Annotated in this window: 60 protein-coding genes (2 of these 60 only partly in view); 57 read left to right on the forward strand and 3 right to left on the reverse strand. The window is 67.2% G+C overall.

Going from position 1 to position 56,060, the window contains the following annotated elements:
• The 7 genes from rpoB to tuf all read left to right on the forward strand — a co-directional run.
• Nucleotides 1-2,280, forward strand: partial view of a DNA-directed RNA polymerase subunit beta gene (rpoB, locus tag ACIREI_RS30085; protein ID WP_403339312.1) — the 3' portion only. 1,206 nt of this gene lie to the left of the window's left edge; 2,280 of the gene's 3,486 nt are visible here — the last part of the coding sequence; the start codon falls outside the window, past its left edge; the stop codon is at nt 2,278-2,280.
• A 98-nt stretch (nt 2,281-2,378) separates the two neighbouring features.
• Nucleotides 2,379-6,278 (forward strand): DNA-directed RNA polymerase subunit beta', encoded by a 3,900-nt coding sequence (locus ACIREI_RS30090; RefSeq protein WP_403339315.1) that lies wholly within the window; start codon nt 2,379-2,381, stop codon nt 6,276-6,278.
• A gap of 163 nt (nt 6,279-6,441) precedes the next feature.
• Nucleotides 6,442-7,008, forward strand: a complete 567-nt coding sequence (locus ACIREI_RS30095; protein ID WP_403339318.1) for a DUF1707 and DUF4190 domain-containing protein — start codon at nt 6,442-6,444, stop codon at nt 7,006-7,008.
• Between the two features lie 329 nt (nt 7,009-7,337).
• Nucleotides 7,338-7,709 carry a 30S ribosomal protein S12 gene (gene rpsL, locus ACIREI_RS30100; RefSeq protein ID WP_003948652.1) on the forward strand — a complete coding sequence of 124 codons (372 nt, stop codon included), beginning with the start codon at nt 7,338-7,340 and terminating at the stop codon, nt 7,707-7,709.
• A 2-nt stretch (nt 7,710-7,711) separates the two neighbouring features.
• Nucleotides 7,712-8,182 (forward strand): 30S ribosomal protein S7, encoded by a 471-nt coding sequence (gene rpsG, locus ACIREI_RS30105; RefSeq protein WP_003998848.1) that lies wholly within the window; start codon nt 7,712-7,714, stop codon nt 8,180-8,182.
• Nucleotides 8,183-8,221: 39 nt separating this feature from the next.
• Complete coding sequence (fusA, locus tag ACIREI_RS30110; RefSeq protein WP_403339322.1) at nt 8,222-10,348, forward strand: elongation factor G; 2,127 nt, start codon at nt 8,222-8,224, stop codon at nt 10,346-10,348.
• A 155-nt stretch (nt 10,349-10,503) separates the two neighbouring features.
• Nucleotides 10,504-11,697, forward strand: a complete 1,194-nt coding sequence (gene tuf, locus ACIREI_RS30115; RefSeq protein ID WP_030860906.1) for an elongation factor Tu — start codon at nt 10,504-10,506, stop codon at nt 11,695-11,697.
• Nucleotides 11,698-11,796: 99 nt separating this feature from the next.
• Here the strand turns inward: tuf and ACIREI_RS30120 are convergent, their stop codons facing one another.
• A complete protein-coding gene (locus ACIREI_RS30120) occupies nt 11,797-12,342 on the reverse strand; it encodes a hypothetical protein (RefSeq protein ID WP_403339325.1) in 546 nt (181 codons plus the stop codon).
• Nucleotides 12,343-12,773: 431 nt separating this feature from the next.
• On the opposite strand from ACIREI_RS30120, the gene ACIREI_RS30125 reads away from it, so the two are divergent.
• Entirely contained in the window at nt 12,774-14,246 is a 1,473-nt protein-coding gene (locus ACIREI_RS30125; protein WP_403339328.1) for a sugar transferase, read from the forward strand.
• 40 nt (nt 14,247-14,286) lie between these two features.
• Here ACIREI_RS30125 and ACIREI_RS30130 read toward each other — a convergent pair whose 3' ends face one another.
• Nucleotides 14,287-15,702, reverse strand: a complete 1,416-nt coding sequence (locus ACIREI_RS30130) for a hypothetical protein (RefSeq protein WP_403339331.1) — start codon at nt 15,700-15,702, stop codon at nt 14,287-14,289.
• Between the two features lie 495 nt (nt 15,703-16,197).
• Here ACIREI_RS30130 and ACIREI_RS30135 point away from each other — a divergent pair, with 495 nt between their 5' ends.
• The 36 genes from ACIREI_RS30135 to ACIREI_RS30310 all read left to right on the forward strand — a co-directional run bounded on the left by ACIREI_RS30135 (nt 16,198) and on the right by ACIREI_RS30310 (nt 43,195).
• Complete coding sequence (locus tag ACIREI_RS30135) at nt 16,198-16,902, forward strand: CDP-alcohol phosphatidyltransferase family protein (RefSeq protein ID WP_403339334.1); 705 nt, start codon at nt 16,198-16,200, stop codon at nt 16,900-16,902.
• A gap of 38 nt (nt 16,903-16,940) precedes the next feature.
• Nucleotides 16,941-17,462 (forward strand): putative colanic acid biosynthesis acetyltransferase, encoded by a 522-nt coding sequence (locus tag ACIREI_RS30140; RefSeq protein ID WP_403339337.1) that lies wholly within the window; start codon nt 16,941-16,943, stop codon nt 17,460-17,462.
• Nucleotides 17,459-18,571 (forward strand): glycosyltransferase, encoded by a 1,113-nt coding sequence (locus ACIREI_RS30145; RefSeq protein WP_403339340.1) that lies wholly within the window; start codon nt 17,459-17,461, stop codon nt 18,569-18,571. Before ACIREI_RS30140 ends, ACIREI_RS30145 begins: the two co-directional genes overlap by 4 nt.
• A gap of 170 nt (nt 18,572-18,741) precedes the next feature.
• Nucleotides 18,742-19,722, forward strand: coding sequence for an NAD-dependent epimerase/dehydratase family protein (locus ACIREI_RS30150; RefSeq protein WP_403339343.1), 981 nt, complete (start codon nt 18,742-18,744; stop codon nt 19,720-19,722).
• Between the two features lie 28 nt (nt 19,723-19,750).
• On the forward strand, nt 19,751-21,013 hold the full coding sequence (locus tag ACIREI_RS30155; protein ID WP_403339346.1) for a glycosyltransferase family 4 protein: 1,263 nt from the start codon (nt 19,751-19,753) through the stop codon (nt 21,011-21,013).
• A complete protein-coding gene (locus ACIREI_RS30160; protein WP_403339349.1) occupies nt 20,980-21,666 on the forward strand; it encodes a class I SAM-dependent methyltransferase in 687 nt (228 codons plus the stop codon). Before ACIREI_RS30155 ends, ACIREI_RS30160 begins: the two co-directional genes overlap by 34 nt.
• Nucleotides 21,667-21,753: 87 nt before the next feature.
• The gene (locus tag ACIREI_RS30165; RefSeq protein ID WP_403339352.1) at nt 21,754-23,229 is read left to right on the forward strand and encodes a hypothetical protein; all 1,476 of its coding nucleotides are present in this window, start codon (nt 21,754-21,756) and stop codon (nt 23,227-23,229) included.
• A complete protein-coding gene (locus ACIREI_RS30170) occupies nt 23,204-24,871 on the forward strand; it encodes a hypothetical protein (protein WP_403339354.1) in 1,668 nt (555 codons plus the stop codon). The genes ACIREI_RS30165 and ACIREI_RS30170 overlap by 26 nt, the downstream gene beginning before the upstream one ends.
• Complete coding sequence (locus tag ACIREI_RS30175) at nt 24,868-26,412, forward strand: oligosaccharide flippase family protein (RefSeq protein ID WP_403339357.1); 1,545 nt, start codon at nt 24,868-24,870, stop codon at nt 26,410-26,412. The genes ACIREI_RS30170 and ACIREI_RS30175 overlap by 4 nt, the downstream gene beginning before the upstream one ends.
• Before the next feature lie 74 nt (nt 26,413-26,486).
• Entirely contained in the window at nt 26,487-28,028 is a 1,542-nt protein-coding gene (locus ACIREI_RS30180; protein ID WP_403339359.1) for a fibronectin type III domain-containing protein, read from the forward strand.
• On the forward strand, nt 28,025-28,513 hold the full coding sequence (locus tag ACIREI_RS30185; protein WP_403339361.1) for an adenylyltransferase/cytidyltransferase family protein: 489 nt from the start codon (nt 28,025-28,027) through the stop codon (nt 28,511-28,513). Before ACIREI_RS30180 ends, ACIREI_RS30185 begins: the two co-directional genes overlap by 4 nt.
• A 561-nt stretch (nt 28,514-29,074) precedes the next feature.
• A complete protein-coding gene (locus ACIREI_RS30190; protein ID WP_403339364.1) occupies nt 29,075-29,461 on the forward strand; it encodes a hypothetical protein in 387 nt (128 codons plus the stop codon).
• Between the two features lie 405 nt (nt 29,462-29,866).
• The gene (rpsJ, locus tag ACIREI_RS30195) at nt 29,867-30,175 is read left to right on the forward strand and encodes a 30S ribosomal protein S10 (protein ID WP_003948644.1); all 309 of its coding nucleotides are present in this window, start codon (nt 29,867-29,869) and stop codon (nt 30,173-30,175) included.
• Between the two features lie 17 nt (nt 30,176-30,192).
• A complete protein-coding gene (rplC, locus tag ACIREI_RS30200; protein WP_003998832.1) occupies nt 30,193-30,837 on the forward strand; it encodes a 50S ribosomal protein L3 in 645 nt (214 codons plus the stop codon).
• 8 nt (nt 30,838-30,845) lie between these two features.
• Nucleotides 30,846-31,502, forward strand: coding sequence for a 50S ribosomal protein L4 (gene rplD / locus ACIREI_RS30205; RefSeq protein WP_403339367.1), 657 nt, complete (start codon nt 30,846-30,848; stop codon nt 31,500-31,502).
• The gene (rplW, locus tag ACIREI_RS30210) at nt 31,502-31,921 is read left to right on the forward strand and encodes a 50S ribosomal protein L23 (protein ID WP_403339369.1); all 420 of its coding nucleotides are present in this window, start codon (nt 31,502-31,504) and stop codon (nt 31,919-31,921) included. The genes rplD and rplW overlap by 1 nt, the downstream gene beginning before the upstream one ends.
• 40 nt (nt 31,922-31,961) lie before the next feature.
• Nucleotides 31,962-32,798, forward strand: a complete 837-nt coding sequence (gene rplB / locus ACIREI_RS30215; RefSeq protein ID WP_030046376.1) for a 50S ribosomal protein L2 — start codon at nt 31,962-31,964, stop codon at nt 32,796-32,798.
• Nucleotides 32,799-32,810: 12 nt separating this feature from the next.
• Entirely contained in the window at nt 32,811-33,092 is a 282-nt protein-coding gene (gene rpsS / locus ACIREI_RS30220) for a 30S ribosomal protein S19 (RefSeq protein ID WP_019753092.1), read from the forward strand.
• A 44-nt stretch (nt 33,093-33,136) separates the two neighbouring features.
• Nucleotides 33,137-33,484: a 50S ribosomal protein L22 gene (rplV, locus tag ACIREI_RS30225; protein WP_019753093.1), complete on the forward strand. Its 348-nt coding sequence runs from the start codon at nt 33,137-33,139 to the stop codon at nt 33,482-33,484.
• Entirely contained in the window at nt 33,484-34,305 is an 822-nt protein-coding gene (rpsC, locus tag ACIREI_RS30230; protein WP_014674374.1) for a 30S ribosomal protein S3, read from the forward strand. Before rplV ends, rpsC begins: the two co-directional genes overlap by 1 nt.
• A 5-nt stretch (nt 34,306-34,310) precedes the next feature.
• Nucleotides 34,311-34,730, forward strand: coding sequence for a 50S ribosomal protein L16 (gene rplP / locus ACIREI_RS30235; RefSeq protein ID WP_004927269.1), 420 nt, complete (start codon nt 34,311-34,313; stop codon nt 34,728-34,730).
• Nucleotides 34,730-34,954, forward strand: coding sequence for a 50S ribosomal protein L29 (gene rpmC / locus ACIREI_RS30240; protein WP_003974259.1), 225 nt, complete (start codon nt 34,730-34,732; stop codon nt 34,952-34,954). Before rplP ends, rpmC begins: the two co-directional genes overlap by 1 nt.
• Nucleotides 34,954-35,241, forward strand: coding sequence for a 30S ribosomal protein S17 (rpsQ, locus tag ACIREI_RS30245; protein WP_003992363.1), 288 nt, complete (start codon nt 34,954-34,956; stop codon nt 35,239-35,241). Before rpmC ends, rpsQ begins: the two co-directional genes overlap by 1 nt.
• Before the next feature lie 180 nt (nt 35,242-35,421).
• Nucleotides 35,422-35,790 carry a 50S ribosomal protein L14 gene (rplN, locus tag ACIREI_RS30250; protein ID WP_003998823.1) on the forward strand — a complete coding sequence of 123 codons (369 nt, stop codon included), beginning with the start codon at nt 35,422-35,424 and terminating at the stop codon, nt 35,788-35,790.
• Nucleotides 35,791-35,792: 2 nt separating this feature from the next.
• A complete protein-coding gene (gene rplX / locus ACIREI_RS30255; RefSeq protein ID WP_062151337.1) occupies nt 35,793-36,116 on the forward strand; it encodes a 50S ribosomal protein L24 in 324 nt (107 codons plus the stop codon).
• Nucleotides 36,116-36,673: a 50S ribosomal protein L5 gene (rplE, locus tag ACIREI_RS30260; RefSeq protein WP_019753095.1), complete on the forward strand. Its 558-nt coding sequence runs from the start codon at nt 36,116-36,118 to the stop codon at nt 36,671-36,673. The genes rplX and rplE overlap by 1 nt, the downstream gene beginning before the upstream one ends.
• A 5-nt stretch (nt 36,674-36,678) precedes the next feature.
• Nucleotides 36,679-36,864, forward strand: coding sequence for a type Z 30S ribosomal protein S14 (locus ACIREI_RS30265; protein ID WP_003948630.1), 186 nt, complete (start codon nt 36,679-36,681; stop codon nt 36,862-36,864).
• A gap of 213 nt (nt 36,865-37,077) precedes the next feature.
• Entirely contained in the window at nt 37,078-37,476 is a 399-nt protein-coding gene (gene rpsH / locus ACIREI_RS30270; protein WP_015658459.1) for a 30S ribosomal protein S8, read from the forward strand.
• Nucleotides 37,477-37,500: 24 nt separating this feature from the next.
• On the forward strand, nt 37,501-38,040 hold the full coding sequence (rplF, locus tag ACIREI_RS30275; protein ID WP_062664035.1) for a 50S ribosomal protein L6: 540 nt from the start codon (nt 37,501-37,503) through the stop codon (nt 38,038-38,040).
• Nucleotides 38,041-38,043: 3 nt separating this feature from the next.
• A complete protein-coding gene (rplR, locus tag ACIREI_RS30280) occupies nt 38,044-38,427 on the forward strand; it encodes a 50S ribosomal protein L18 (protein WP_007494754.1) in 384 nt (127 codons plus the stop codon).
• Between the two features lie 38 nt (nt 38,428-38,465).
• Nucleotides 38,466-39,071: a 30S ribosomal protein S5 gene (gene rpsE, locus ACIREI_RS30285; RefSeq protein ID WP_009190144.1), complete on the forward strand. Its 606-nt coding sequence runs from the start codon at nt 38,466-38,468 to the stop codon at nt 39,069-39,071.
• Between the two features lie 2 nt (nt 39,072-39,073).
• Nucleotides 39,074-39,256 (forward strand): 50S ribosomal protein L30, encoded by a 183-nt coding sequence (gene rpmD, locus ACIREI_RS30290; RefSeq protein WP_003974250.1) that lies wholly within the window; start codon nt 39,074-39,076, stop codon nt 39,254-39,256.
• Between the two features lie 2 nt (nt 39,257-39,258).
• Nucleotides 39,259-39,714, forward strand: a complete 456-nt coding sequence (gene rplO, locus ACIREI_RS30295; RefSeq protein ID WP_031477826.1) for a 50S ribosomal protein L15 — start codon at nt 39,259-39,261, stop codon at nt 39,712-39,714.
• 245 nt (nt 39,715-39,959) lie between these two features.
• Nucleotides 39,960-41,273, forward strand: a complete 1,314-nt coding sequence (gene secY, locus ACIREI_RS30300; protein WP_403339378.1) for a preprotein translocase subunit SecY — start codon at nt 39,960-39,962, stop codon at nt 41,271-41,273.
• Nucleotides 41,273-41,923, forward strand: a complete 651-nt coding sequence (locus tag ACIREI_RS30305) for an adenylate kinase (protein WP_403339381.1) — start codon at nt 41,273-41,275, stop codon at nt 41,921-41,923. Before secY ends, ACIREI_RS30305 begins: the two co-directional genes overlap by 1 nt.
• An 84-nt stretch (nt 41,924-42,007) precedes the next feature.
• Nucleotides 42,008-43,195, forward strand: a complete 1,188-nt coding sequence (locus ACIREI_RS30310; protein WP_403339384.1) for a hypothetical protein — start codon at nt 42,008-42,010, stop codon at nt 43,193-43,195.
• Between the two features lie 184 nt (nt 43,196-43,379).
• Here ACIREI_RS30310 and ACIREI_RS30315 read toward each other — a convergent pair whose 3' ends face one another.
• A complete protein-coding gene (locus ACIREI_RS30315; RefSeq protein WP_403339386.1) occupies nt 43,380-43,766 on the reverse strand; it encodes a hypothetical protein in 387 nt (128 codons plus the stop codon).
• Between the two features lie 293 nt (nt 43,767-44,059).
• Between ACIREI_RS30315 and map the strand changes: the two genes are divergently transcribed.
• The 13 genes from map to ACIREI_RS30380 all read left to right on the forward strand — a co-directional run.
• Nucleotides 44,060-44,896, forward strand: coding sequence for a type I methionyl aminopeptidase (gene map / locus ACIREI_RS30320; RefSeq protein WP_403339389.1), 837 nt, complete (start codon nt 44,060-44,062; stop codon nt 44,894-44,896).
• 285 nt (nt 44,897-45,181) lie between these two features.
• Nucleotides 45,182-45,403 carry a translation initiation factor IF-1 gene (infA, locus tag ACIREI_RS30325; RefSeq protein ID WP_003948620.1) on the forward strand — a complete coding sequence of 74 codons (222 nt, stop codon included), beginning with the start codon at nt 45,182-45,184 and terminating at the stop codon, nt 45,401-45,403.
• 59 nt (nt 45,404-45,462) lie between these two features.
• Nucleotides 45,463-45,576: a 50S ribosomal protein L36 gene (gene rpmJ, locus ACIREI_RS30330; protein ID WP_003998809.1), complete on the forward strand. Its 114-nt coding sequence runs from the start codon at nt 45,463-45,465 to the stop codon at nt 45,574-45,576.
• Between the two features lie 193 nt (nt 45,577-45,769).
• Nucleotides 45,770-46,150, forward strand: a complete 381-nt coding sequence (rpsM, locus tag ACIREI_RS30335; RefSeq protein WP_030788235.1) for a 30S ribosomal protein S13 — start codon at nt 45,770-45,772, stop codon at nt 46,148-46,150.
• A 70-nt stretch (nt 46,151-46,220) separates the two neighbouring features.
• A complete protein-coding gene (rpsK, locus tag ACIREI_RS30340; protein ID WP_003956432.1) occupies nt 46,221-46,625 on the forward strand; it encodes a 30S ribosomal protein S11 in 405 nt (134 codons plus the stop codon).
• A gap of 152 nt (nt 46,626-46,777) precedes the next feature.
• Nucleotides 46,778-47,800 carry a DNA-directed RNA polymerase subunit alpha gene (locus ACIREI_RS30345; protein WP_003966937.1) on the forward strand — a complete coding sequence of 341 codons (1,023 nt, stop codon included), beginning with the start codon at nt 46,778-46,780 and terminating at the stop codon, nt 47,798-47,800.
• A gap of 164 nt (nt 47,801-47,964) precedes the next feature.
• Complete coding sequence (gene rplQ, locus ACIREI_RS30350; RefSeq protein ID WP_093905257.1) at nt 47,965-48,465, forward strand: 50S ribosomal protein L17; 501 nt, start codon at nt 47,965-47,967, stop codon at nt 48,463-48,465.
• A gap of 141 nt (nt 48,466-48,606) precedes the next feature.
• On the forward strand, nt 48,607-49,473 hold the full coding sequence (gene truA, locus ACIREI_RS30355; protein ID WP_403339392.1) for a tRNA pseudouridine(38-40) synthase TruA: 867 nt from the start codon (nt 48,607-48,609) through the stop codon (nt 49,471-49,473).
• A 419-nt stretch (nt 49,474-49,892) separates the two neighbouring features.
• Nucleotides 49,893-51,308 carry a glycosyltransferase family 2 protein gene (locus ACIREI_RS30360; protein WP_403339436.1) on the forward strand — a complete coding sequence of 472 codons (1,416 nt, stop codon included), beginning with the start codon at nt 49,893-49,895 and terminating at the stop codon, nt 51,306-51,308.
• The gene (locus ACIREI_RS30365) at nt 51,308-52,330 is read left to right on the forward strand and encodes a glycoside hydrolase family 26 protein (RefSeq protein ID WP_403339395.1); all 1,023 of its coding nucleotides are present in this window, start codon (nt 51,308-51,310) and stop codon (nt 52,328-52,330) included. The genes ACIREI_RS30360 and ACIREI_RS30365 overlap by 1 nt, the downstream gene beginning before the upstream one ends.
• On the forward strand, nt 52,330-54,180 hold the full coding sequence (locus tag ACIREI_RS30370; RefSeq protein WP_403339397.1) for a glycosyltransferase family 39 protein: 1,851 nt from the start codon (nt 52,330-52,332) through the stop codon (nt 54,178-54,180). The genes ACIREI_RS30365 and ACIREI_RS30370 overlap by 1 nt, the downstream gene beginning before the upstream one ends.
• 35 nt (nt 54,181-54,215) lie before the next feature.
• Nucleotides 54,216-55,526: a UDP-glucose dehydrogenase family protein gene (locus ACIREI_RS30375; RefSeq protein ID WP_403339400.1), complete on the forward strand. Its 1,311-nt coding sequence runs from the start codon at nt 54,216-54,218 to the stop codon at nt 55,524-55,526.
• Between the two features lie 29 nt (nt 55,527-55,555).
• Nucleotides 55,556-56,060, forward strand: the 5' portion of a protein-coding gene (locus ACIREI_RS30380; RefSeq protein ID WP_403339403.1) for a polyprenol monophosphomannose synthase. The gene runs 260 nt beyond the window's last position; the window shows 505 of its 765 coding nt (coding positions 1-505); the start codon lies at nt 55,556-55,558; its stop codon lies beyond the right edge, outside the window.

Below are 56,060 nucleotides of genomic sequence, written 5' to 3' on the forward strand. Positions count from 1 at the left end.
CTGATCAACATCCGGCCGGTCGTCGCCTCCATCAAGGAGTTCTTCGGCACCAGCCAGCTGTCGCAGTTCATGGACCAGAACAACCCGCTGTCCGGGCTGACGCACAAGCGTCGTCTGTCCGCGCTCGGTCCGGGTGGTCTGTCCCGTGAGCGGGCCGGCTTCGAGGTCCGTGACGTGCACCCGTCTCACTACGGCCGTATGTGCCCGATTGAGACCCCTGAAGGCCCGAACATCGGTCTGATCGGTTCGCTCGCCTCCTACGGCCGCGTCAACGCGTTCGGTTTCGTGGAGACGCCGTACCGCAAGGTCGTCGACGGTCAGGTCACCGACGAGGTCGACTACCTGACGGCCGACGAAGAGGACCGCTTCGTCATCGCGCAGGCCAACGCCACGCTCAACGACGACATGCGCTTCGCCGAGAACCGCGTCCTGGTTCGCCGCCGTGGCGGCGAGGTCGACTACGTCGCCGGTGACGACGTGGACTACATGGACGTCTCGCCGCGCCAGATGGTGTCGGTCGCGACCGCCATGATCCCGTTCCTCGAGCACGACGACGCCAACCGTGCCCTCATGGGCGCGAACATGATGCGTCAGGCCGTGCCGCTGATTAAGTCCGAGGCCCCGCTCGTCGGCACCGGCATGGAGTACCGCTCCGCCGTCGACGCCGGTGACGTGGTCAAGGCCGAGAAGGCGGGTGTGGTCCAGGAGGTCTCCGCGGACTACATCACCACCGCCAACGACGACGGCACGTACATCACGTACCGCCTGGCCAAGTTCGCCCGTTCCAACCAGGGCACCTCGGTCAACCAGAAGGTCATCGTCCACGAGGGCGACCGGATCATCGAGGGCCAGGTCCTCGCCGACGGTCCTGCCACCCAGCAGGGCGAGATGGCGCTGGGCAAGAACCTGCTCGTGGCGTTCATGCCGTGGGAGGGTCACAACTACGAGGACGCGATCATCCTGTCGCAGCGCCTCGTGCAGGACGACGTCCTCTCCTCGATCCACATCGAGGAGCACGAGGTCGACGCCCGTGACACCAAGCTCGGCCCCGAGGAGATCACCCGGGACATCCCGAACGTCTCCGAGGAGGTCCTCGCCGACCTCGACGAGCGCGGCATCATCCGTATCGGTGCCGAGGTCATCGCCGGTGACATCCTCGTCGGCAAGGTGACCCCGAAGGGTGAGACCGAGCTGACGCCGGAGGAGCGCCTGCTGCGCGCGATCTTCGGTGAGAAGGCCCGTGAGGTCCGTGACACCTCGCTGAAGGTGCCGCACGGCGAGACCGGCAAGGTCATCGGCGTGCGCGTCTTCGACCGCGAGGAGGGCGACGAGCTTCCCCCCGGTGTCAACCAGCTGGTGCGCGTGTACGTGGCGCAGAAGCGCAAGATCACCGACGGTGACAAGCTCGCCGGCCGTCACGGCAACAAGGGTGTCATCTCGAAGATCCTTCCCATCGAGGACATGCCGTTCCTCGAGGACGGAACTCCGGTCGACATCATCCTGAACCCGCTGGGTGTGCCGTCCCGAATGAACCCGGGACAGGTCCTGGAGATCCACCTCGGCTGGCTCGCCAGCCGCGGCTGGGACGTCTCCGGCCTCGCGGACGAGTGGGCGCAGCGCCTCCAGGCGATCGGCGCCGACTCGGTCCAGCCGGGCACCAACGTCGCGACCCCGGTCTTCGACGGTGCCCGTGAGGACGAGCTCGCGGGTCTGCTGCAGCACACCATCCCGAACCGCGACGGCGAGCGCATGGTGCTCCCGACCGGTAAGGCGCGGCTGTTCGACGGCCGTAGCGGTGAGCCGTTCCCGGACCCGATCTCGGTCGGCTACATGTACATCCTGAAGCTGCACCACCTGGTCGACGACAAGCTGCACGCCCGCTCGACCGGCCCGTACAGCATGATCACCCAGCAGCCGCTGGGTGGTAAGGCCCAGTTCGGTGGCCAGCGGTTCGGTGAGATGGAGGTGTGGGCGCTGGAGGCTTACGGCGCCGCGTACGCCCTCCAGGAGCTGCTGACCATCAAGTCCGACGACGTCACCGGCCGCGTGAAGGTCTACGAGGCCATCGTCAAGGGCGAGAACATCCCCGAGCCCGGCATCCCCGAGTCCTTCAAGGTGCTCATCAAGGAGATGCAGTCGCTCTGCCTGAACGTGGAGGTGCTGTCCAGCGACGGTATGTCCATCGAGATGCGTGACACCGACGAGGACGTCTTCCGCGCTGCGGAGGAGCTCGGCATCGACCTGTCCCGGCGCGAGCCGAGCAGCGTCGAAGAGGTCTGACGGGAGTCCGGCGGGGCCCTCACCCACAGGGCCCCGCCGACCCCCAGGCCCCCGTTTCAGACCCCAAGACTTACAACCCTGAGAGGGATTGACGCATAGTGCTCGACGTCAACTTCTTCGATGAGCTCCGGATCGGTCTGGCTACCGCTGACGACATCCGTCAGTGGAGCCACGGCGAGGTCAAGAAGCCCGAGACCATCAACTACCGCACCCTCAAGCCCGAAAAGGACGGACTCTTCTGCGAGAAGATCTTCGGTCCGACCCGGGACTGGGAGTGCTACTGCGGCAAGTACAAGCGCGTCCGCTTCAAGGGCATCATCTGTGAGCGCTGCGGCGTCGAGGTGACTCGCGCCAAGGTGCGTCGTGAGCGGATGGGCCACATCGAGCTGGCCGCGCCTGTCACGCACATCTGGTACTTCAAGGGTGTCCCGAGCCGGCTGGGCTACCTGCTCGACCTGGCTCCCAAGGACCTCGAGAAGGTCATCTACTTCGCGGCGTACATGATCACGTACGTCGACGAGGAGCGCCGTACGCGTGACCTGCCCTCCCTGGAGGCGCACGTCTCCGTCGAGCGGCAGCAGATCGAGAACCGCCGGGACGCCGACCTGGAGGCCCGCGCCAAGAAGCTCGAGACCGACCTGGCCGAGCTGGAGGCCGAGGGCGCCAAGGCCGACGTGCGCCGCAAGGTGCGCGAGGGTGCCGAGCGCGAGATGAAGCAGCTGCGTGACCGTGCGCAGCGCGAGATCGACCGTCTCGACGAGGTGTGGACCCGGTTCAAGAACCTCAAGGTCCAGGACCTCGAGGGCGACGAGCTGCTCTACCGCGAGCTGCGGGACCGCTTCGGCACCTACTTCGACGGTTCGATGGGTGCCGCGGCGCTGCAGAAGCGCCTGGAGTCCTTCGACCTCGACGAAGAGGCCGAGAAGCTCCGCGAGATCATCCGTACCGGCAAGGGCCAGAAGAAGACCCGTGCGCTCAAGCGCCTGAAGGTCGTCTCCGCGTTCCTGCAGACCAGCAACAGCCCCAAGGGCATGGTGCTCGACTGCGTGCCGGTCATCCCGCCGGACCTTCGCCCGATGGTGCAGCTGGACGGTGGCCGCTTCGCGACCTCCGACCTGAACGACCTGTACCGCCGTGTGATCAACCGCAACAACCGTCTGAAGAGGCTCCTTGACCTCGGCGCGCCCGAGATCATCGTCAACAACGAGAAGCGCATGCTTCAGGAGGCTGTTGACGCCCTCTTCGACAACGGTCGTCGTGGTCGCCCGGTCACCGGTCCGGGCAACCGCCCGCTGAAGTCCCTCAGCGACATGCTGAAGGGTAAGCAGGGTCGATTCCGTCAGAACCTGCTCGGTAAGCGTGTGGACTACTCCGCGCGTTCCGTGATCGTCGTCGGTCCGCAGCTGAAGCTGCACCAGTGCGGTCTGCCGAAGGCGATGGCGCTGGAGCTCTTCAAGCCGTTCGTGATGAAGCGCCTGGTCGACCTGAACCACGCGCAGAACATCAAGAGCGCCAAGCGCATGGTGGAGCGCGGCCGCACGGTCGTGTACGACGTCCTCGAAGAGGTCATCGCCGAGCACCCGGTTCTGCTGAACCGTGCTCCCACCCTGCACCGCCTCGGCATCCAGGCCTTCGAGCCGCAGCTGGTCGAGGGCAAGGCCATCCAGATCCACCCGCTCGTCTGCACCGCGTTCAACGCGGACTTCGACGGTGACCAGATGGCCGTGCACCTGCCGCTGTCCGCGGAGGCGCAGGCCGAGGCCCGCATCCTGATGCTGTCCTCGAACAACATCCTCAAGCCCGCCGACGGCCGTCCGGTGACGATGCCGACCCAGGACATGGTCCTCGGTCTGTTCTTCCTCACCACCGACGGCGAGATGCGGGACGTCAAGGGCGAGGACCGCTCCTTCTCCTCCGTCGCCGAGGCGATCATGGCTTTCGACGCGGGCGAGCTGTCGCTCCAGTCGAGGATCGACATCCGCTTCCCGGTCGGCACCATCCCGCCGCGTGGCTGGACCCCGCCGGCGCAGGAGGAGGGTGAGCCGGAGTGGCAGCAGGGTGACTCGTTCCGGCTGCGGACGACCCTGGGCCGTGCGCTCTTCAACGAGCTGCTGCCCGAGGACTACCCGTTCGTCGACTACGAGGTCGGCAAGAAGCAGCTCTCCGAGATCGTCAACGACCTCGCCGAGCGCTACCCGAAGGTCATCGTGGCGGCGACGCTCGACAACCTGAAGGCGTCCGGCTTCTACTGGGCCACCCGTTCCGGTGTCACCGTGGCCATCTCCGACGTCGTCGTTCCCGAGGCGAAGAAGGAGATCGTCAAGGGCTACGAGGCGCAGGACGAGAAGGTCCAGAAGCAGTACGAGCGCGGTCTGATCACCAAGGACGAGCGCACGCAGGAGCTCATCGCGATCTGGACCAAGGCGACCAACGAGGTCGCCGAGGCGATGAACGACAACTTCCCGAAGACCAACCCGATCTTCATGATGGTGAACTCGGGTGCACGAGGCAACATGATGCAGATGCGTCAGATCGCCGGTATGCGTGGTCTGGTGTCGAACGCGAAGAACGAGACGATCCCGCGTCCGATCAAGGCGTCGTTCCGTGAGGGCCTGTCCGTGCTGGAGTACTTCATCTCCACGCACGGTGCCCGTAAGGGTCTGGCGGACACCGCTCTGCGTACCGCCGACTCGGGTTACCTCACCCGTCGTCTGGTCGACGTCTCCCAGGACGTCATCATTCGCGAGGAGGACTGCGGCACCGAGCGCGGCCTCAAGCTGGCCATCGCCGAGCGCGGCGCCGACGGCGTCCTGCGCAAGGCGGACAACGCCGAGACCAGCGTGTACGCGCGCTGCCTCGCCGAGGACATCGTCGTCGACGGCAAGGTGCTCGCCCCGGCGGGCGTCGACCTCGGTGACGTCCTCATCGACCAGCTGGTCAAGGCCGGCGTCGAGGAGGTCAAGACCCGCTCGGTCCTGACCTGCGAGTCCGCCGTCGGTACCTGCGCCATGTGCTACGGCCGCTCGCTGGCCACCGGCAAGCTGGTCGACATCGGTGAGGCGGTCGGCATCATCGCCGCCCAGTCCATCGGTGAGCCCGGTACCCAGCTGACGATGCGTACCTTCCACACCGGTGGTGTGGCAGGTGACGACATCACCCAGGGTCTGCCGCGTGTCGTCGAGCTCTTCGAGGCCCGTACCCCGAAGGGTGTCGCCCCGATCTCCGAGGCCTCCGGCCGCATCCGGATCGAGGAGACCGAGAAGACCAAGAAGATCGTCGTCACCCCGGACGACGGCAGCGACGAGACGGCGTACCCGATCTCGAAGCGTGCCCGACTCCTGGTCAGCGAGGGCGAGCACGTCGAGGTGGGCCAGAAGCTCACCGTGGGTGCCACCAACCCGCACGACGTGCTGCGCATCCTGGGCCAGCGTGCCGTCCAGGTCCACCTGGTCGGCGAGGTCCAGAAGGTCTACAACTCGCAGGGTGTGTCGATCCACGACAAGCACATCGAGATCATCATCCGGCAGATGCTGCGCCGTGTGACGATCATCGAGTCCGGCGACGCCGAGCTGCTGCCCGGCGAGCTGGTCGAGCGCTCGAAGTTCGAGACCGAGAACCGTCGTGTGGTCCAGGAGGGCGGTCACCCGGCCTCCGGTCGTCCGCAGCTGATGGGTATCACCAAGGCCTCGCTGGCGACGGAATCCTGGCTGTCGGCCGCCTCCTTCCAGGAGACGACCCGAGTCCTGACGGACGCGGCGATCAACGCCAAGTCCGACAGCCTCATCGGCCTCAAGGAGAACGTCATCATCGGTAAGCTCATCCCGGCCGGTACGGGTCTGTCCCGCTACCGCAACATCCGGGTCGAGCCGACCGAGGAGGCCAAGGCCGCGATGTACTCGGCCGTCGGCTACGACGACATCGACTACTCGCCGTTCGGCACCGGCTCCGGCCAGGCCGTTCCGCTGGAGGACTACGACTACGGTCCGTACAACCAGTAAGGCGTACGTCCACTGAAGGGCGGTCACCTCTCGGGGTGGCCGCCCTTCGGCGTCCCCTGGGGCCGGGGATCGTCTCCGGGTTTTCTCCGGGGGCACCCCGATGCCTGGGATGCTGGACGGGCGCATCATTGAGAGAGTCCGACCATTGCGGGGGAGGTGCTCCATGACACATCCGTCGTGGCAGCCGTGGCAGGGCAACGGTGTTCCACAGCCATGGCAGGGGAGCGGGGTCCCCCAGCCATGGGCCGGCGCCGGTGCTCCCGCGATGCTGGCCTCGCACGCCGACCGTGAGCGTGCCGTGGACGTGCTCAAGGCCGGGTACGGAGAGGGGCGGCTGGCGCACCCCGAGTTCGAGAGGCGGGTCGCGCGGGCCTACGCGGCCCGTACGGTGGGCGAGCTGGCCCTGCTGGTCGCGGACCTGCCCCAGGGCCCCATGGCGCAGCCGGCGGCCGTCATGCCCGTACCTGCGGCCTTCGTGCCGGTGCCCCGGCCGCAGGCGAACGGGAAGGCGGTCGGTTCCGCCGTGTGCGGCGTGCTGTGTCTGGCGTCCTTCGGACTCACCGGGGTCCCGGCGGTGGTCCTGGGACACGCGGCACGCGCCGAGATACGCCGCACCGGGGAGAGCGGCGACGGACTCGCCCTGACCGGGCTCGTGCTCGGCTGGCTGTCGACCGGGTGTTGGGCGGTGCTGCTGACGCTGATGGTCGTGGCCGCCGCCGTGTCGGGATGAGGTCCGGGAGAGGCGGTCTGACGTGGCCGTATCGGGGATTCGAAGATCAAACACGCCGTACGGTCTTGACATCGGCCGTATGGCGATGCGGGCGAGGCCCGTTTGTTTTGACCGCAGCGAATGAGGTAGGTACGCTCAGACCTTGTGCCTGGGGTGTGCCCTGGCTCTCGTGCGTGCCTTCAACCGCATAGCGAGCTGTGAGCGGCCACCGTAATCTGTGCTCTTTTCGCCTCGCGGCGGGAATCCGCCGGATTCGACACACCCGACCGCGTGGGTCGGCGACGTTCCAGGTTAGCTGTACCCATCGGCACACAGAAACCGGAGAAGTAGTGCCTACGATCCAGCAGCTGGTCCGTAAGGGCCGGCAGGACAAGGTCGAGAAGAACAAGACGCCCGCACTCGAGGGTTCCCCTCAGCGTCGTGGCGTCTGCACGCGTGTGTTCACGACCACCCCGAAGAAGCCGAACTCGGCCCTGCGTAAGGTCGCGCGTGTGCGTCTGACCAGCGGGATCGAGGTCACCGCTTACATTCCGGGTGAGGGACACAACCTGCAGGAGCACTCCATCGTGCTCGTGCGCGGCGGCCGTGTGAAGGACCTGCCGGGTGTTCGCTACAAGATCATCCGTGGCTCCCTCGACACCCAGGGTGTCAAGAACCGCAAGCAGGCCCGTTCCCGCTACGGCGCCAAGAAGGAGAAGTAAGAATGCCTCGTAAGGGCCCCGCCCCGAAGCGCCCGGTCATCATCGACCCGGTCTACGGTTCTCCTCTGGTCACGTCGCTCATCAACAAGGTGCTGCTGAACGGCAAGCGCTCCACCGCCGAGCGCATCGTCTACGGCGCCATGGAGGGCCTGCGCGAGAAGACCGGCAACGACCCGGTCATCACGCTGAAGCGCGCTCTCGAGAACATCAAGCCGACCCTCGAGGTCAAGTCCCGCCGTGTCGGTGGCGCGACCTACCAGGTGCCGGTCGAGGTCAAGCCCGGCCGTGCCAACACCCTGGCGCTGCGCTGGCTGGTCGGTTACTCCCGCGCCCGTCGCGAGAAGACCATGACCGAGCGTCTGCTCAACGAGCTCCTCGACGCCAGCAACGGCCTCGGTGCCGCTGTGAAGAAGCGCGAGGACACGCACAAGATGGCCGAGTCCAACAAGGCCTTCGCGCACTACCGCTGGTAGTCGCTACCCACATCGAGACCGAGAGAAGACTGAAGCCTTATGGCTACCACTTCACTTGACCTGGCCAAGGTCCGAAACATCGGGATCATGGCCCACATCGACGCGGGCAAGACGACCACCACCGAGCGGATCCTGTTCTACACCGGTGTGTCTTACAAGATCGGTGAGGTCCACGACGGCGCTGCCACGATGGACTGGATGGAGCAGGAGCAGGAGCGTGGCATCACGATCACGTCTGCTGCGACCACGTGTCACTGGCCGCTCGAGGACAACGACTACACCATCAACATCATCGACACCCCTGGGCACGTCGACTTCACCGTTGAGGTGGAGCGCTCCCTGCGTGTGCTCGACGGTGCCGTGACGGTGTTCGACGGTGTCGCCGGTGTCGAGCCCCAGTCCGAGACGGTGTGGCGTCAGGCCGACCGTTACGGCGTGCCGCGTATCTGCTTCGTCAACAAGCTCGACCGGACCGGCGCGGAGTTCCACCGCTGCGTCGACATGATCTCGGACCGCCTTGGTGCGCAGCCGCTGGTCATGCAGCTTCCGATCGGTGCCGAGGCCGACTTCAAGGGCGTCGTGGACCTGGTCCGCATGAAGGCGCTCGTGTGGTCCGCCGAGGCCGCCAAGGGCGAGATGTACGACGTCGTCGACATCCCGGCCACGCACGTCGAGGCTGCCGAGGAGTACCGCGGCAAGCTGATCGAGGGCGTCGCCGAGAACGACGAAGAGATCATGGAGCTGTACCTGGAGGGCCAGGAGCCCACCGAGGAGCAGCTGTACGCCGCGATCCGTCGCATCACCATCGCGTCCGGCAAGTCCAGCGACACCACGGTCACCCCGGTGTTCTGTGGCACCGCGTTCAAGAACAAGGGCGTTCAGCCCCTGCTCGACGCGGTCGTGCGCTACCTCCCCACCCCGCTTGACGTCGAGGCCATCGAGGGCCACGCCGTCAACGACCCGGAGGAGGTCGTCAAGCGCAAGCCGTCCGACGACGAGCCGCTGTCCGCGCTGGCGTTCAAGATCATGAGCGACCCGCACCTCGGCAAGCTCACCTTCGTCCGCGTGTACTCCGGTCGCCTGGAGTCCGGCACCCAGGTGCTGAACTCCGTCAAGGGCAAGAAGGAGCGCATCGGCAAGATCTACCGCATGCACGCGAACAAGCGTGAGGAGATCGACGCGGTGGGCGCCGGCGACATCATCGCCGTCATGGGTCTGAAGCAGACCACGACCGGTGAGACGCTGTGCGACGACAAGCAGCCGGTGATCCTGGAGTCCATGGACTTCCCGGCGCCGGTCATCCAGGTCGCCATCGAGCCCAAGTCCAAGGGTGACCAGGAGAAGCTGGGTGTCGCCATCCAGCGTCTCGCGGAGGAGGACCCCTCCTTCCAGGTCCACTCGGACGAGGAGACCGGCCAGACCATCATCGGTGGTATGGGCGAGCTGCACCTCGAGGTGCTGGTCGACCGTATGCGCCGTGAGTTCAAGGTCGAGGCCAACGTCGGCAAGCCGCAGGTCGCCTACCGCGAGACGATCCGCAAGGCCGTCGAGCGCGTCGACTACACGCACAAGAAGCAGACTGGTGGTACCGGCCAGTTCGCCAAGGTGCAGATCGCGATCGAGCCGATCGAGGGCGGCGACGCCTCGTACGAGTTCGTGAACAAGGTCACCGGTGGTCGTATCCCGAAGGAGTACATCCCTTCGGTCGACGCCGGTGCGCAGGAGGCCATGCAGTTCGGCATCCTGGCGGGCTACGAGATGACGGGCGTCCGCGTCACGCTCATCGACGGTGGCTACCACGAGGTCGACTCCTCCGAGCTCGCGTTCAAGATCGCCGGTTCGCAGGCCTTCAAGGAGGCCGCGCGCAAGGCCAGCCCCGTGCTGCTCGAGCCGATGATGGCCGTCGAGGTCACCACGCCCGAGGACTACATGGGTGAGGTCATCGGTGACATCAACTCCCGCCGTGGCCAGATCCAGGCCATGGAGGAGCGGGCGGGTGCTCGCGTCGTGAAGGGCCTCGTGCCCCTCTCGGAGATGTTCGGTTACGTCGGCGACCTGCGCAGCAAGACGTCCGGCCGTGCCAGCTACTCCATGCAGTTCGACTCCTACGCCGAGGTTCCGCGGAACGTCGCCGAGGAGATCATCGCGAAGGCCAAGGGCGAGTAACGCTCCGCGTTCACACGCTTTAGGCTTGACTCCGGAGCCTCAGAGGGCATTCCGCCGCAATAGCGGTCGGAACGCCCCGGGGCCCGGGCTTTCCAGCAAAGATCACCTGGCGCCGATGAAGCAAGGCGTTCAGAACCACTCCACAGGAGGACCCCGTGGCGAAGGCGAAGTTCGAGCGGACTAAGCCCCACGTCAACATCGGCACCATCGGTCACATCGACCACGGTAAGACGACCCTCACGGCCGCCATTACCAAGGTGCTGCACGACGCGTACCCGGACCTGAACGAGGCCTCGGCCTTCGACCAGATCGACAAGGCTCCCGAGGAGCGCCAGCGCGGTATCACCATCTCCATCGCGCACGTCGAGTACCAGACCGAGACGCGTCACTACGCCCACGTCGACTGCCCCGGTCACGCGGACTACATCAAGAACATGATCACCGGTGCCGCTCAGATGGACGGCGCCATCCTCGTGGTCGCCGCCACCGACGGCCCGATGCCGCAGACCAAGGAGCACGTGCTCCTGGCCCGCCAGGTCGGCGTTCCGTACATCGTCGTCGCCCTGAACAAGGCCGACATGGTGGACGACGAGGAGATCCTGGAGCTCGTCGAGCTCGAGGTTCGTGAGCTGCTCTCCGAGTACGAGTTCCCGGGCGACGACGTTCCGGTCGTCAAGGTCTCGGCGCTCAAGGCGCTCGAGGGTGACAAGGAATGGGGCCAGTCGGTCCTGGACCTGATGGCCGCCGTCGACGAGGCGATCCCGCAGCCCGAGCGTGACGTCGACAAGCCGTTCCTGATGCCGATCGAGGACGTCTTCACGATCACCGGTCGCGGTACGGTCGTCACCGGCCGTATCGAGCGTGGTGTCCTGAAGGTCAACGAGACCGTCGACATCATCGGCATCAAGACCGAGAAGACCACCACCACGGTCACCGGCATCGAGATGTTCCGCAAGCTGCTCGACGAGGGCCAGGCCGGTGAGAACGTCGGTCTGCTCCTCCGTGGCATCAAGCGCGAGGACGTCGAGCGCGGCCAGGTCATCATCAAGCCGGGCTCGGTCACCCCGCACACCGAGTTCGAGGCGCAGGCCTACATCCTGTCCAAGGACGAGGGTGGCCGCCACACGCCGTTCTTCAACAACTACCGTCCGCAGTTCTACTTCCGTACGACGGACGTGACCGGCGTCGTGACCCTCCCCGAGGGCACCGAGATGGTCATGCCGGGTGACAACACCGAGATGAAGGTGGAGCTCATCCAGCCCGTCGCCATGGAAGAGGGCCTGAAGTTCGCCATCCGTGAGGGTGGCCGGACCGTGGGTGCCGGCCAGGTCACCAAGATCAACAAGTGAGCTTGTTGATTTGACCTGGTAGCTCCGACGCGAGCTCCTGAAGGGGCCCGTACGACTTCGGTCGTACGGGCCCCTTTGCTTTCCGGCAGGGGGGACGCGTCAGGTGTTGGAGCCGTCCGGGACGATGCAGAACGCCACGTGGCTGATGTCGGTGAGGGCATTGCCGGTGGGGTTGAGCTGGGCGTGGAGCGTTTCATCGGCCTCGATCTGGCCGGCCGGCGTGTCCGTGTAGTCGTAGAGGTTGGCGCCGCCCTCGTTGGCCGGGCCGCCCTTGACGATGACTGCCGAAGCGGCGAAGGGGCCCTCGATGCTGAAGCTCAGCAGCTGCCCGTCAGGCTCCTCCGTCCTTTCCGTGATGCCGATGGTGATCGATCCCTGCCCATTGATGTTGATCACCTGCCCGTCCGTCGGGGCGGTGTTCGTGTCGAATTCCGTGGAGCCGCTCTGCCCCGGAATGTCGGCGCAGTCCGGGTTATCGGCGACTTCTTCGGGCGCCACCTCGGCCTGGAGCTGAGGGCCGGGGGCGGCCGCCGCGGGGCCCGCCCCGAAGGTGACCGCCAGTGCCGTGGTCAGGCCGAGGCCGACGCAGCGCGCCCCCCATCTCGCTCGTGTGGACCGGGTGGTTGCTCGAGTGGTTGCTCGCACGACGAGTGCTCCTTTGTTCTGGTGTACCGGATCCCGCCCAGGCGGACCCTCGCACCCTTTCCTTCGGCTGCCTTCGGCGGCTCGGGTGCTGATCCGCATCCGCTGCGGGGCATCTGATCATTTGCACAATCCGATGAACGCCACTCCCGGGGATTCCTCTGCCTAGGCCGTCCGGGTTGCAGAGCACCGGAAAGGCCGAGCGCCGAAGTGCCGTCGCGGGCGTTCGTCGAGGCCGTGGCGCCCCTGTGCGGGGCCGGTTTCCGCAGCTTGTGAGCCCGTTGTCCAGTGGCAAGAAACGCCCGGCACTAAGTGATGCAAGTAGGACATACATTCAAAAAATGTTGATATAACCCTCACATAGGGCGTGAGCTGCTCCTCCGACGCAGCCGCGCCCCACGTGTTCGCCGAGGGCCGGGGTCATAGGGAGAACCATGCGGCAGTCCACCAGCGCGGTGTCGGGGCAGGCGATTTCCCTCACACCGCACCGGTCCACCACGCCCAGACGCCCCGCGAACCGGTGGTACGTACCGGTCGCGGTCTGCGCCGACTCCTTGGGGATGGCGCTGCCGACAGTGGTGATCCTCTCCCTGATCGGTACGGCCCACCCCGTGCACCAGGCGGTGGCGATCACGGTCGTCTGGGTGCTCGTGGGCCTCGCCGCCAAGCGCTACGCACCCTGGACATGGGACGAAGGCGCCCCGGTCGGACCGGTGGTGCGGGACTGGCTGGTGCTGCTCGGCGCCCTGGCCGTGCTGCGGACGGTATTCGGGCTCGGCGAGCCGCCCGCAGCCGCGCTCGCCGCACTGTGCCCGTCCCTGGCGGTCACCGTGGTCTGCCGCAAGGCGATCCACCGTCACATCCTGGCCGTACGCCGACGCGCCCGAGGACTTCGACGCGTCCTCGTCGTCGGTGAGGCCGGGGCGGTGGACGCCGTGGTCGGACAGCTCGCCGAGCGCACGGACCACGGGTACGTGGTGGTCGGGGCCTGTGTGCTGGGCGAGGAAGACCTGCTCTCCGGCGTGCCCGTGTCCGCCCGGCTGCGGGTCGGCGCGCCGGCCGCTCCGGACGAGGACGCCGCGCCCGTGGCGGAAGCGGCCGAGACGCTCGGCGCCGACCTGGTCTTCGTCACCACGGGCAGGAACATGTGCGGGGACCGGCTTCGCCGGTTGTCCTGGGCCTTGCACGACCGTGGCCGCCGGCTGATGGTGCTGCCCGGCATCGTCGAAGTGGCCCGGCGCAGGGTCCGTATCGCCTCGGCGGCCGGGCTCACCCTGTTGGACGTCTCCCCACCCACGCGCCGTGGCCTGCCGACGCTGCTGAAGGCCGTCACGGACCGGGCAGGTTCGCTCGTCCTGCTCATGGTGCTGGCTCCCCTGTTCGCGCTGCTGGCGCTCGCCGTACGCATGAGTTCGCCGGGGCCGGTCATCTACCGCCAGGTCCGCGTCGGCCGGGACGGGGTCCCCTTCCCCATGTGGAAGTTCCGGACCATGGTCGTGGACGCGGACCGGATGAAGGGTGATCTGGCCGCGGCGAACGAACACGACGGCCATATGTTCAAGCTGCGCCGGGATCCCCGCGTGACGTCCGCCGGGCGCTTTCTGCGCCGCTATTCGCTGGACGAGCTGCCCCAGTTGGCCAATGTCCTGCTCGGCCACATGTCGCTGGTGGGGCCCCGCCCGCCGCTGCCCGAGGAAGTCGCCCGCTACGACGAGGTGGAGATGCGCCGGCTCAGTGTCAAACCCGGCCTCACGGGGCTGTGGCAGGTGAGCGGCAGGTCCGACCTGTCCTGGCACGAGACCGTCTCGCTCGATCTGCGGTACGTCGACAACTGGTCGTGGACCTGGGACATGACGGTCATGGCCCGCACGGTGCGTGCTGTGCTGGACGGGCGCGGAGCCTACTGAGAACGTCTGGACGTCTGGTCCGGTGTCCCGGATCCGACCGTCACGAAAGCCGGCACACCGAATCGGGATTCAGGGAGCGCACATACCGCTCGTCGACTTCTGCACCGCGGTAGCGAAGCGAGCGCGTTTCCTCAGGGGCGATCGGTGTGCACTGCGATGCGAGTTCCTGGCGGAGGTCGTTCCGCAGGTACATCCACATGTTGTGGACGACAATGGGCGTGTAGTTGTGTCGGAAATACGTGACGTCGTACAGCTTGGAGACCTCCGACCACATGCCGTGCGTCTCCACCAGGTCGGGCTTGTTGGCCTCCAGGTATGAGGGCATCGCAGCGTATCCAGTGCGAGCGAGCGCGGAGTTGGCCAGCAGGGCCAGGTCGAGGATCTTCAGGTTGGCGCAGCACAGACTCGAGCCGCCGACATCCGGGGTCAGTACGGTCAGTTCCGGCTGACCCAGCCTCACCCGCACCGCGTCCATCGCCTCGCCCGTCATCCGATATGCCGCCGGGGTGACGGCCGCCTCGCTCCCGGGGTGGAGCCGTGCGGCGATGAACTGCTTCTCGATGCCGCAGGCCGTGAGCAGAAGCAGCGCGGCGGTCACGGCGAAGAGGCGTGGCGTGGATTTCAGGAATCGCATGACACCGGGCTTGGACAACGCGAGCGCCACTACGCCCAGGGCGATCGCGGACTGCTCCATCCGTCCGATGTAGCCCCAGTTCCGGCCGATCGCCACGTTGAAGAGCGCGACAGCCCCGATGTACCCGAGGCCGAAACTCGCGACGGGGTGGACGCTCCGTGAGCGAATTCGCCTGAACGCCTCGGCGCCCACCGACCGCGACCCGCTGCGCATGCCGGCCCACGCGGTGACGGCGATGACCGCTGCCGGCAGCAGGACGTACAGAACTTCCATCGCGGCCACGCACACCTGCAGGACATGCCTGAACGTCGAGTCCGCGCTGTACGGGCTGGACTGCTTAGCGATCACCGTGTTCGGCAGCGGCGAGCCGAAAATCGCCAGGCGAAGTGCCGTGAGTACGGCGAACGAGAGGACGGCGCCCGCGACCAGGGCCCACGCCCGGCGATACTCCCTCGAACACAGCACCAGCACCGCGGCGCCGGCGATGACGTAACCGACGGCTTCCGCCCGGATCCACGGGACCGTGGCGGCCAGCAGTGTCAGCCCGATCCACGCGTATCGGTGGCCGCTCCGCAACAGCCACACGATCGCGAGTGCGGCCGTGGACAGTGACGTCATCTCCATTCCGTTGATGGTCTCGTTGAGGAACGGCCCGTACCCGAAGAGCACCAGGCCGACCAGCCAGGACTGGGCGCGGCCGTACGGGCGCAGCATGGTGTGAAGCAGTACGGCACCGATGGCCGCGAAGAGTCCTGACCACAGCTGGCTGGCCAGGATCATGCCGTCGAAGTCCAAGGGGAGCACGCGGTAGGTGCCCGCCATCAGCAAGAACCAAAAGGGACTCGAAAACCCCTCGACCTGCTCTGACGGCGGTGTCAGCGCGATCTGGCCGGAATCGACAAAGGTGCGCGCGAACGCCAGCGTGATGGATCCGTCGTCCCAGCCGTTCGTGCCGATGAACACAGCGAGGGCCGAGTGGAGGAAAAGGACCGTGCCGAACAGTCCGTAGGAAAGGGGCCGGTCTTTCTTTGAGGCTGCCCGTTGGGGTGCTGTGGGGTCGTCCGTCGTGCGGATGACGCCGAGATCGCCTGCCGTCTGCCCAACGTACATGCCGTCCGCCCTTGTGCCGGAATCCCGATCTTTTTACTACAGGAATTCATTTCGACTCGGGTGACGGCCGCGGGCACGCTCACAGCCGAGGCCAATCGGGTGGATCTCACGATAAGTCCGCTTGTCCCATCGGGTGCGGCGGGGTCGAGCACTTACGTTCGTGGCATGGCGATCATGGCGAGACAGTCATCCGCGGGCGAGTAGAGAGTGGACTTCTCCAGCACACTGAGGCAGCTGTCGAAGGCGCAGAAGCCCGCCCGCGGGGTTCCCGGTTACTCACGATTCGTCAATCGGCCGGCCGGGAGGCTGCTCGCGGCCGCGGCTCACCGCATCGGGCTCTCGCCCAACCACGTGACCGCCGCAAGCGGCCTGGTCACCTTTCCGGCCATCGCCGCGATCGCCCTTTACCCCCCTACACCCGCGCTCGGACGATGGGTCACGCTCGCCCTGCTCGTCGGCTTCGCGCTGGATTCCGCGGACGGCCAACTGGCCCGGCTGCACGGGTCGGCCGGTCCAGCCGGGGCGTTGATGGACCATGTGGTGGACTGCGCGAAACTCCTGAGCGTCCATGCGGCGGTTCTGGTTTCGTTCTACCGGTTCTTCGAACTGCCGAGTCCCATCCTGCTGCTCACCCCGATCGCCTTCCAGTTGGCCGCAGTCCTGCTGTTCTTCGGAGGGATGCTGACGGAACAGCTGAGACGGCGGGGGACCGACGGACACGTCGGCCCGACGCGACCGCACTCCGCTGTCCGTGGCATGGCGCTGCTGCCCGTCGATTACGGCCTGCTGTGCCTGATCTTCTTGTTCCTGGGAAATCAGAGGCTTTTCTTCGCGCTGTATGTCGCCCTGCTCGTGGCCCACTTGATGCTCGTGCCCGCATTCTTCGCCAAGTGGTTCCGGGAACTGTCCTGACTCGATTCATTCCCCGCACAAAAGAAGGGTCGACCGCCGTGGAACGCTCCCTGCGAGGCTTCACCGGAGCCGGTTACGACAAGGGGCGCCCCCTGCTCGTTCAGGCGGCCTGGTTCGCTGTTCTCAACCTCGTCTTCGTCAAGTGGTGGTTCCCGGCCCGTTGGCGGCCCGCCGTGCTGCGGGCCTTCGGCGCGCGTATCGGGCGGCGGGTGCTGATCCGTCAGCGGGTGCGGGTGCACTGGCCGTGGCGGCTGGACGTCGGCGACGACGTATGGATCGGCGAGGACGCCTGGTTGCTGAACCTCGAGCGGATCAGCATCGGCAGCAACGCCTGCGTCTCCCAGGGGGCGTTGCTGTGCACCGGAAGCCACCAACGCCACAGCGCCACCTTCGAGTTCGACAACGGGCCCATCCGCCTGGAGCCCGGAGCCTGGATCGCGGCGCGGGCCGTCGTGCTGCGCGGGGTCACCGTCGGCCGTAATGCCGTGGTGGGCGCCGCCGCGATCGCCCACCGCGATGTCGCCCCGGCCGAGGTCGTCATGGCGAGGGGTGTGGCATGAGGCTCGTTCATGTGGTGACGCTCGTCAGCGAGGACGGAGCGTACGGCGGTCCCACGAGCGTGGCGACGGGCCAGCTGGAGGAGTGCGCCGCGCGCGGCCACGAGGTCGCACTGCTGTCCTTGTGGCGAGGCGGGTCCCGGGCACCGGCACGCATCGGCTCGGTTCCGCTGCGCACCCGCCCCGCGCGAGCCCTTCTTCCGGGCCGCTTCACCGGGCTCATGAACCCGCTGCTCGTCCGGGACATGTGGTGTTCCATGGGCAGGGCCGATGTGGTGCACATCCACGCGGGCCGCGATCTCGTCTCGCTCACCGCGCTGGCCGTGGCGACCTTGCGGGGAAAGAGGTTCTTCACGCAGACGCACGGAATGGTGGAGCCACGCCACAGGCTGGTCGCCAGGCTCTTCGACCGTCTGTACGTGCCTCTGCTGCGCCGGGCGCGCGGCTGTCTGGTGCTCACCGAGAGGGAGCGGCGGGCCGTGTCCGAGGTCATCGGACCGGAGGGGCCGCCGCTGCTGACGTTGCCCAACGGAGTACGGCCGGAGCGCGACGCGGCGGTTGAGCCTCGTCGACACGCCCCGGAGGTGCTCTTCATGGCGAGGCTGCACCCGCGCAAGCGCCCGGAGGCGTTCGTCGAGATGGCCGCCCTGGTGCACCGGAAGCTGCCCGAGGCGCGGTTCACCCTGCACGGGGCCGACGAGGGGTTGCTGCCGACGGTACGTCAGCTCATCGCCGGCCACCGGCTCACGGACGTCGTCTCCTACGGCGGGGCGCTGTCGTACGCCCAGGCCCTGCATGCCTATGCGAAGGCGGACGTATATGTGCTGCCGAGCGTGGACGAGCCGTTCCCCATGACCGTGATCGAAGCCCTGTCCGCCGGAACGCCCGTGGTGTGCACCGACACCTGCGGCATGGCGGACGAACTCGCGCGCCGTGGAGCGGCGATCGTCACGGACGGCAGCCCGCAGGCCATGGCCGATGCGGTCTGCGAGCTGCTCACCGACGAGAACAGGCGCCGTGGGCTGGTGGAGGCGGGCAAGCGCGCAGTGGAGGAAGCCTTCTCCATCCATGCGGTGGCGGACCGGCTGGAAGAGCTCTACCGGAATCTCTGAAGGCACGTCGATCGCCTTGTGGGGCCGGGAGAAGACAGGCCCAGACGGAGGCATCGCGGGACTCGGGACCATCGAAGCGCGTGGCATATCGGTCTAATTCGGACAATTAGTGCATAACCTACCTGGCAGGTCTCAATGACCACCGATCCCGGGTTTCTGGAGGAGCTGCCATGAGCAAGCAGGTGGACGTCGTTGTTGCCGGAGGCGGGGGATTCATCGGCGGGCACCTCGCTGCCGACCTCCTGGCGCAAGGGCTTTCGGTCCGCTGTGTCGACATCAAGCCGCAGCACGACTGGCACCAGCTGCACCGCGACGCCGAGAACGTCGTCGCCGATCTGTCGCTCCTGGAGAACGCCCGCGACGCCGTCCGGGGCGCGCGTCACGTCTACATGCTGGCCGCCGACATGGGCGGCATGGGCTTCATCGAGAACCACAAGGCCGCCTGCATGATGTCGGTGCTGATCAGCACCCACATGCTCAAGGCCGCGCACGAGGCCGACGTAGAGCGCTACTTCTACTCCTCGTCGGCCTGCGTGTACGCCGCCGCCAAGCAGACCGCCTCGAACGTCACCGCGCTGAAGGAGGAGGACGCGTATCCGGCGCAGCCCGAGGACGGCTACGGCTGGGAGAAGCTCTTCTCCGAGCGCATGTGCCGTCACTTCGAGGAGGACTACGGGTTCACCTGTCGCGTCGCGCGCTATCACAACGTGTACGGCCCCGCGGGCACCTGGACCGGTGGCCGGGAGAAGGCCCCGGCGGCCGTGTGCCGCAAGATCGCCGAGGCCGTCATCTCCGGGTCGCACCGGATCGACATCTGGGGCGACGGCCGGCAGACCCGTTCCTTCATGTACATCGACGACTGCGTCCACGGCACGCAGATGCTCATGAACGGAGCCAGCAGCATCCCCGTCAATGTCGGCTCCTCCGAGCTGGTCACCATCAACCAACTGGTCGACATCGTCGAGGAGATCGCGGGCATCCGCTGTGAGCGCAAGTACCAGCTGGACGCGCCGCAGGGCGTACGCGGCCGCAATTCCGACAACACCCTGATCCGCGAACTCCACGGCTGGGAGCCCTCGATCCCCCTCGCCGAGGGCCTCGAGAAGACCTATGCCTGGGTCTACGACCAGGTCAAGCTCGCGCGGTCCTGATCGCTCGGACCGGCAGGGAGAGCAGCCGATGAGGATCCTCGTCCACGACTACAGCGGGCACCCGTTCCAGGCGCAGCTCAGCCGTGAGCTGGCGCACCGCGGCCATGACGTCGTGCACTCGACCTGCCCGGCCTACGTCTCCGGAAAGGGCAACCTCGCCGAGAACGCGGTGGCCGGCCTGCGGTTCGTCACCATCGGCGACCATGTCGTGCTGGACAAGGGCGCGTACGTCCGACGCCTCTTCCAGGAGACCCGGCTCGGCCTGGAACTGGCCCGACAGGTACGGCGCGAGAAACCGGACGTGGCGATGCTGGGGAATCTGCCGATTCCGACCCTCGTGGTGGCCGCGTCGGCGCTGAAAACGCTGGGCATCCCCTGGGTGCTGTGGCACCAGGACATCACCGCCGTCGCGCTTCGGAGCTTCGCCGCGGCCGGAGTGTCGAGGCTGATGGGCATCGCCGCCCGAGTCTTCGAGCAGGGCGAGAAGTGGTCGGCGCGACGCGCCTCGGCGATCGTGGTGATCGCCGACTCCTTCGTGCGGGTGCACCGGGAGTGGGGCACCGCCGACAAGGTCACCGTCATCCCCAACTGGGCGCCGCTGGACGAGATCCTCCCCGTTGATCGTGCCAACGCGTGGTCGCGGGAGCACGGCCTCGACGGCGTCAGGACCGTGCTGTACTCGGGCACGATCGGCCTCAAGCACAACCCCGCGCTGCTGGTGCGGCTGGTCGAGACGCTGCGCGAGCAGGGTGAGCGGGTCCGCCTCGTCGTCGTCAACGACGGCCCGGCCGTCCCGGTCATCAAGGAGGCCGCGGCCGCCCGGGGCGTCGATCTGACCCTGTTGCCCTTCCAGCCCTATGAGCGGCTGCCCGAGGTGCTGGGCACGGGCGATGTACTGGTCGTGCTGCTCGCGGCGGACGCCGGGGAGTTCTCGGTCCCCTCCAAGACGCTGTCCTATCTGTGCGCCGGACGCCCGGTGCTGGGCCTGATGCCGGCGGACAACCTGGCGGCACAGCTGCTCCGCAAGGCCGGCTCGGCGGTGTTCGCGCCGGAGGAGTCCTCGCTGGCCGGCGCGGCCGCCTGGGTCCGCGAGGTCCTGAACGACCCGGCGCGCGCGGAGGCGCTGGGCAAGGAGAGCCGGGCACTGGCCGAGCGGGAGTTCGCCCTGGAGCGCTGCGCCTCGCAATTCGAGGAAATCCTGAGGCTGGCCTCGTCGACTCGGGACCGATTGCAGAAGTTCAATGTCAGGAGCTCTCGATGCGGGAAATTTCGTACGAGGAACAAACGGTAAAATCCGGTAATCCACTGGCGCGTTTCGCGCACCGCACGCGCACGACGATGGCGGTCGATCTCGTCGCCGGGGTATGCGCGAAGCACGGTACCGTCGTCGACTTCGGCGCAGGACCGGGACTTTTTCTGCACACGCTCGGCGAGGCACGCCCCGACGTCACGCTCGTCGGATACGACCCGTACATGGAGCCGGCGTATCCCGAAGTGAAGTACGCGGAATCGATCGAAAGCATCGCGGCGCGGAGCGTGGATGTGCTGACGGCGTTCGAGGTCTGCGAGCATCTCTACGCCGACGAAGTCGATGCCCTGCTCGAAGACGCGTTGCGTCTCCTGAGGCCCGACGGTGCGCTCGTGATTTCCGTGCCCATCATGTGCGGCCTGGCCATCGTGCCGAAGGTGGCGAACTGGATGATGCGCAGCCGCTCACTCAGGTCGGAGTACACGCCCGCGGAAGTGATGAAAGCGATGGTCGGAATGCGGGTGAGCCGACCGGGGAATCCACGCACGACACACAAGGGCTTTGATTTCCGGGAACTGCGGGAGGTAGTGCGGGAGCGGTTCTCCATCGAAGCCGTACATATGAGCCCCGTACCGAACGTGCCCTGGTGGCTGAGCTCGCAGTACTTCATGGTTTGTCGGGCAAAACTCTCCTGAATTAACCAGAAATGCATCCCGTGTGAGGTACAAGTAGGTTGACGAGTATTTCGACCTATTTGGTTGCCTTATCTGAGAGGGGTGCAGGTGCAGGGCAGTCGAGAACGCTGCACGGCCGCGGTATGCGCCTGGGCCGCCGTGCTCATCGGCCTGCTGCCAGGGCTGGTCCTGCAGACCTCCGACGGGTACGTCGGGGCCGCACTCGTGGTGCAGTGCGTCGTCGTGGCGCACACCGGCGGCGCGCTCACCTGGGTGCTCACCGACACGTCGGTACGGCTCGTCGCATTCGGTTTCTGGCTCTTCGCCTACGTATGGCTCGGGTTGGCGCCGCTCGCCATGCTCACCACCGACACCTACCCCCTCGGATACCGGACCGACGCGGCCAACGCCTTCACCGTCACCGTCCTGATCGAAGTCGGACTCCTCGCCTACAGCGCCGGAACCCTCCTGGCCGCCAGGCGCGCCACGCATCGCTCGCTCGTCCTCGGACCGCTGCTCTCCCGCAGACTCGCCCCGTTGCCCGTACTCGTCCTGAGCTGCCTGTCACTCGTTCTCGCGGTCGTCCTCATCCCCCAACTGGGCGGCTGGGCCGCCTTCTTCACCAGCAGGCAGGCCCTGTGGCAGTCGCAGGCCGCGACGGACTCGGAGCGGACGCTGCGCACCTGGATCCTCTCCGTCCCCGCCTTCTGGGCCTTGGTGGGTCTGATCCACCTGCCCCGCCGCACGACGGGCGACCGGTGGCTGCGCCGCGTGCGCTGGACGCTGCTCCCGCTGCTGCTCGGACTCAACGTGGTCGTCAACAACCCGATCAGCAGGCCGCGCTTCTGGGCCGGCACCGTCCTGCTGGTCCTGCTGTTCACCTGGAGCCGGTTCAACCGCCCACGGGCCTTTCGCCTCACCGCCGCGGCGCTCACCGCGGTGGTGCTGCTCGTCTTCCCGTACAGCGACTACTTCCGTTACAGCGAACGTGAGGCCGTCCAGGTGGTGAGCCTGACGGAGCAGCTCACCTCGAACATGGACTACGACTCCTTCCAGCAGATGCAGACCGGGGTCGACCATGTGAAGGAGAACGGCTTCTCGCCGTCGGACGCGCTCGGGCCCCTCGTGTTCATGGTGCCGCGCTCCGTATGGCCGGAAAAGCCGCAGGCCGTCGGTATCACGCTCGCCCAGCACGCGGGCTACGACTTCTGGAATCTCTCGGCACCGCTGTGGATCGAGAGCTACATGTGGGCCGGCTTTCCCTCTGTGGTGGCCGTCTTCTGTCTGCTGGGCGCGGCCGGACGCCGTATGGACGACATCCGTGAACGGCTACGGGACAGGCGGGCCACGCTGGCGTTTGTGCTGGTCCCGGCCTTCGCCTTCTACCAGATGATCTTCCTGCGCGGCAGCCTCCTGGCCATCGTCGGTCCGATGCTGCTGCTTCTGACCGTCCCGCTGTTCATCACCCGCCGCGCCGCCCGGCCACTCCGGCTCCCCTCACCGGCGCTGCCGCCCGAGACCGTCAGCCACGCATCCATCCCCGGAACAGGAGGCATCCGTGACCAGCTCCGCCAGCTTCGATGACGGGTACAGCGAACCGGACCAGCTCCGCGACCAGCTGCGCCAGCTGCTGAGGTACCGCGTGACCATCGCGCTGGGCATCGTCCTCGGGCTGCTCGGGGGACTGCTGCTGGTGCTGCTGCGCGCAGGCAGCTACACCTCCACCGGTGAGATTCTCGTCCGTTCGACGGTGGACCCGTTCAGCACCTACGGCGTGGCCGTCGACAACCAGGTGAGCATGGGCACCGAGCAGCAGATCGCGCTCAGCGCCGCCGTCGCGGCCCGGGCGGCACAAGCGTTGCGCCAACCGTCCCGGGCCGACGCGCTGCTGGAGGAGCTGCGGGTCAGCAATCCGCCGCACACCCACATTCTGCGGTTCGAGTACACGGGCGGAACTCCGAAGCGGGCGGCCCGGGTCACCAACGCGTTCCTCGACGCCTATCTCGCCGACCGCCAGGAGCGGACCGACGCCACGGTGCGGCGGATGGCGAGCGCGTTGAAGCGGCAGCTCGCCCCGCTGGTCACAAAGAGCAACGCCGAAGCCGGCAAGCCCGGGAGCGCGGCTCTGCGGGACCAGATCAACGTGCTGCAGAAGCGGATCTCCGACTTCGAGTCCCGCGACACCACCGGAGGCGACGTCGTACGCAGGGCCGAGCCGCCGGAGCACCCCGCGGGGCCGGGGCCGGTGGCGCTCATCGGCCTCGGTCTGATGGGCGGACTCGTCCTGGCCATCCTGCTCGCCTGGCTGCGGTCCGCGTTCGAACCACGGGTCCGCTCGCTCGACGAGGCCCAGGGCGCGCTGGGCGCCCCGGTGCTGGCCATCCTCCCGGACACCGCGCCGGACGGCGACCTGCTGGAGGTCGGCCGGGTCGCCAGCAGTCGCGCGGAGGCGTACCGCACGCTCGCCTTCCACCTGCGGCACGGCGATGCCCGTACGGCCGGCGGGACCCTGCTGGTCGTGGCCCCGAAGCAGGACCGCGAGGCCGAGGCGGCCGCCATCAACCTCGCCGCCGTCTTCGCCGAGTCCGGTGAGGACGTCCTGCTGGTGGACGCCACCGCGAGCACACCGGGTCTCGCGGCGAGACTGCCCCTGCTGACCGAGGACGCGGAGGACGACGCCGCATCGCCGCGTCCCCTGGACGGCCGGGTCGTCGTCGACGCGGGCACGGCCGGACGCATCATGCTCTGCCCCGACAGACGGGGCGCCTCCACCGGGGACATCCCGATGTCCCCCATGGTGACGCGCGCGCTGGCGTGTGCCGCTTCCGGCCGGTCCTCGGTGGTCGTCACGCGGCCGCTGCTCGAACACGCCGACGGTCTCGCGGTCGCCCAGCGTGCGGACGGTGTCCTCATCGTGGGCGGACTGCAGCACACCACCCGCGACGACCTCCGGCAGGTTCGCGAGCTGATCAGTTGCTCGGGGGGACACATCGTGGGCGCGCTGCTCTGCCCGGGCACTCGGCGGAGCCTGCTCCGCGCAGCCCTGAGCGGCAGCCGCCGTCCGGGGGAGCCGGGCGCGGCGGCGATGCCGGCCGCCCGTGCCGAGGGGACCGAGGGCCTGTCCGCGACCGCGCACCACGTCGGCCGCACCCAGGAAGAGCTGATCTCCCAGCCGCAGCAGAGCTCGTCCGCCCAGGACGACACGCTCACCGCCTCCAAAGGATGAGCGCCTCCGGAACGGCCCTTCCCGCCGCCGGCGGGAAGGCCGCCCGGAGCGGGGTCGCCGCCACCGCGCGGGGCGGATGGTGGGGTTTCCTGGGCTCAGCGGTCAGCGCTGTCTTCGGCTACATCCTGGTCACCCTGGTCACTCGCGCCCTCGGAGCGCACGGGTCGGGAGCGGTGTTCACCGGCGTCGCCGTCTTCACCATCCTCTGCAACACCTGCAAGCTCGGCGCCGACACCGGGCTGGTGCGCTTCGTCTCCCGTGACGTGGCCACCGGCGGCGGTCGGCAGGTGGGCGCGCTTCTGCGCACCGCCGTCGTCCCGGGCGCCGCGGTGAGTACCGGGGCCGCAGCGCTGCTGTTCCTGTCTCCCTCCACGGCCACCTCACTGCTGCCGAACCTGCCTCCCCAGGACGCGGTCACGCTGGTCCGGCTCTTCGCGCTGTTCCTCCCGCTGGCCACGGTCACCCTGGTTCTGCTCGGCGCGACCCAGGGCTACGGCACCGTGATTCCGCTGGTCGGGGTCGAACAGATCGGCAAACCGGTCCTGCGCGTCCTGATCGCCGTACCGGTCGCCCTACTGGCCCCGGGCGTGCTGAGCCTGGCCGCCGCCTGGCTCGTGCCCTCCCTGGCCGGTGTCCTCGTCGCCTGGTACGCGCTGCGCCGGTGCCGCCATACCGGCCTCGGACGTCCGCCCGCGCCCGACGCGCCCGCCACCCGGCACGGGTTCTGGGCGTTCGCCGTACCTCGGGCGATCTCCTCCGTCTTCGACATCAGCGCGGTCTGGGTGGGCGTCGTGCTGCTGTCCTGCCTGGCGACGAGCGAGGAGGCGGGCATCTACACCGCCGTCGGCCGGGTCGTCATCGCGGCGACGCTGCTCCAGCTCGCCATCCGGCTGGCCGTCGCTCCGGAGATCAGCCGTCTCCTCGCCGTGGGCGACATCCCGCAGGCCCGCCATCTGTACCGGGTCTCGACGCGCTGGATCGTGCTGTTCTCCTGGCCCCTGCTCGTCCTGCTCACCAGCTTCCCGGGCACCGTCCTGTCCTTGTTCGGGCCGGAGTTCGAGCAGGGGGCCGCCGCGCTGGTGGTGCTCTGTGTCGCCTCGGCCGTCAACGTGGGGGTGGGAAACGCCCAGACGGTGCTGCTCATGGCGGGCAAGAGCTCCTGGCATCTGGCGGTCACCGGCGTCGCGTTCACCGTGCAGCTGACGGTCGGCCTGCTCGCCGTACCCCGGCTGGGCGTCCTCGGAGCCGCCCTGTCCTGGGCGGCCGCGACCATCGTGGAGAACCTGCTCTCCGCCGCGTTGGTGCGGCGGCATCCGGGCTTCACGGTCATCGACCACGGATATCTCCTGGCGACCGCCGCCGGCCTGTGTCTGACGGTGCCGCTGGTCGTTCCCACCAGGCTGCTGGCAGGTGACACGGCCATCGGACTTGCCGTCGCAATCACCATGGGATTTTTCGTATTCGGTATAAGTTTGTGGCGATTTAGCACACCCCTGGGCGTGCGTGAACTCGTCGGTGTGCTGCGCGAACGCGCCACTTGAGGCCGTCTCAGAACCGAGACCGCCACTCCTCCTTCCCTTCTCCCACCCGTACTTGCTGCAACCAGGGATGTTCCATGCGCCTGAGAAAAAGCACGAAGAGAGGGCTCACCACGGCTTCGGCCGTGGCCCTCCTCGCGGCTGCCTCGCTCATCACCGCGTCGAGCTCAGCAGCCGACGGCGACGAAAAGACCCTGACCGCCGACCGTTTGGCGACCTGGCAGACCGACGGCATCGTCTGGTCGATCGAGTACGCGGACGGTGTCGTGTACGTCGGCGGGACCTTCGACAAGGTCCGTCCTCCGGGCGCCAAGCGCGGCCAGCGGGAGGTCGCACGCAAGAACTTCGCCGCGTTCGACGCCGCCACCGGCAAGCTGCTGCCGTGCGCCCGGTCCTTCTCCGGCGCCGGTGACACCGTACGGGCGCTGAAGGCTTCCCCCGACGGCGAGGTGCTCTACGTCGGTGGCTCGTTCCGCAAGGTCGGCAAGGCCGCCGCCTCCAGCGCGGTCGCGCTCAACACGGCCGACTGCTCGCTGCGCAGGGACTTCCGTCCGCACATGTCGTCGTTCGTGCGGGCGATCGAGGTCACGGACAGCGCGGTCTACCTGGGCGGCGACTTCACGGTCGTCAACGGGCAGAAGAGGCAGCGCATCGCGGCGCTCACACCCGATGGTTCGCTGCTGCCGTTCAAGGCACAGATCGACGCTCCCGTACGGGCCATCCTCGCCGCACCCGAATTCGGCAAGCTCATCGTCGGCGGCGACTTCCTCGAGGTCAACGACGAGTTCGAGTTCAAGCTCGTCGCCCTGCGCCCCGCCACGGGCACGACGGTGACCTCGTATCCGAGCTGGCTGCCGGCGAGATCCAAGGTGAAGGCGCTGGTACGCGACGCGACCAACTTCTACGTGGCGGCCGAGGGCAAGGGAACCGGCATCTTCGACGGCCGCATCGCCGGCCGCCTGGGCAATGGCGACATGGTCTGGAAGGACACCTGCCTGGGCGCCACCCAGGCCCTCGCCGTGCACAACGGTGTTCTCTACAGCGGGTCCCACGCCCACAACTGCAGGGACACCCCTGGCGGATTCCCCGAGTACAACCAGCGCCAGCACTTCCTGGCCCAGTCGGTCCGTGACCGGCACATCCTGCACTGGTTCCCCGACACGGACGGCGGGACCGGCGAGGGCAACGGCCCCCGTGCGCTGAAGATGGCCGGTGAAGTCCTCTGGGCGGGCGGCGAGTTCACCGAGGTCAACGGCAGAGGGCAGCAGAGTCTGGTCCGCTTCTCGGCCGGCCGCGACCGCGGAGCCCCGGAGGAGCCGCCCCAGCTCGAGGCCTCGACGTCGGCCGCCGGGAAGGTCACGCTCAGGTGGCGTGCCGCATGGGACCGGGACGACGCGGAGCTGAAGTACCTGATCTACCGGGACGGCAGCCTCGTGGCCTCACCGACGCAGCGGTCCACGGAGTGGAACCGCCCGACGATGACGCACACCGACTCCGTCACCCCCGGCTCCCGCCACCGCTACCGGATCGCCGTCAGCGACGGCGACAACACCTCGCCCAGGTCGAAAGCGCTCGTAGTCACCGCGGCCGCCGACGGACCTCCGAAGGAACAGCGTTGACAGGCGGACGTCTCGGCTACGCGCCAGGGGTCTTCGACCTCTTCCATGTGGGCCATCTGAACATCCTGCGCCGGGCGCGCGGGCACTGCGACCGGCTCATCGCCGGTGTCTGCTCGGACGACCTGGTGGTGCGCCTGAAGGGCAGGCCGCCCGTCGTCCCGCTCTCCGAGCGGCTGCAGATCGTTCAGAGCGTGCGCTATGTGGACGAGACGTTCGTCGCGACCGTGGACGACAAGATCGGGATCTGGAAGGAAGTCGGATTCGACGTCATCTTCAAAGGTGACGACTGGCTGGGCACGGATGTCTGGACGGCTCTCGAATCCGAGTTCGCGAGGGTGGGGGTGAAGGTCGTCTACTTCCCCTACACCGTGCACACCTCGAGCACCCTGCTACGGGAGGCGCTCCGCCTCCTCGGTGAGCAGAACCCCACCGGGTCGGCTTCGGGACAGCTCGCGGGGCCGCGTCCGAGCGGACAAGGCAGCTGACACAGGCCCATTGCCCTGGTACTGGAGTGGCCGACGGGTCCGCTGAGGCGGATCCGTCGGCCCGGCAGACACGACCCTCCGACATCGAGGCACGACTGCGCGCAGTGGGGGAGGAGCGCCACCATTACCTCCACCTGTTCGGCGCCCGGATACACATCGGCGACCTCAGCCCCGAGGAACTGCGCCGCATACAGCACCACGACGGGTCCCAGACGGGCGAGGGCGGCATCGAGCGCCGACTGCGGCTCGGCGAGGCGGCCGACCTGCACCGCGAGACGCTGCTGCGCGCCGACTCCGTGCTGCCGGGCGTACGGCTGGCGGTCGACGGATACGTCACCTGCTGCCGGCCGCGCTCACCGCTCGACCTGGGCCCGAAGCCGGGACGAGCAGGCACGTGCCGTGGCCACGCTGCGCTTCGAGCGCGGCCCGTCCTGACTCCCGCCCTCGTGCGGCGGCACGACCCCGTACACGACGCCGACCTGCTGCTCCTCCAGGAGAGCGTCGCTGTCCTGACGGGCTCGGCCGCAGCGGTCGTCGGCCTGTGCGACGGGTACCCGCAGCGTGCGCGAGATCGTCGACGACCTGGCCGAACGTTTTCCCGGCGCGCCGGCGGCCACCGACGTCCCGCCGTTCCTGGAGCGGCTGCGCGAGGAGGGCCGGTTCCGATGGCCTCCGCCGACGCATCGCCCGCCCGCCCCCGGGCCCCTGCTGGCCGAACGCACTCACGCCTGCCCGCTCCACTGCGGCTACGGCTCCTGCCCCCTTGAACTGACGCGCCGCACTTCGGCGGCTGCACTCACCGGCGACGCCGCCCGTACGGATCCCGCATGCCGGTTCTCCCCGGACCACGCGGTCATCCGGGCGCTGGCGGACGACGGCGCGGACGCCACCGCTCCGGTCAGGCGGCGCGCACCCGGCCGATCCCGGGACACGGCCGCCCGGGTTTGACCTACGTCACCCTCGGGGTATTCTCTCCGGCTCGATTGGCCAGCCCCCTGCCCCATATGGCAGACTGTCCGAGTTGCTCGGTCGAGTGTTGATGCTGCGCGCCTCCCGCCGGGAGGACTGGAAGCGAGTCCCACAGTACTCGTCGCCCTAACTGCCGTAAGGCAGCGCTGGGGCGGACGTACGGGAATCTTTCGGGAAGTGTCAGTGCGGCACCGGCCAGGCACCCGGTGGGCCTCCTCGCCCCCGGCTTGCGGTTCCGGAAGGGCCGTGCTCCCCGGCAAGGGATGTTCGAACAAGGGACATCTGTGTCAGCGAGAGCGCGACACGCCCGACCGCGTGGGTCGGAGGAGAGGGACAGGAACACCAGGTTCCAGAGCGTTAGAGAGACAGGACTACTGAGTAGCCATGGCGGGACAGAAGATCCGCATCCGGCTCAAGGCCTACGACCACGAGGTCATCGACTCCTCGGCGAAGAAGATCGTCGAGACGGTGACCCGCACTGGTGCGTCGGTCGCGGGCCCGGTGCCGCTGCCCACTGAGAAGAACGTGTACTGCGTCATCAAGTCGCCGCACAAGTACAAGGACTCGCGCGAGCACTTCGAGATGCGCACGCACAAGCGCCTGATCGACATCCTCGACCCCACCCCCAAGACCGTTGACTCTCTGATGCGACTCGACCTTCCGGCCGGTGTCGACATCGAGATCAAGCTCTGAGGGTCGGTGATCTGAGAATGGCTAAGCAGATCAAGGGCATCCTGGGCGAGAAGCTCGGCATGACGCAGGTGTGGGACGAGAACAACCGTGTTGTTCCGGTCACCGTCGTCAAGGCCGGCCCCAACGTCGTCACCCAGGTGCGTACCAACGACGTCGACGGCTACGAGTCCGTCCAGCTCGCCTTCGGCGAGATCGACCCGCGCAAGGTGAACAAGCCCCTCAAGGGCCACTTCGCGAAGGCCGACGTCACCCCCCGTCGTCACCTCGTCGAGATCCGCACCGCGGACGCCTCCGAGTACACGCTGGGCCAGGAAGTCACCGCCGAGGTGTTCGAGGCCGGCGTGAAGGTCGACGTGACCGGCAAGAGCAAGGGCAAGGGCTTCGCCGGTGTCATGAAGCGCCACAACTTCCGTGGCCTCGGCGCCGGACACGGTACCCAGCGCAAGCACCGCTCTCCCGGTTCCATCGGTGGCTGCGCCACCCCGGGCCGCGTGTTCAAGGGCCTCCGCATGGCGGGTCGCATGGGCAACGAGCGGGTCACCACCCAGAACCTGACCGTCCACGCCGTTGACGCGGAGAAGGGTCTGCTGCTCATCAAGGGCGCGGTTCCCGGTCCGAACGGCGGCCTCGTCCTGGTCCGCACCGCGGCCAAGGGGGCCTGAGGTAACCGATGAGCACTGTTGACATCCTTTCGCCGGCGGGCGACAAGGCCGGTACCGTCGAGCTCCCCGCGGAGATCTTCGACGTAGAGAAGATCAGCGTTCCGCTGCTTCACCAGGTCGTCGTCGCGCAGCTGGCCGCTGCCCGTCAGGGCACGCACAAGACCAAGACCCGTGGCGAAGTCCGTGGTGGTGGCAAGAAGCCTTACCGCCAGAAGGGCACCGGTCGCGCCCGTCAGGGTTCGACCCGCGCGCCGCAGTTCGCCGGTGGTGGCGTCGTGCACGGTCCCGTGCCGCGTGACTACTCGCAGCGGACCCCGAAGAAGATGAAGGCCGCGGCCCTGCGCCACGCCCTCACCGACCGGGCCCGCAACAACCGCATCCACGTCGTCTCCGGCGTGATCGAGGGCGACAACCCGTCCACGAAGGCCGCGAAGAGCCTGTTCGGCAAGATCTCGGAGCGCAAGAACCTGCTCCTGGTCGTCGAGCGCGCCGACGAGGCCGCGTGGCTGTCCGCCCGCAACCTGCCCCAGGTCCACATCCTGGAGCCGGGCCAGCTGAACACGTACGACGTTCTCGTCTCGGACGACGTGGTCTTCACCCAGGCCGCGTTCGAGTCCTTCGTGTCGGGCCCGAAGGCCAATGACACCGAAGGGAGCGAGGCCTGATGGCTATCCGTCACCCCGCCATTGCCTCGAAGGCCGCGAAGAAGGCCAAGGCGGCTCGCGTCGCCAAGGCGCGTCGCCACGCCGCCGAGGGCAAGAACACCGTCGTCACCCCGGTCAGCAAGGCGTTCACGGACCCCCGTGACGTGCTGCTGAAGCCGGTCGTGTCCGAGAAGAGCTACGCGCTCCTCGACGAGAACAAGTACACGTTCATCGTCGCGCCGGGCTCCAACAAGACCCAGATCAAGCAGGCCGTCGAGACGGTCTTCGAGGTCAAGGTCACCGGGGTCAACACGATCAACCGCCAGGGCAAGCGCAAGCGGACCCGCACGGGCTTCGGCCAGCGCGCGTCCACCAAGCGCGCGATCGTGACCCTCGCTGAGGGCGACCGTATCGACATCTTCGGCGGTCCGACCGCCTAAGGGCGGTCCGGATCGTCCGATATCGGACGAGGACTGAGAAATGGGAATCCGCAAGTACAAGCCGACTACGCCGGGCCGTCGTGGCTCCAGCGTCGCCGACTTCGTCGAGGTCACGCGGTCCACGCCGGAGAAGTCGTTGGTCCGCCCCCTGCACAGCAAGGGTGGCCGTAACAACTCCGGTCGTGTGACCGTCCGCCACCAGGGCGGTGGCCACAAGCGCGCCTACCGCGTGATCGACTTCCGTCGTCACGACAAGGACGGCGTGCCGGCGAAGGTCGCGCACATCGAGTACGACCCCAACCGCACCGCGCGCATCGCGCTGCTGCACTACGCCGACGGCGAGAAGCGCTACATCCTCGCCCCGCGCAACCTGCAGCAGGGTGACCGCGTCGAGAACGGTCCCGGGGCCGACATCAAGCCGGGCAACAACCTGGCCCTGCGCAACATCCCGGTCGGTACCACGATCCACGCGATCGAGCTCCGTCCCGGTGGCGGCGCCAAGTTCGCCCGCTCCGCCGGTGCCTCCGTGCAGCTGCTCGCGAAGGAGGGCCAGATGGCCCACCTGCGCATGCCCTCCGGTGAGATCCGCCTGGTCGACGTGCGCTGCCGCGCCACCGTCGGCGAGGTCGGCAACGCCGAGCAGAGCAACATCAACTGGGGTAAGGCCGGCCGTAAGCGCTGGCTGGGCGTTCGCCCGACCGTTCGCGGTGTGGCGATGAACCCGGTTGACCACCCGCACGGTGGTGGTGAGGGCAAGACCTCCGGTGGTCGCCACCCGGTCTCCCCGTGGGGTCAGAAGGAGGGTCGTACTCGTTCGCCGAAGAAGGCTTCGAACAAGTACATCGTCCGCCGCCGCAAGACGAACAAGAAGCGCTAGGAGCGGGTTTAGATGCCGCGCAGTCTCAAGAAGGGGCCCTTCGTCGACGACCACCTGATCAAGAAGGTGGAAGCCCAGAACGAAGCCGGCACCAAGAACGTCATCAAGACCTGGTCCCGTCGCTCCATGATCGTGCCGGCCATGCTCGGCCACACGCTCGCGGTGCACAACGGCAAGACCCACATCCCGGTGTTCGTCACCGAGTCGATGGTCGGCCACAAGCTCGGCGAGTTCTCGCCGACGCGCACCTTCCGGGGCCACGTCAAGGACGACCGGAAGTCGAAGCGCCGCTAGTAGCGGATCGCATTCAGACACGTAAGTAACTGAGAGGGACAACCATGGAAGCCAGGGCCCAGGCGCGGTACATCCGCGTTACGCCCATGAAGGCCCGCCGCGTGGTGGACCTTATCCGTGGCATGGATGCCACGGAGGCTCAGGCTGTTCTGCGATTCGCTCCGCAGGCAGCCTCCGTGCCCGTCGGCAAGGTGCTCGACAGCGCCATCGCCAACGCCGCGCACAACTACGACCACCCGGACGCCTCCTCGCTGTTCATCAGCGAGGCGTACGTCGACGAGGGCCCGACCCTGAAGCGGTTCCGTCCGCGTGCCCAGGGCCGTGCCTACCGGATCCGCAAGCGGACCAGCCACATCACCGTGGTCGTCGCCAGCAAGGAAGGAACCCGGTAATGGGCCAGAAGGTTAACCCGCATGGGTTCCGGCTCGGTGTCACCACGGACTTCAAGTCCCGGTGGTACGCCGACAAGCTGTACAAGGACTACGTCAAGGAAGACGTCGCCATCCGTCGGATGATGACGTCCGGCATGGAGCGCGCCGGTATCTCGAAGGTTGAGATCGAGCGCACCCGTGACCGCGTGCGGGTGGACATCCACACCGCTCGTCCGGGCATCGTCATCGGCCGCCGTGGCGCCGAGGCCGACCGCATCCGCGGTGACCTCGAGAAGCTCACGGGCAAGCAGGTCCAGCTGAACATCCTCGAGGTCAAGAACCCCGAGACCGACGCTCAGCTGGTTGCTCAGGCCGTTGCCGAGCAGCTCTCCTCCCGCGTCTCCTTCCGCCGCGCCATGCGTAAGAGCATGCAGTCGGCGATGAAGGCCGGCGCCAAGGGCATCAAGATCCAGTGCGGTGGCCGCCTCGGTGGCGCCGAGATGTCCCGCTCGGAGTTCTACCGCGAGGGCCGTGTGCCCCTGCACACGCTCCGCGCGAACGTGGACTACGGCTTCTTCGAGGCCAAGACGACCTTCGGCCGCATCGGTGTGAAGGTCTGGATCTACAAGGGCGACGTCAAGAACATCGCCGAGGTCCGCGCCGAGAACGCTGCGGCCCGTGCGGGTAACCGCCCGGCCCGTGGTGGTGCCGACCGCCCGGCCCGTGGTGGCCGTGGTGGCGAGCGGCGCGGTCGCAAGCCGCAGCAGGCTGCCGGCGCCGAGGCCCCCAAGGCCGAGGCTCCCGCCGCCGCTCCGGCTGAGAGCACCGGAACGGAGGCCTGACCGTCATGCTGATCCCCCGTAGGGTCAAGCACCGCAAGCAGCACCACCCGAAGCGCCGTGGTCAGGCCAAGGGCGGTACGACGGTTGCGTTCGGCGAGTACGGCATCCAGGCCCTCACGCCGGCGTACGTGACCAACCGCCAGATCGAGGCGGCCCGTATCGCGATGACCCGCCACATCAAGCGTGGCGGCAAGGTCTGGATCAACATCTACCCGGACCGCCCGCTGACGAAGAAGCCTGCTGAGACCCGCATGGGTTCCGGTAAGGGTTCTCCGGAGTGGTGGATCGCGAACGTGCACCCGGGCCGGGTCATGTTCGAGCTGTCCTACCCCAACGAGAAGATCGCCCGTGAGGCGCTGACTCGTGCGGCCCACAAGCTGCCGATGAAGTGCCGGATCGTCAAGCGCGAGGCAGGTGAAGCGTGATGTCGGCCGGTACCAAGGCGTCCGAGCTGCGCGAGCTGGGCAACGAGGAGCTTCTTGCGAAGCTTCGCGAGGCCAAGGAAGAGCTGTTCAACCTCCGCTTCCAGGCGGCGACCGGTCAGCTCGAGAACCACGGTCGGCTGAAGGCCGTCCGTAAGGACATCGCGCGGATCTACACCCTGATGCGTGAGCGCGAGCTGGGCATCGAGACGGTGGAGAGCGCCTGATGAGTGAGAGCAACGTGACTGAGCAGACTGCAGAGGCGCGCGGCTTCCGCAAGACCCGTGAGGGTCTCGTCGTCAGCGACAAGATGGACAAGACCGTCGTCGTCGCCGTCGAGGACCGCGTCAAGCACGCGCTGTACGGCAAGGTCATCCGCCGTACGAACAAGCTCAAGGCGCACGACGAGCAGAACGCCGCGGGTGTCGGCGACCGCGTCCTCCTCATGGAGACCCGGCCGCTGTCCGCGACGAAGCGCTGGCGCGTCGTCGAGATCCTCGAGAAGGCGAAGTAATCAAGCGGGGGTTCGCCCCCGCTGACCCCCGCCGGGGCTCCGGCCCCGGCGGACAGGGTTCTTCCCTTTCAGAGGCGCAAGTAATTCCTGCGGGGCACATCCGCAGGACGGTTCCGCCAGGCTCGCAGGTTCGGCCCGATGAGGTCCCTGCGGGAACCGGCAGACAAACAGGAGATAGACGTGATCCAGCAGGAGTCGCGACTGCGTGTCGCCGACAACACTGGTGCGAAGGAAATCCTTTGCATCCGTGTGCTCGGTGGCTCCGGTCGCCGCTACGCGGGCATCGGTGACGTCATCGTCGCCACCGTCAAGGACGCGATCCCCGGTGGCAACGTGAAGAAGGGTGACGTCGTCAAGGCGGTCATCGTTCGCACCGTCAAGGAGCGCCGCCGTCCGGACGGCTCGTACATCCGCTTCGACGAGAACGCCGCCGTCATTCTGAAGAACGACGGCGACCCTCGCGGCACCCGCATCTTCGGCCCGGTCGGGCGTGAGCTGCGCGAGAAGAAGTTCATGAAGATCATCTCGCTGGCTCCGGAGGTGCTGTAAGCATGAAGATCAAGAAGGGCGACCTGGTCCAGGTCATCACCGGCAAGGACAAGGGCAAGCAGGGCAAGGTCATTGCCGCTTACCCGCGCGACGAGCGTGTCCTGGTCGAGGGTGTCAACCGGGTCAAGAAGCACACCAAGGCCGGGCCGACCGCCAAGGGCTCGCAGGCCGGCGGCATCGTCACGACCGAGGCGCCGATCCACGTCTCCAACGTCCAGCTGGTCGTTGAGAAGGACGGCAACAAGGTCGTCACGCGTGTCGGCTACCGCTTCGACGAAGAGGGCAACAAGATCCGCGTTGCCAAGCGGACGGGTGAGGACATCTGATGGCTACCACCACCACTCCGCGTCTGAAGCAGAAGTACCGCGAGGAGATCGCGGGCAAGCTGCGTGACGAGTTCAAGTACGAGAACGTCATGCAGGTTCCCGGCCTCGTCAAGATCGTGGTCAACATGGGTGTGGGCGACGCCGCCCGCGACTCCAAGCTGATCGAGGGCGCCATCCGCGACCTCACCACGATCACCGGTCAGAAGCCGGCCGTCACCAAGGCCCGCAAGTCCATCGCGCAGTTCAAGCTGCGTGAGGGCCAGCCGATCGGTGCCCACGTCACGCTCCGTGGCGACCGCATGTGGGAGTTCCTGGACCGCACCCTGTCGCTCGCGCTGCCGCGCATCCGCGACTTCCGTGGTCTGTCCCCCAAGCAGTTCGACGGCCGTGGCAACTACACCTTCGGTCTCACGGAGCAGGTCATGTTCCACGAGATCGACCAGGACAAGATCGACCGCGTCCGGGGTATGGACATCACCGTGGTGACCACGGCGACCAACGACGCTGAGGGCCGTGCGCTCCTTCGTCACCTCGGCTTCCCCTTCAAGGAGGCGTGAGCGAGATGGCGAAGAAGGCTCTGATCGCGAAGGCTGCTCGCAAGCCCAAGTTCGGCGTGCGTGGCTACACGCGCTGCCAGCGCTGCGGCCGTCCCCACTCCGTGTACCGCAAGTTCGGCCTGTGCCGCGTGTGCCTTCGTGAGATGGCTCACCGTGGCGAGCTGCCGGGCGTGACCAAGAGCTCCTGGTAATCCCACCTTTTAGGGATTCCCGAAGCTCTCGGTAAGCAATGGGCGTGTCAGGCGCCCTCCTCTCCATGGCTTAGGCTTGGAGGGTTGGGCGCCTGATGGCCGCCCGTACGACTTACTACGCCGTAGGTCCACCGCACCGCACCCGCCTCGTCTCGGATCGAGGAGAGGGATGGGCACCTGGAAACCCCGGCGAGAGAGGCCGAAGGCCAATTCATGACCATGACTGATCCGATCGCAGACATGCTTACGCGTCTGCGGAACGCGAACTCGGCGTACCACGACACCGTGGCGATGCCGCACTCGAAGATCAAGTCGCACATCGCGGAGATCCTCCAGCAGGAGGGCTTCATCACGGGCTGGAAGGTCGAGGACGCCGAGGTCGGCAAGAACCTCGTCCTTGAGCTGAAGTTCGGCCCGAACCGTGAGCGCTCCATCGCGGGCATCAAGCGGATCTCCAAGCCCGGTCTCCGGGTGTACGCGAAGTCCACCAACCTGCCGAAGGTGCTCGGCGGCCTCGGCGTGGCGATCATCTCCACGTCTCACGGGCTCCTCACCGACAAGCAGGCCGGCAAGAAGGGCGTAGGCGGAGAAGTTCTCGCCTACGTCTGGTAGCAGAAGGGAACGGAGGAAACAGCTATGTCGCGCATCGGCAAGCTCCCCATCGCGGTTCCCGCCGGCGTGGACGTCACCATCGACGGCCGTACGGTCAAGGTCAAGGGCCCCAAGGGCGAGCTGACCCACACCGTCTCGGCGCCGATCGAGGTCGCCAAGGGCGAAGACGGCACCCTGTCGGTGACCCGCCCGAACGACGAGCGTCAGAACAAGGCCCTGCACGGCCTGTCCCGCACGCTGGTGGCGAACATGATCACCGGCGTGACCCAGGGTTACGTGAAGAAGCTCGAGATCAGCGGTGTCGGTTACCGAGTGACGGCCAAGGGTTCGAACCTCGAGTTCGCTCTCGGCTACAGCCACCCGATCACCGTCGAGGCCCCCGAGGGCATCACCTTCAAGGTCGAGGCGCCCACGCGTTTCTCGGTCGAGGGCATCGACAAGCAGAAGGTCGGCGAGGTTGCGGCCAACATCCGCAAGCTGCGCAAGCCCGACCCGTACAAGGCCAAGGGCGTCAAGTACGAGGGCGAAGTCATCCGCCGCAAGGTCGGAAAGGCGGGTAAGTAAGCCATGGCATACGGACAGAAGATCCTCAAGGGCGACGCCTACAAGCGCGCCGCGATCAAGCGCCGCCACATCCGGATCCGTAAGCACATCAACGGAACGGCGGAGCGTCCGCGTCTGGTCGTTACCCGCTCGAACCGCCACATCGTGGCCCAGGTGATCGACGACATCAAGGGTCACACCCTTGCGTCGGCGTCCACCCTGGACACCTCGATCCGCGGTGGCGAGGGCGACAAGTCCGCGCAGGCCAAGCAGGTCGGCGCCCTGGTCGCCGAGCGTGCCAAGGCCGCCGGTGTCGAGGCCGTCGTATTCGACCGTGGTGGTAACCAGTACGCCGGGCGCATTGCCGCTCTGGCGGACGCCGCCCGCGAAGCCGGCTTGAAGTTCTGAGCCGTTCGTAGCTAGCGGAAAAGAGAGAGGTAAATCCAATGGCTGGACCCCAGCGCCGCGGTGGCGGTGCCGGTGGCGGCGAGCGGCGGGACCGGAAGGGCCGTGACGGCGGCGCAGCTGCCGCCGAGAAGACCGCGTACGTTGAGCGCGTTGTCGCGATCAACCGCGTCGCCAAGGTTGTGAAGGGTGGTCGTCGCTTCAGCTTCACCGCGCTGGTCGTGGTGGGCGACGGTGACGGCACCGTGGGTGTCGGTTACGGCAAGGCCAAGGAGGTGCCGGCCGCCATCGCCAAGGGTGTTGAGGAGGCCAAGAAGCACTTCTTCAAGGTCCCCCGTATCCAGGGCACCATCCCGCACCCCATCCAGGGTGAGAAGGCTGCCGGCGTCGTCCTGCTCAAGCCCGCGTCCCCCGGTACCGGTGTTATCGCCGGTGGTCCGGTGCGTGCCGTGCTCGAGTGCGCCGGTATCCACGACGTGCTGTCGAAGTCGCTCGGCTCCGACAACGCCATCAACATCGTGCACGCGACCGTGGAGGCCCTGAAGGGCCTGCAGCGTCCCGAGGAGATCGCGGCCCGCCGTGGTCTGCCGCTCGAGGACGTCGCCCCCGCGGCTCTTCTCCGTGCGCGTGCCGGGGCGGGTGCGTAATCATGGCGCAGCTCAAGATTACGCAGGTCAAGTCCTACATCGGCAGCAAGCAGAACCACCGTGACACCCTGCGCTCCCTTGGTCTCAAGGGCATCAACACGCAGGTCGTCAAGGAGGACCGCCCCGAGTTCCGCGGCATGGTGCACACCGTCCGCCACCTCGTGACGGTCGAGGAGGTCGACTGATCATGGCGGAGCAGAACCCGCTCAAGATCCACAACCTCCGTCCCGCCCCGGGCGCCAAGACCGCCAAGACCCGTGTCGGTCGTGGTGAGGCGTCGAAGGGTAAGACGGCCGGTCGTGGTACCAAGGGTACGAAGGCCCGTTACCAGGTTCCGGAGCGCTTCGAGGGTGGCCAGATGCCCCTCCACATGCGTCTTCCGAAGCTGAAGGGCTTCAAGAACCCGTTCAAGACCGAGTACCAGGTCGTGAACCTCGACAAGCTGGCGTCGCTGTACCCCGAGGGTGGCGAGGTCACCGTCGAGGGTCTGGTCGCCAAGGGTGCCGTTCGCAAGAACAGCCTCGTCAAGGTCCTCGGCCAGGGCGAGATCTCCGTGGCGCTGCAGGTGACGGTCGACGCCGTCTCCGGCTCCGCCAAGGAGAAGATCACCGCCGCCGGCGGTACCGTCACCGAGCTCGTCTGAACCCATCAGGCGCCTCGATGACTTGAGCGATCCCGACCGGGGATACCCCACAAATGGGGTATCCCCGGTTGGTCGTTCCAAGGGGGGCGGTCTCGCCGGTAAGGTGGCCTGCACTGCCCACTTTTACGGAGTGCTTCCTGTGGGGCACTCTGAGCGGCAGTTGACCGTTAGCTAAGTCGTTCCTATTAGTCGATCCTCAAGACCGTCACCCTTGACGCAGTAGCGCGGGGGTCGCAGGAGGCACCGTGCTCACCGCGTTCGCCCGGGCGTTCAAGACGCCCGACCTGCGCAAGAAGCTGCTCTTCACGCTCGGCATCATCGTGATCTACCGGATCGGTACACACATTCCGATCCCCGGCGTCGACTACAGGGCCGTTCAGGTCTGCGTCGACCAGGCGAACGCCAATCAGGGCATCTTCGGCCTGGTCAACATGTTCAGTGGCGGCGCTCTGCTTCAGATCACGATCTTCGCGCTCGGCATCATGCCGTACATCACGGCGAGTATCATCCTGCAGCTGCTGACCGTCGTGATCCCGCGCTTGGAAGCCCTCAAGAAGGAGGGCCAGGCCGGCACGGCCAAGATTACGCAGTACACCCGCTATCTGACCGTGGCGCTCGCCATCCTGCAGGGCACCGGCCTGGTGGCCACCGCCCGCAGCGGCTCGCTGTTCCCGAACTGCCAGGTGGCCGGCCAGATCGTGCCCGACCGCTCGATCTTCACCACCATCGTCATGGTCATCACGATGACCGCCGGTACGGCCACCGTCATGTGGCTCGGTGAGCTCATCACCGACCGCGGCATCGGCAACGGCATGTCGATCCTGATGTTCATCTCGATCGCCGCGACCTTCCCGGCGGGGCTGTGGGCCATCAAGACGCAGGGCTCCCTGGCCGGCGGCTGGATCGAGTTCGGCATCGTGTGTGTCATTGGCCTGGTGATGATCGGCCTCGTCGTCTTCGTCGAGCAGGCCCAGCGGCGTATTCCGGTGCAGTACGCGAAGCGCATGATCGGCCGGAGGTCCTACGGCGGCACGTCGACGTACATTCCGCTGAAGGTCAACCAGGCGGGCATCATCCCTGTGATCTTTGCCTCGTCGCTGCTCTATATCCCGGCACTGATCGCGCAGTTCGCCGGTGGCAGCGCCGACTGGAAGAGCTGGATCGAACAGAACCTCGCGAGGCCGAATGCTCCGGTGCACATCACCCTCTACTTCCTCCTGATCGTCTTCTTCGCCTTCTTCTACGTGGCTATCTCGTTCAACCCCGAGGAAGTCGCGGACAACATGAAGAAGTATGGTGGCTTCATCCCGGGCATCCGGGCTGGCCGACCGACCGCTGAGTACCTGTCGTACGTGCTCAACCGGATCACCTGGCCGGGTTCGCTGTATCTGGGGCTGATCGCTCTCGTCCCGACGATGGCGTTGGCTGGTTTCGATGCAGACCAGAACTTCCCGTTTGGCGGGACCAGCATCCTGATCATCGTGGGTGTCGGCCTCGAAACGGTGAAGCAGATCGAGAGCCAGCTCCAGCAGCGCAATTACGAAGGGTTCCTCCGCTGATGCGTATCGTCCTCGTCGGGCCGCCGGGTGCCGGTAAGGGAACGCAGGCCGCGTTCCTCGCCAAGAACCTGTCGATCCCGCACATCTCCACGGGCGACCTGTTCCGCGCGAACATCAGCCAGGGCACAGAGCTCGGGCTGCGTGCGAAGTCCTACATGGACGCGGGACAGCTGGTGCCCGACGAGGTCACCATCGGCATGGCGCGCGACCGTATGCAGCAGCCGGACGCGGCCGGGGGCTTCCTCCTCGACGGCTTCCCGCGGAACGTCGCCCAGGCGGAAGCGCTCGACGTGATGCTGCGTGATGGGGACATGAAGATCGACGCGGTGCTGGACCTGGAGGTCCCCGAGGGGGAGGTCGTCAAGCGGATCGCCGGCCGGCGGATCTGCCGCAACGACTCGGCGCACGTGTTCCACGTCACGTACAACCCGCCCGCAGCGGAGGGCGTGTGCGATGTGTGCGGTGGTGAGCTCTACCAGCGTGATGACGACCGTGAGGACACGGTGCGCCGGCGGCTGGAGGTCTACCACACGCAGACCGAGCCGATCATCGACTACTACAAGGCCCAGGGCCTTGTGACCACGGTCTCCGCGATGGGGAAGGTGGCGGACGTCACGAAGCGGGCCATGTCGGCGCTGACCGGTTCGTAACAGCTTGCAAAGGAAGGCAGCGGCCCCCGGCGGGGGCCGCTGCTTTGCTTCTTGGGGACCCCGAAAGTGCTCTGCCGAGGAGGTATGGCCATCAAGCTCGAACAGGTGCCACGGTCCGACGATTCCACCGAGCGGGAGCAGCCGTCGTGGCTCCGCGGCAGGAGTCGCAGCCTGGCGGTCGCCGCGGTCGCCGTGGTCGCCGCAGTCATCGGGGTGTCGTTGGCCCTGACGGGCGGTGGCCCGGAGGGGCAGTCCGAGGCCTCGGACGTGGTGGCCCGCCCGGACCAGTCCCCGCCGCGCGAGCTGATAGCCGCAGGGCAGGTCGCGGTCTCGGGGTACTACACGACGAAGCTCGTGCAGCAGCCGGGCGGGGATGCGGTGAACGCGCGTGAGTGGAGTCTGCACAACGCCGCGACCAAGCGGTACGAGAAGACCGACTGGGCCTGGCTCGATGTCGCTCCCGGGATGAAGACGGCCGCGGTGCTGGAGGGCGATCTGCCCGTCAACCGTATAGGCCTGATGAATCTGTCGACGGGCAAGGTCCAGCGCTGGATCAAGGTCGACAAGGGCGTTGGCGGTGTGCAGTTCTCGCCGGACGGCGAGCGCCTGGTGGCGACGACGTACAGCCACAACCCGGACGGCCTCTTCCAGGACGCGCCGGTGCGTGTGGCGGGTGGCGATGGTCAGGAGATGCCGGGGCCGAAGCAGAGCCGTACCGGCTTCTATGTCATCGATGTCGACTCCGGCCAGGCGGAATTCAGTGAGCGGCCGGCCAAGAAGGACAGTCTTGCGGCCATGGCCGGCACCGGGCGTCAGGACTTCAGCTGGAGCCGTGACGGCGAGCTGCTGTGGGAGCAGAGGCTCGACCAGCCGGGCAGGAGCTACTACGACGTGAACGGCAGGCTGAAGTCGCTTCCGCAGCAGAAGACTGATCTGATCTTTCCGCCGGTGGCTACGTCCCCGGACGGAAAGCTTGTGACTGGCGGCTTCGCGGGGAGTAAGGACGGCCAGATCGTTTCCGCGGTTCTGGACGCGAAGACCGGCGAGCGGAGCGCAGTCGTACCCGGACAGCAGCTTCTCGCGTGGGCGGACAACACCCACCTCATCGCCTGGCGGTGTGACCCCAGCCAGTGCCAACCCGGCAAGGGGGAGTTCCGCAACCAGCTGGTCCTGGTCAGCCTGGACGGCGACAAGGTGACACCGCTCTCGGGCTTCCGTAAAGCCGAAGTCGACTACGTCGGCCGCTGGAACCCGATCTTCACCAAGCGCTGACCGTGTTAGCGGTCCCAGGCGGATGTGCGCCTGGGACCGGCCACACCAAAAGCTCCGGCCGGTGCAGACGAATCGATTGATCGTCTGCACCGGCCGGAGCTTCTGGGCAGATATACGGCGTGCGCACACCGTCTCACTGTTGAGGTCTCCGTAGAGACCTCAAACCTCTCGGTGCCGAACGGGCCTACTCGTCGAAGTACCAGTTCGAGCGGACGCAGGAGCCGGTGCCGTGCCAGCAGATGGCCAGACCGTGCGAGACGTTGCCGATCATGTCGTAGCCGTTGTCGGACCGGTCGCAGCCGGCGTCTCCGCCGTCGTCTTCCTTGATGACCCAAACCAGGCCGGTGCCAGTGCTGTTGAGTCGCTCCAAGTACCCCGTGACGCCGTAGCCGTCAGCCAGTTCGTCGCAGACCGTGATGTCGTCACCATCGTCCTTGAACGTCACCGTGCCCCGGTTGCCGTACCAGAGGGGCCCCTCGTCGCCGGCCATGGCGGGCGAGGCTGCGGTAAGGCCGATCAGGGTGGCGACGGCGCCGGCCGCGGCTATGCGGGACAGAGTTCTCTTGATCACTTGTACCCCCCGTTTTTGGGACCGTGTATCCGGTCCGGATTGTATGGAGCTGAGTGCTGACACCCGACATCGCCAGGTGGCAACTGCGAGGCTAGAGTGGCTAGTTGGGTTCGTCAACGTGTTTTGTTGCTGAGGGTGCAGGTGTGACTCCGCCACGGTGACCCTGGCCGTCCGACCGGAGGCCGGCCGCGCGAGGCCTGTCCGGGGTGGCCCTCACTCCGGCTTCGGCTCGCATGGACGCGTATCGTGGAGGGGATAGTTTCGTAAACCCGCGGCAGGAGGCGGCAGCCCAGATGGTGCAGATCAAGTCCCCCGAGCAGATCGCCAAGATGCGTGAGGCGGGCCTGGTCGTCGCCGCCATTCACGCGGCCACGCGTGAGGCCGCGGTGCCCGGGGCCAGCACCAAGGACCTGGACGACGTGGCCCGCAAGGTGCTCGCGGAGCACGGCGCCAAGTCGAACTTCCTCGGCTACGGCGGCTTCCCCGCGACGATCTGCACCTCCGTGAACGACGTCGTCGTCCACGGCATCCCGTCCGAGGACGTCGTCCTCAAGGACGGCGACCTCATCTCCATCGACTGCGGCGCGATCATCGACGGCTGGCACGGCGACGCCGCGTACACCGCCTTCGTCGGGTCCGGGCATGCCCCGGAGCTGATCGAGCTCTCCCGGGTGACCGAGGAGTCGATGTGGGCCGGCATCGCGGCCATGAAGCAGGGGAACCGTCTGGTCGACGTCTCCCGTGCCATCGAGACGTACATCCGCCGGCAGCCGAAGCCCGGCGGTGGCAAGTACGGGATCATCGAGGACTACGGCGGCCACGGCATCGGTACCGAGATGCACATGGACCCGCATCTGCTGAACTACGTCGAGCGGAAGCGGGGGAAGGGCCCGAAGCTGGTTCCCGGCTTCTGCCTCGCGATCGAGCCGATGGTGTCCCTGGGCACGCCGAAGACCGAGGTCCTCTCGGACGACTGGACGGTCATCACCACGGACGGCACGTGGTCGTCACACTGGGAGCACTCGGTCGCGCTGACCGAGGAGGGGCCGCTTGTGCTGACGGCTCCCGACGGGGGTAAGGCGAAGTTGGCTGAGCACGGGATCGTTGCCGCGCCGGATCCTCTGGCCTGAATCCGCCCTCTGGTGAGGGTGGCCCGGCTGGATGGCGGCTCCGGGTCGGTGGGGGCTCGTCGCGCCCACGTGGCGGAGCCGCATATCGACACAGCCACGCGCCCCTGAGGGCGTGCAGCTTCTCGGCGCTTAATGATCTGCCCGTTGGGGCAGGCTTCCTCGATTCGTGTTTCCGGGTGCGCTGACGTAGACTGACTCGTCGGCTCTCGTGCACCCGCATGTCTGCATGCGCCCGTAAGGGACGCAAGGGAGTCGATCAAGGTAGTCGATTCCGAAGGGCAAAGCGTGGCCAAGAAGCAAGGTGCCATCGAGATCGAGGGCACTGTCGTCGAGTCTCTGCCGAACGCCATGTTCAAGGTCGAGCTCCAGAACGGCCACCAGGTCCTGGCACACATCAGCGGCAAGATGCGTATGCACTACATCCGCATCCTCCCTGACGACCGGGTCGTGGTGGAGCTGTCTCCGTACGACCTGACGCGTGGCCGGATCGTCTACCGGTACAAGTAGATCTTGCCCCCGCCCCGGGCTTCCCGAGGCGATGGCACTGACCCGGAGAACCTCACCCAATGAAGGTCAAGCCGAGCGTCAAGAAGATCTGCGACAAGTGCAGGGTGATCCGCCGTCACGGCCGGGTCATGGTCATCTGCGAGAACCCGCGCCACAAGCAGCGCCAGGGCTGACGCACGACCAACCCCCTCTGCACCTCTATCGCAGAGTTTCGCGCGACGCGAGCTGAATATGTTCATACGCAGAATCCAGGCGAGTGATCGCCTGACACCCCCGGTTCGGAGGCCGGGGACCCAGTTCGTACCTGGTACGGCGGCTGGGAGTCGGTTCTGCGGAAGACCTCCGAAGATCACCAGGAGCCATTGAATGGCACGCGTTTCCGGTGTTGACATCCCGCGCGACAAGCGCGTGGAGGTCGCCCTCACCTACGTGTTCGGCATCGGCCGGACCCTCTCGCAGGAGACGCTGGCAGCGACCGGCGTCGACCCGAACACCCGCGTTCGCGACCTCTCCGAGGAGCAGCTCGTCGCGATCCGCGAGTACGTGGACAACAACATCAAGACCGAGGGTGACCTCCGTCGCGAGATCCAGGCCGACATCCGCCGCAAGGTCGAGATCGGCTGCTACCAGGGTCTCCGTCACCGTCGCGGCCTGCCCGTCCGCGGTCAGCGCACCAGCACGAACGCTCGTACCCGCAAGGGCCCGCGTCGCGCCATCGCCGGCAAGAAGAAGCCGGGCAAGAAGTAGTCCTCAGCGGACAACGCTTCATCAGCGGTCTTCGCTGTAGGACCGACCACCTCCCCGTAGGAGTTACTAGATGCCCCCCAAGGGTCGTCAGGGCGCTGCCAAGAAGGTGCGCCGCAAGGAAAAGAAGAACGTCGCTCACGGCCACGCGCACATCAAGAGCACGTTCAACAACACGATCGTCTCCATCACGGACCCGTCCGGCAACGTGATCTCCTGGGCCTCCGCCGGCCACGTCGGCTTCAAGGGCTCCCGGAAGTCCACGCCGTTCGCCGCGCAGATGGCCGCCGAGTCGGCTGCCCGCCGCGCCCAGGAGCACGGCATGCGCAAGGTCGACGTGTTCGTGAAGGGTCCGGGTTCGGGTCGTGAGACCGCGATCCGTTCGCTTCAGGCGACCGGTCTCGAGGTCGGCTCCATCCAGGACGTCACCCCGACCCCGCACAACGGCTGCCGCCCGCCGAAGCGTCGTCGCGTCTGACGCACGGCCGGTAGGTCTTCGGGATTCGGGCGGTACGGCGCCGTAAAGGCGCCGTATCGCCCGTACCCTTGCAGTACCCGTCCCTTTTGCCGGGGGCGGTTCCGTCGGGCGTCAAATAGCGGGCGTCCACGAATGAAGGATCTGATCCACACATGCTGATTGCTCAGCGTCCCTCGTTGACCGAAGAGGTCGTCGACGAGTTCCGCTCCCGGTTCGTGATCGAGCCGCTGGAGCCGGGCTTCGGTTACACCCTCGGCAACTCGCTTCGCCGGACCCTCCTGTCCTCGATCCCGGGTGCGGCGGTCACGTCCATCCGTATCGACGGCGTTCTGCACGAGTTCACCACCGTGCCGGGCGTCAAGGAGGACGTCACCGACCTGATCCTCAACATCAAGCAGCTGGTCGTGTCGTCCGAGCACGACGAGCCTGTGGTGATGTACCTGCGCAAGCAGGGTCCGGGTCTGGTCACCGCCGCCGACATCGCGCCGCCGGCCGGTGTCGAGGTGCACAACCCCGATCTGGTCCTTGCCACGCTCAATGGCAAGGGCAAGCTGGAGATGGAGCTGACGGTCGAGCGTGGCCGTGGCTATGTCTCCGCCGTGCAGAACAAGCAGGTGGGTCAGGAGATCGGTCGTATCCCGGTCGACTCGATCTACTCGCCGGTTCTGAAGGTCACGTACAAGGTCGAGGCCACGCGTGTCGAGCAGCGCACCGACTTCGACAAGCTGATCGTCGATGTCGAGACCAAGCAGGCGATGCGTCCGCGTGACGCCATGGCGTCGGCCGGTAAGACGCTGGTCGAGCTGTTCGGTCTCGCCCGTGAGCTGAACATCGACGCCGAGGGCATCGACATGGGCCCGTCCCCGACGGACGCCGCCCTTGCCGCCGACCTGGCGCTGCCGATCGAGGAGCTGGAGCTCACCGTTCGGTCGTACAACTGCCTCAAGCGCGAGGGCATCCACTCCGTGGGTGAGCTCGTGGCTCGTTCCGAGGCGGACCTGCTCGACATCCGCAACTTCGGTGCGAAGTCGATCGACGAGGTCAAGGCGAAGCTGGCCGGCATGGGCCTGGCCCTGAAGGACAGCCCGCCCGGATTCGACCCCACGGCCGCTGCGGATGCCTTCGGCGCGGACGACGATGCAGACGCCGGGTTCGTCGAGACCGAGCAGTACTAAGAGCTCGGGACCGACTGCCGGTTCTTGACTGCGGGACCGTTGTGGCTGGTCGCGCAGTTCCCCGCGCCCCTTTGGGGCGCGGGGTCTCCGACGAGCAAACCCGCTCGCTCGGATACTGACCCCGGTACCTGACACGGCCGGGGCAGACACCTAGGAGAAACACCATGCCGAAGCCCGCCAAGGGTGCCCGTCTGGGCGGCAGCGCCGCGCACGAGAAGCTGCTCCTCGCGAACCTCGCGAAGGCGCTGTTCGAGCACGGCCGTATCACCACCACCGAGGCGAAGGCCCGCCGTCTGCGGCCGTACGCCGAGCGTCTGGTCACCAAGGCGAAGAAGGGCGACCTTCACAACCGCCGTCAGGTGCTCCAGGTCATCACGGACAAGAGCGTCGTCCACACGCTCTTCACCGAGATCGGCCCGCGGTACGAGAACCGTCCGGGTGGTTACACCCGTATCACCAAGATCGGTAACCGCCGTGGCGACAACGCGCCCATGGCTGTCATCGAGCTGGTCGAGGCGCTGACGGTTGCGCAGGAGGCCACGGGTGAGGCCGAGGCGGCGACGAAGCGTGCCGCCAAGGACGCCGAGGTCGCCGAGGTTGCTGAGGCCAAGGTCGACACGACCAAGGCCGACGAGGCTCCGGCCGAGGAGTCCAAGGACGCCTAAGCGTTCTGCCGGGGGCTGTGCGTTTGCGGCTGCGGGTTCGTTGTGGCTGGTCGCGCAGTTCCCCGCGCCCCTTTGGGGCGATTGCGGGTCCGTTCCTTTCTGGGAGCGGGCCCGCTTTTGTGTACCTGAGAGGATCTCTGCGTGAGTGATGAAGTAGCAGCTGGTTACGTCCGTGTCCGTCTTGATCTGTCCTATGACGGTGCCGCGTTTCACGGCTGGGCCAAGCAGGCCGGTGGGAAGCGGACCGTGCAGGGGGAGATCGAGGACGCGCTGCGTACGGTCACGCGGTCCCGGGAGACGTACGAGCTGACCGTCGCCGGGCGCACCGACGCCGGGGTGCATGCGCGGGGCCAGGTGGCGCACGTGGATCTGCCGCGGGAGGTGTGGGCCGAGCACAACCCGAAGCTGCTCAAGCGGCTCGCCGGGCGGTTGTCCAAGGATGTGCGGGTGTGGGCGCTGAGGGAGGCGCCCAGTGGGTTCAACGCGCGGTTCTCCGCTGTCTGGCGGCGGTACGCCTATCGCGTCACCGACAATCCCGGCGGGGTCGATCCGCTGCTGCGCAGTCATGTCCTCTGGCACGACTGGCCCCTCGATGTCGACGCCATGAACGAGGCGGCGCGGCCGCTGCTCGGTGAGCATGACTTCGCTGCCTACTGCAAGAAGCGGGAGGGGGCCACCACCATCCGCACGTTGCAGGAGCTGAGCCTTGTGCGGGGGGAGGAGGACGGGATCATCACCGCTACGGTTCGGGCCGATGCCTTCTGCCACAACATGGTGCGGTCGCTCATCGGGGCGCTGCTGTTCGTGGGGGACGGGCACCGGCCCACCGACTGGCCCGGCAAGGTGCTCGCCGCCGGTGTACGGGACTCGGCCGTGCATGTCGTACGGCCCCACGGGCTGACGCTCGAAGAGGTCGGGTATCCCGCCGACGAGTTGCTCGCGGCGCGGAACAAGGAAGCGCGAAACCGGCGATCTCTGCCCGGGACGTCCGGATGCGAAACCTGTTAGTTACCCGACATTTGAGATCAGATATGGCCCATGTCGGGACTTACCGGGCGTAAGTCTCCTGTTCCCCCCTTACGGCCCCCTTACCTCTCGTATAGCCTTTCGTCGCTCGACTCTTGGTTCGAGCTGCTCGACCATTGTTCGAGAAATCGACATGGGGAAGGCCGAGTAGGGGTGGGGGTCAACGGGCCGTATCCGGGCCCGGGGGTGGGTTTTGCATGAGTTCAGTTGGTCCTGCGCGGACTGGGGGGCGCCGAACCGCGCGCCAGGGCAATCCTGGTGGGCGACGGAAGGCGGGACGGGGTGAGGCTGCCCCGTTGGGGCTGCTGCCGCTGCCGCCGACGGACAAGGAGAAGTACTCCTATGCGCGCCGGCGTCTGTGGATCCTGACGATCAGTTCGCTGATCAGCTTCTGCTGCCTGGTGGTGAGCCAGTTCAAGCTGGCCCAGTCGACGCCGGTGCTGTGGATCTACACGCCGCTGCTCGTCTTCACGGTCATCTACTACCTGGTGTCGCTGCGGGTGAACGGGTTCACCCGGGACTTCGACATCGCGCATCACAAGCGGCTGGTGCACAACTGGCGGCCCGAGGTGTACCCGAGCGTGGATGTGTTCCTGCCGGTGTGCGGTGAGCCCATCGAGGTGCTGCACAACACCTGGCGGCATGTGCGGGAGATGGCCGACCGGTATCCGGGGGTGTGTGTTCCGTTCGTGCTCGACGACGGTGCCAGTCCCGAACTGGCCGCCATGGCCCGGGACTTCGGGTTCCGCTACGGCACCCGGGAGAACCGCGGCTGGTTCAAGAAGGCCGGCAACCTGCACTTCGGGTTCGGGCAGTCCGACGGTCAGTACATCCTGATCCTGGACGCCGACTTCACGCCGCGCGCCGACCTGCTCCAGGAACTGCTGCCGTACATGGAGGCGGACCCGGGCATCGGGATCGTCCAGTCACCGCAGTACTTCCGGGTGCTGGACTCGCAGAACTGGATCGAGCGCGGCGCGGGTGCGGTGCAGGAGCTGTTCTACCGGTCCGTGCAGGTGTCGCGGCAGGGCAGTGACGGCGCGATCTGCGTCGGCAGTTGTGCGGTGTACCGGCGCGCGGCCCTGGAGACCAACGGCGGTACGACGCTGATCGAGCACTCCGAGGACGTGCACACCGGGTTCGACCTGCGGGGCCTCGGCTGGGATCTGCGGTATGTGCCGGTCGCCGTGTCGACGGGGGTGTGCCCGGACACCGCGGGCGCCTTCTTCAACCAGCAGTACCGCTGGTGCTCCGGCTCGATGAGCCTGCTCGGCAGCCGGAAGTTCTGGCAGGCGAAGATCAGGCTCTCCAGCCGCCTGTGCTACATGTCCGGGTTCTTCTACTACATCCACACGGCGCTGTTCACCTTCGCCGCCCCGGTCATCCCGATCGTGCTGCTGATCATGATGCCGGAGAAGCTCATGGTCGAGCACCTGATCCTGGTACTGCCCAGCATCATCTACACCACGATCATCTTCCCGATGTGGCACAAGGCGCCCTACCGCCTGGAGGCCTGGGCCGCCCGCATGATGTACGGCTGGGCGCACGTCTTCGCCATCTGGGACATCCTGCGCAAGAACCGTATGGGCTGGCAGCCCACCGGCTCCTCCGGCGCCAAGAAGAACAAGACCCGGCGTTTCTGGATCGGCATGTGGGTCTGGAGCGGCGGCACCGCGCTGATCTGGGTCGTTGGAGCGGTCTACCGGACGTTCACCATGGACGCCCCGGACTTCGCCCTGATCCTGTCCTCCGGGCTCTTCTACGCCCTCGTCGTGGGCCGTGTCCTGGTCCAGCCCCGCGAGAAGGCGGTCGCCTGATGCAGTTGTTCACCCGTACCCGTACGGCCCTGGCGGCCGGCCTGCTCAGTGGCGTGCTCGCCCTCAGCGGCTGCTCGGTCCTCGGTGAGGACTCGGGCGGCTCCTCGGGGACCAGTGAGCAGGGCAAGGCCGGGGACGATGCCTCGGCGAGCCCCGAGAGCGACGTGCCCTACGACGTCGTACCGCTGCTGAAGCCGGACAAGAAGTACTTCGGCGCCGCCGTCGACGGCGCGCCCAACTCCATGACGAGCCTGGACACGTACACGAAGATGGTCGGCAAGCAGCCGAACCTCATCGAGTACTACGCCGCCTGGGGCGACGGCTTCGACGCCACCGGCGTGCGCAACGCCTGGCGTGAGGGGGCCATGACGCTGATGTCGTGGGAGCCCTTCGACACGCCGGTCGCGGATATCGCGGCGGGGAAGTCGGACGCGTACATCAAGGAGTACGCGACGGCGGTCCGCAAGCTGAACCTGCCCGTCGTCATCTCCTTCGCCGACGAGTTCAACGGCCACTGGGAGAAGTGGGGCACGAAGAACGTGACCTCCAAGGACTATGTGGCCGCCTGGCGGCACATCCACGAGACCTTCATCGACGTCGGCGCCTCGAACGTCATCTGGGCCTGGTCGCCCAACATCGTCAATCCGGTCAAGAGCGTGAAGCTCAAGCCGTACTACCCGGGCGACGCCTACGTCGACTGGATCGGGCTGATCGGCTACTGGACGATCGAGGAGGACGGCGCCTTCGACAGCGTCTTCGGGCCGACCCGGGACCAGGTCCGCACCTTCACCAAGAAGCCGATGATCCTGCTGGAGACCGCCGCGATGGCGGGTGAGCGGCGCCGTGCCGACATCCGCAACCTGTTCGCGGGCGTCGCGGCGGACGACGACATGCTCGGCTTCGTCTGGTTCAACCACAAAAAGCGTGCCGACTGGCGACTGGAGGCGAGCCCGCTGGCGCTGAAGGAGTTCAAGCGCCTGGCCGCCGACGACACCTTCGGCTTCGACGTACGGAAGCCGTGATGAACTCCAACTCCCGACACGAGCACTACACGCCTCAGCCCTACGACCCGTATGCCGAGGAAGAGCCGGCGTCCACCTGGTTCAACTCGGACGGGCGGCGCCCCCAGCAGCAGGGGCAGGCGTACGACGACGGCCGGTACGGCTACCAGCAGGAGCAGTACCAGGAGCCGTACCAGGACCAGCAGTACCAGCAGGACCCGTATGTGACGCAGATCCCGCAGCAGCCGCAAGGCCGGCACGAGGACCATGCCGACCAGCCGACGTACGCGCTGCGCACAGTCCAGTACCAGCAGGTGCCGGACGCCGAGCCCGAGTACCACATCCCCGAGACGCCGGAAGCCGGCTGGGAGATGGCGGCGAGCAGGCGGCGGGCCTGGGTGAGCCGGGTCGTGCTGCTGTGCATCATGGCCATCCAGGCGGCGCTGTCGCTGCGTCTGTCGAACACCGCGTTCCAGGACGAGGCGCTGTACCTGGCGGCCGGCCATGCCCAGCTGGACCACCTGCTCAACGGCACCGAGCTGCCGCGCGACTACGCCGCCTACTTCTCCGGCTCACCGCAGCTCTACCCCGTACTCGCCGCGATCGTGGACGCGAAGTTCGGGCTCGCCGGGGCACGGACCCTGAGCCTGTTCTTCATGCTCTGCGCCACGGGGCTGCTGTATTCGTTCACCCGGCGCCTGTTCAACGAGCGGGCCGCGCTGGCCGCCGCCGCGCTGTTCGCGGTGCTCCAGTCGACCGTCGTCATGGGCTACTTCGCCACCTATGACGCGGCCGCGGTCCTCCTGCTGGCCCTGACCACCTGGATCGTCGTACGCACCGACCGGGCGCCCGTGATCGCCGTGCTGCTGGCCGCGCCCTTCGGGGTGTTGGCCGTCGGGGTGAAGTACGCGTCCGCGCTGTACCTGCCGACCATCGTCGTGCTCGCGCTGCTCACCGCGTGGCCGCACAAGGGCGGCAAGGCCTTCGTGCGGATGGTGGTGCTCGCCCTCGGCATCGGCGCTCTGCTGGCGGCGGGGATGTACACCACCGACCTCATGGCCGGTGTGCGGCAGACCACCACCGACCGCGCCCATGGCACGGACACCGTCGAGTTCCTCCTGGAGCAGACCGCCAAGTGGGGCGGGCTGATGTTCCTCACCGCCGTCGGCGGCGCCATCTCGTACGTGCGGCGCAGCCGTATGAACGAGTCGCCGCTGGCGCTGCGGCTCGGCAACCCCGGCTGGCGCTGGCGGGCCCTGCTCGGGCTGGTGCTGTGCGGTACGGCCGTGCTGGCCCCGGCGTACCAGATTCATCTCGGCACCGTCGTCTCGCTGTTCAAGCACGTCGGCTTCGGTCTGCTCTTCGCCGCGCCGATGGCCGGTGTGGGAGTCAGCCGCCTGATGGGCGCGCACTTCCGCTATCCCCAGCTCGGCATCATGCTCTGGACCGCCGTGCTGTGCCTGGGCATCCAGCAGGCGGACTGGCGCTTCGACATCTGGCCGAACTCCACGAAGATGATCAACGCCATCGAGCCCCATGTGGACTCCAAGGGCGAATACCTCGCCTCGACGCCCGAGGTGCCCGTCTACTACCTGTACGACAAGTCCAGCCACCGTCAGTGGCACAGCCTCTTCGGCATGGAGTACAAGGACGCGAAGGGCAAGTACTACGGCGGCGACGAGGCCTACAAGGCGGCGGTGAAGGCCGGCAAGTTCGACCTGATCGTCCTCGACGGGCTCACCAACCCGAGGGTCGACGACATCATCGCCGCCGCGACCAAGGGCAACTCGCACTACCGGCTGCTGGCCGAGATCCCGTTCCGCAACGCGAACGGCACGAGCGAGTACCGCATCTGGATCAAGACGTCCTGAGCGCATCCGCGCTGAAAGCAAGAAAGGCCGTACCCATGCGGCTCACCGTCATCGGCACCGGCTACCTCGGTGCCACCCACGCCGCCTGCATGGCGGAGCTCGGCCACGAGGTGCTCGGGGTCGACGTGGACCCCGAGAAGGTCGCCGCGCTGCAGGCCGGGCGCGTGCCGTTCCACGAGCCCGGGCTGCCCGAGCTGATCGCGAAGCACACGGCGAGCGGGCGGCTCCGGTTCACGGGCGACTACGCGGAGGCCGGGGCCTTCGGCGACGTGCACTTCGTGTGTGTCGGGACGCCTCAGCTCAAGGGGTCCGAGGGCGCCGACCTGAGGTACGTCGACTCCGCCTTCGCGGCCGTCGCCGCGCACGCCCGGCCGGGCGCGCTGCTGGTCGGCAAGTCCACCGTGCCGGTGGGGACGGCGGGGCGGCTCGCGGAGACGTACGCCGGTGTCGAGGTGGCCTGGAACCCGGAGTTCCTGCGCGAGGGCTTCGCCGTCGAGGACACGCTGCGGCCGGACCGGCTGGTGTTCGGGGTGCGCTCCAAGCAGGCCGAAACGATTCTGCGGGAGGTGTACGAGCCCGTCCTCGCCGCCGGGACCCCGCTCGTCACCGCCGACTTCCCGACCGCCGAGCTGGTCAAGACGGCAGCCAACGCCTTCCTCGCCACCAAGATCTCCTTCATCAACGCGATGGCGGAGGTCTGCGAGGCCGCGGGCGGCGACGTCGGCGTGCTCGCGGAGGCGATCGGGTACGACGACCGGATCGGCAAGAAGTTCCTGCGGGCCGGCGTCGGCTTCGGCGGGGGCTGTCTGCCCAAGGACATCCGTGCCTTCGCGCACCGCGCCGACGAGCTGGGCGTCTCGCTGGCGTTCCTGCGCGAGGTCGACGCCATCAACATGCGGCGGCGCGACAAGGTTGTCGAGCTGGCACGGGAATGGTGCGGGGGAACGGTGCTGGGCGCCCGTATCGCCGTACTCGGTGCCGCCTTCAAGCCCGACTCCGACGACATCCGTGACTCGCCGGCGCTCAATGTCGCCGCGCGGCTGCGCCTCGACGGAGCCGACGTCACGGTCTACGACCCCGAGGCGATGGACAGCGCCCGCAAGGCCTTCCCGCTCCTCGGGTACGCGCTGTCGGCCGAGGAGGCGCTGCAACGCGCCGATCTCGTGCTGCATCTGACCGAGTGGCCGCAGTTCCGGGAGATCGACCCGGAGCGCGCCCGTTCACTGGTTTCCCGTCCGCTGATCGTGGACGGGCGGGGGGTGCTCGACGCGGACCGCTGGACCGCGGCGGGCTGGCGGTTCCGGGCGCTGGGAAGGCCCGCGCCCGTTGGGGAGGGGCCTCGGTAGGGGCTCCTAGGGGAGGGAAAGAGAAAGCCATGACGGGACGTGACAACCACGACAGACACCCGGGCGTACCGGTCACCGTGGTCATGCCGACGTACAACGAGGCCGCGAACCTGCCGCGGATGGCCGAGCTGGTGCTCGGGCTGCCGGTCGACGGGCTGCACCTGAAGATCGTCGACGACTCCAGCCCGGACGGCACCGGACGCATCGCCGAGGAGCTGGCCGAGAAGTACAACTGGGACGGGCGCCGCCGGATGAGCGTGCTGCACCGCACTGAGAAGGACGGCCTGGGGCGGGCGTACGTCGCGGGCATGACCGCCGCGCTTCAGGAGGGCGCCGCGTACGTCGTCCAGATGGACGCCGACGGCAGCCACCCGGCGGAGGCGGTGCCGCGGATGCTGGGGACGGCCGTGGCCTCGGAGGTGGGCCTGGTCGTCGGCAGCCGGTATGTCGAGGGCGGCTCGCTCGACGAGGACTGGGGCATCCACCGCGTCCTGCTGTCCCGGTTCGCCAACCGCTACGCCCGTGCCGTGCTCG

It is taken from the genome of Streptomyces sp. NPDC093591 (assembly GCF_044764885.1).
Lineage (GTDB): Bacteria > Actinomycetota > Actinomycetes > Streptomycetales > Streptomycetaceae > Streptomyces.

What these genes read in the sequence shown, in the direction of transcription:
- ACIREI_RS30095 (WP_403339318.1), top strand. Translation starts at nt 6,442, where the DNA reads ATGACACATCCGTCGTGGCAGCCGTGGCAGGGCAACGGTGTTCCACAG.
- rpsG (WP_003998848.1), top strand. Translation starts at nt 7,712, where the DNA reads ATGCCTCGTAAGGGCCCCGCCCCGAAGCGCCCGGTCATCATCGACCCG.
- fusA (WP_403339322.1), top strand. Translation starts at nt 8,222, where the DNA reads ATGGCTACCACTTCACTTGACCTGGCCAAGGTCCGAAACATCGGGATC.
- ACIREI_RS30125 (WP_403339328.1), top strand. Translation starts at nt 12,774, where the DNA reads ATGCGGCAGTCCACCAGCGCGGTGTCGGGGCAGGCGATTTCCCTCACA.
- ACIREI_RS30130 (WP_403339331.1), bottom strand. Translation starts at nt 15,702, where the DNA reads ATGGCGGGCACCTACCGCGTGCTCCCCTTGGACTTCGACGGCATGATC.
- ACIREI_RS30145 (WP_403339340.1), top strand. Translation starts at nt 17,459, where the DNA reads ATGAGGCTCGTTCATGTGGTGACGCTCGTCAGCGAGGACGGAGCGTAC.
- ACIREI_RS30150 (WP_403339343.1), top strand. Translation starts at nt 18,742, where the DNA reads ATGAGCAAGCAGGTGGACGTCGTTGTTGCCGGAGGCGGGGGATTCATC.
- ACIREI_RS30155 (WP_403339346.1), top strand. Translation starts at nt 19,751, where the DNA reads ATGAGGATCCTCGTCCACGACTACAGCGGGCACCCGTTCCAGGCGCAG.
- ACIREI_RS30160 (WP_403339349.1), top strand. Translation starts at nt 20,980, where the DNA reads ATGCGGGAAATTTCGTACGAGGAACAAACGGTAAAATCCGGTAATCCA.
- ACIREI_RS30175 (WP_403339357.1), top strand. Translation starts at nt 24,868, where the DNA reads ATGAGCGCCTCCGGAACGGCCCTTCCCGCCGCCGGCGGGAAGGCCGCC.
- ACIREI_RS30180 (WP_403339359.1), top strand. Translation starts at nt 26,487, where the DNA reads ATGCGCCTGAGAAAAAGCACGAAGAGAGGGCTCACCACGGCTTCGGCC.
- rpsJ (WP_003948644.1), top strand. Translation starts at nt 29,867, where the DNA reads ATGGCGGGACAGAAGATCCGCATCCGGCTCAAGGCCTACGACCACGAG.
- rplC (WP_003998832.1), top strand. Translation starts at nt 30,193, where the DNA reads ATGGCTAAGCAGATCAAGGGCATCCTGGGCGAGAAGCTCGGCATGACG.
- rplD (WP_403339367.1), top strand. Translation starts at nt 30,846, where the DNA reads ATGAGCACTGTTGACATCCTTTCGCCGGCGGGCGACAAGGCCGGTACC.
- rplW (WP_403339369.1), top strand. Translation starts at nt 31,502, where the DNA reads ATGGCTATCCGTCACCCCGCCATTGCCTCGAAGGCCGCGAAGAAGGCC.
- rplB (WP_030046376.1), top strand. Translation starts at nt 31,962, where the DNA reads ATGGGAATCCGCAAGTACAAGCCGACTACGCCGGGCCGTCGTGGCTCC.
- rpsS (WP_019753092.1), top strand. Translation starts at nt 32,811, where the DNA reads ATGCCGCGCAGTCTCAAGAAGGGGCCCTTCGTCGACGACCACCTGATC.
- rplV (WP_019753093.1), top strand. Translation starts at nt 33,137, where the DNA reads ATGGAAGCCAGGGCCCAGGCGCGGTACATCCGCGTTACGCCCATGAAG.
- rpsC (WP_014674374.1), top strand. Translation starts at nt 33,484, where the DNA reads ATGGGCCAGAAGGTTAACCCGCATGGGTTCCGGCTCGGTGTCACCACG.
- rplP (WP_004927269.1), top strand. Translation starts at nt 34,311, where the DNA reads ATGCTGATCCCCCGTAGGGTCAAGCACCGCAAGCAGCACCACCCGAAG.
- rpmC (WP_003974259.1), top strand. Translation starts at nt 34,730, where the DNA reads ATGTCGGCCGGTACCAAGGCGTCCGAGCTGCGCGAGCTGGGCAACGAG.
- rpsQ (WP_003992363.1), top strand. Translation starts at nt 34,954, where the DNA reads ATGAGTGAGAGCAACGTGACTGAGCAGACTGCAGAGGCGCGCGGCTTC.
- rplX (WP_062151337.1), top strand. Translation starts at nt 35,793, where the DNA reads ATGAAGATCAAGAAGGGCGACCTGGTCCAGGTCATCACCGGCAAGGAC.
- rplE (WP_019753095.1), top strand. Translation starts at nt 36,116, where the DNA reads ATGGCTACCACCACCACTCCGCGTCTGAAGCAGAAGTACCGCGAGGAG.
- ACIREI_RS30265 (WP_003948630.1), top strand. Translation starts at nt 36,679, where the DNA reads ATGGCGAAGAAGGCTCTGATCGCGAAGGCTGCTCGCAAGCCCAAGTTC.
- rpsH (WP_015658459.1), top strand. Translation starts at nt 37,078, where the DNA reads ATGACCATGACTGATCCGATCGCAGACATGCTTACGCGTCTGCGGAAC.
- rplF (WP_062664035.1), top strand. Translation starts at nt 37,501, where the DNA reads ATGTCGCGCATCGGCAAGCTCCCCATCGCGGTTCCCGCCGGCGTGGAC.
- rplR (WP_007494754.1), top strand. Translation starts at nt 38,044, where the DNA reads ATGGCATACGGACAGAAGATCCTCAAGGGCGACGCCTACAAGCGCGCC.
- rpsE (WP_009190144.1), top strand. Translation starts at nt 38,466, where the DNA reads ATGGCTGGACCCCAGCGCCGCGGTGGCGGTGCCGGTGGCGGCGAGCGG.
- rpmD (WP_003974250.1), top strand. Translation starts at nt 39,074, where the DNA reads ATGGCGCAGCTCAAGATTACGCAGGTCAAGTCCTACATCGGCAGCAAG.
- rplO (WP_031477826.1), top strand. Translation starts at nt 39,259, where the DNA reads ATGGCGGAGCAGAACCCGCTCAAGATCCACAACCTCCGTCCCGCCCCG.
- ACIREI_RS30305 (WP_403339381.1), top strand. Translation starts at nt 41,273, where the DNA reads ATGCGTATCGTCCTCGTCGGGCCGCCGGGTGCCGGTAAGGGAACGCAG.
- ACIREI_RS30310 (WP_403339384.1), top strand. Translation starts at nt 42,008, where the DNA reads ATGGCCATCAAGCTCGAACAGGTGCCACGGTCCGACGATTCCACCGAG.
- map (WP_403339389.1), top strand. Translation starts at nt 44,060, where the DNA reads ATGGTGCAGATCAAGTCCCCCGAGCAGATCGCCAAGATGCGTGAGGCG.
- rpmJ (WP_003998809.1), top strand. Translation starts at nt 45,463, where the DNA reads ATGAAGGTCAAGCCGAGCGTCAAGAAGATCTGCGACAAGTGCAGGGTG.
- rpsM (WP_030788235.1), top strand. Translation starts at nt 45,770, where the DNA reads ATGGCACGCGTTTCCGGTGTTGACATCCCGCGCGACAAGCGCGTGGAG.
- rpsK (WP_003956432.1), top strand. Translation starts at nt 46,221, where the DNA reads ATGCCCCCCAAGGGTCGTCAGGGCGCTGCCAAGAAGGTGCGCCGCAAG.
- ACIREI_RS30345 (WP_003966937.1), top strand. Translation starts at nt 46,778, where the DNA reads ATGCTGATTGCTCAGCGTCCCTCGTTGACCGAAGAGGTCGTCGACGAG.
- rplQ (WP_093905257.1), top strand. Translation starts at nt 47,965, where the DNA reads ATGCCGAAGCCCGCCAAGGGTGCCCGTCTGGGCGGCAGCGCCGCGCAC.
- ACIREI_RS30365 (WP_403339395.1), top strand. Translation starts at nt 51,308, where the DNA reads ATGCAGTTGTTCACCCGTACCCGTACGGCCCTGGCGGCCGGCCTGCTC.
- ACIREI_RS30370 (WP_403339397.1), top strand. Translation starts at nt 52,330, where the DNA reads ATGAACTCCAACTCCCGACACGAGCACTACACGCCTCAGCCCTACGAC.
- ACIREI_RS30375 (WP_403339400.1), top strand. Translation starts at nt 54,216, where the DNA reads ATGCGGCTCACCGTCATCGGCACCGGCTACCTCGGTGCCACCCACGCC.